General features: G+C 60.5%; 63 protein-coding genes (2 of these 63 cut by a window edge). 33 read left to right on the top strand and 30 right to left on the bottom strand.

Annotated features, from left to right (window positions below; translation table 11 throughout):
- Both HU725_RS12465 and HU725_RS12460 read right to left on the bottom strand, forming a co-directional pair.
- Window positions 1-946: the 5' portion of an ABC transporter permease gene (locus HU725_RS12465; protein ID WP_186477885.1), read on the bottom strand. The gene continues 155 nt to the left of window position 1, outside the view; only the first 946 of its 1,101 coding nucleotides appear in the window; it begins with the start codon at window positions 944-946; its stop codon lies off the left edge, out of view.
- 12 nt (window positions 947-958) lie between these two features.
- Window positions 959-2,500 (bottom strand): ABC transporter ATP-binding protein, encoded by a 1,542-nt coding sequence (locus HU725_RS12460; protein ID WP_186477884.1) that lies wholly within the window; start codon window positions 2,498-2,500, stop codon window positions 959-961.
- 259 nt (window positions 2,501-2,759) lie between these two features.
- On the opposite strand from HU725_RS12460, the gene HU725_RS12455 reads away from it, so the two are divergent.
- A complete protein-coding gene (locus HU725_RS12455; protein WP_081016595.1) occupies window positions 2,760-3,011 on the top strand; it encodes a hypothetical protein in 252 nt (83 codons plus the stop codon).
- A gap of 44 nt (window positions 3,012-3,055) precedes the next feature.
- Here the strand turns inward: HU725_RS12455 and HU725_RS12450 are convergent, their stop codons facing one another.
- Complete coding sequence (locus tag HU725_RS12450) at window positions 3,056-3,340, bottom strand: hypothetical protein (protein WP_186477883.1); 285 nt, start codon at window positions 3,338-3,340, stop codon at window positions 3,056-3,058.
- A gap of 226 nt (window positions 3,341-3,566) precedes the next feature.
- On the opposite strand from HU725_RS12450, the gene HU725_RS12445 reads away from it, so the two are divergent.
- Both HU725_RS12445 and xth read left to right on the top strand, forming a co-directional pair.
- Window positions 3,567-3,809, top strand: a complete 243-nt coding sequence (locus tag HU725_RS12445) for a hypothetical protein (protein WP_186477882.1) — start codon at window positions 3,567-3,569, stop codon at window positions 3,807-3,809.
- Window positions 3,806-4,597: an exodeoxyribonuclease III gene (xth, locus tag HU725_RS12440; RefSeq protein ID WP_186477881.1), complete on the top strand. Its 792-nt coding sequence runs from the start codon at window positions 3,806-3,808 to the stop codon at window positions 4,595-4,597. The genes HU725_RS12445 and xth overlap by 4 nt, the downstream gene beginning before the upstream one ends.
- Here xth and HU725_RS12435 read toward each other — a convergent pair whose 3' ends face one another.
- The 4 genes from HU725_RS12435 to HU725_RS12420 are packed head-to-tail and all read right to left on the bottom strand — an operon-like array spanning window position 4,598 to window position 10,107.
- Complete coding sequence (locus HU725_RS12435; RefSeq protein ID WP_186477880.1) at window positions 4,598-6,799, bottom strand: xanthine dehydrogenase family protein molybdopterin-binding subunit; 2,202 nt, start codon at window positions 6,797-6,799, stop codon at window positions 4,598-4,600. It abuts the gene before it with no gap.
- Window positions 6,796-7,797: an FAD binding domain-containing protein gene (locus tag HU725_RS12430; protein ID WP_186477879.1), complete on the bottom strand. Its 1,002-nt coding sequence runs from the start codon at window positions 7,795-7,797 to the stop codon at window positions 6,796-6,798. The genes HU725_RS12435 and HU725_RS12430 overlap by 4 nt, the downstream gene beginning before the upstream one ends.
- Window positions 7,794-8,300, bottom strand: coding sequence for a (2Fe-2S)-binding protein (locus HU725_RS12425; RefSeq protein WP_060477043.1), 507 nt, complete (start codon window positions 8,298-8,300; stop codon window positions 7,794-7,796). The genes HU725_RS12430 and HU725_RS12425 overlap by 4 nt, the downstream gene beginning before the upstream one ends.
- Before the next feature lie 19 nt (window positions 8,301-8,319).
- Window positions 8,320-10,107 carry a thiamine pyrophosphate-requiring protein gene (locus HU725_RS12420; RefSeq protein ID WP_186477878.1) on the bottom strand — a complete coding sequence of 596 codons (1,788 nt, stop codon included), beginning with the start codon at window positions 10,105-10,107 and terminating at the stop codon, window positions 8,320-8,322.
- A 148-nt stretch (window positions 10,108-10,255) separates the two neighbouring features.
- On the opposite strand from HU725_RS12420, the gene HU725_RS12415 reads away from it, so the two are divergent.
- Complete coding sequence (locus HU725_RS12415) at window positions 10,256-10,792, top strand: cupin domain-containing protein (protein WP_186477877.1); 537 nt, start codon at window positions 10,256-10,258, stop codon at window positions 10,790-10,792.
- A 22-nt stretch (window positions 10,793-10,814) separates the two neighbouring features.
- Here HU725_RS12415 and HU725_RS12410 read toward each other — a convergent pair whose 3' ends face one another.
- Together HU725_RS12410 and HU725_RS12405 are read right to left on the bottom strand one after the other, a co-directional pair.
- A complete protein-coding gene (locus tag HU725_RS12410) occupies window positions 10,815-11,195 on the bottom strand; it encodes a termination factor Rho (protein WP_186477876.1) in 381 nt (126 codons plus the stop codon).
- 44 nt (window positions 11,196-11,239) lie between these two features.
- Entirely contained in the window at window positions 11,240-11,560 is a 321-nt protein-coding gene (locus HU725_RS12405) for a hypothetical protein (protein WP_186477875.1), read from the bottom strand.
- 197 nt (window positions 11,561-11,757) lie between these two features.
- On the opposite strand from HU725_RS12405, the gene HU725_RS12400 reads away from it, so the two are divergent.
- Window positions 11,758-11,982: a hypothetical protein gene (locus HU725_RS12400; protein WP_186477874.1), complete on the top strand. Its 225-nt coding sequence runs from the start codon at window positions 11,758-11,760 to the stop codon at window positions 11,980-11,982.
- Between the two features lie 52 nt (window positions 11,983-12,034).
- On the opposite strand, the gene HU725_RS12395 is transcribed toward HU725_RS12400, so the two are convergent.
- Entirely contained in the window at window positions 12,035-12,724 is a 690-nt protein-coding gene (locus HU725_RS12395) for a type 1 glutamine amidotransferase domain-containing protein (RefSeq protein WP_060477049.1), read from the bottom strand.
- Window positions 12,725-12,913: 189 nt separating this feature from the next.
- Between HU725_RS12395 and HU725_RS12390 the strand changes: the two genes are divergently transcribed.
- From HU725_RS12390 to HU725_RS12360, 7 genes are all read left to right on the top strand, one after another.
- The gene (locus HU725_RS12390) at window positions 12,914-13,405 is read left to right on the top strand and encodes a GNAT family N-acetyltransferase (protein WP_186477873.1); all 492 of its coding nucleotides are present in this window, start codon (window positions 12,914-12,916) and stop codon (window positions 13,403-13,405) included.
- A 168-nt stretch (window positions 13,406-13,573) separates the two neighbouring features.
- Window positions 13,574-14,602 (top strand): phosphate ABC transporter substrate-binding protein PstS, encoded by a 1,029-nt coding sequence (pstS, locus tag HU725_RS12385; protein WP_186477872.1) that lies wholly within the window; start codon window positions 13,574-13,576, stop codon window positions 14,600-14,602.
- A 72-nt stretch (window positions 14,603-14,674) separates the two neighbouring features.
- A complete protein-coding gene (gene pstC, locus HU725_RS12380; protein WP_060477052.1) occupies window positions 14,675-15,643 on the top strand; it encodes a phosphate ABC transporter permease subunit PstC in 969 nt (322 codons plus the stop codon).
- Entirely contained in the window at window positions 15,640-16,533 is an 894-nt protein-coding gene (gene pstA, locus HU725_RS12375) for a phosphate ABC transporter permease PstA (RefSeq protein ID WP_060477053.1), read from the top strand. Before pstC ends, pstA begins: the two co-directional genes overlap by 4 nt.
- Before the next feature lie 74 nt (window positions 16,534-16,607).
- Window positions 16,608-17,369 (top strand): phosphate ABC transporter ATP-binding protein PstB, encoded by a 762-nt coding sequence (pstB, locus tag HU725_RS12370; protein ID WP_050437214.1) that lies wholly within the window; start codon window positions 16,608-16,610, stop codon window positions 17,367-17,369.
- 94 nt (window positions 17,370-17,463) lie between these two features.
- Entirely contained in the window at window positions 17,464-18,162 is a 699-nt protein-coding gene (locus HU725_RS12365; RefSeq protein WP_186477871.1) for a Fic family protein, read from the top strand.
- Window positions 18,162-18,782, top strand: a complete 621-nt coding sequence (locus HU725_RS12360) for a hypothetical protein (RefSeq protein ID WP_186477870.1) — start codon at window positions 18,162-18,164, stop codon at window positions 18,780-18,782. Before HU725_RS12365 ends, HU725_RS12360 begins: the two co-directional genes overlap by 1 nt.
- Before the next feature lie 69 nt (window positions 18,783-18,851).
- Here the strand turns inward: HU725_RS12360 and HU725_RS12355 are convergent, their stop codons facing one another.
- Both HU725_RS12355 and HU725_RS12350 read right to left on the bottom strand, forming a co-directional pair.
- The gene (locus HU725_RS12355; RefSeq protein ID WP_186477869.1) at window positions 18,852-20,372 is read right to left on the bottom strand and encodes an NCS1 family nucleobase:cation symporter-1; all 1,521 of its coding nucleotides are present in this window, start codon (window positions 20,370-20,372) and stop codon (window positions 18,852-18,854) included.
- Between the two features lie 173 nt (window positions 20,373-20,545).
- Complete coding sequence (locus HU725_RS12350; RefSeq protein ID WP_186477868.1) at window positions 20,546-21,457, bottom strand: LysR family transcriptional regulator; 912 nt, start codon at window positions 21,455-21,457, stop codon at window positions 20,546-20,548.
- Between the two features lie 93 nt (window positions 21,458-21,550).
- Between HU725_RS12350 and HU725_RS12345 the strand changes: the two genes are divergently transcribed.
- The 7 genes from HU725_RS12345 to HU725_RS12315 are packed head-to-tail and all read left to right on the top strand — an operon-like array spanning window position 21,551 to window position 27,263.
- Window positions 21,551-22,498: a ketopantoate reductase family protein gene (locus HU725_RS12345; RefSeq protein WP_186477867.1), complete on the top strand. Its 948-nt coding sequence runs from the start codon at window positions 21,551-21,553 to the stop codon at window positions 22,496-22,498.
- Complete coding sequence (locus HU725_RS12340; RefSeq protein ID WP_186477866.1) at window positions 22,495-22,893, top strand: VOC family protein; 399 nt, start codon at window positions 22,495-22,497, stop codon at window positions 22,891-22,893. The genes HU725_RS12345 and HU725_RS12340 overlap by 4 nt, the downstream gene beginning before the upstream one ends.
- The gene (locus HU725_RS12335) at window positions 22,890-23,345 is read left to right on the top strand and encodes a MaoC family dehydratase (RefSeq protein ID WP_060477060.1); all 456 of its coding nucleotides are present in this window, start codon (window positions 22,890-22,892) and stop codon (window positions 23,343-23,345) included. Before HU725_RS12340 ends, HU725_RS12335 begins: the two co-directional genes overlap by 4 nt.
- Window positions 23,342-24,574, top strand: coding sequence for a CaiB/BaiF CoA transferase family protein (locus tag HU725_RS12330; protein ID WP_186477865.1), 1,233 nt, complete (start codon window positions 23,342-23,344; stop codon window positions 24,572-24,574). The genes HU725_RS12335 and HU725_RS12330 overlap by 4 nt, the downstream gene beginning before the upstream one ends.
- Entirely contained in the window at window positions 24,571-25,389 is an 819-nt protein-coding gene (gene aroE / locus HU725_RS12325) for a shikimate dehydrogenase (RefSeq protein ID WP_186477864.1), read from the top strand. Before HU725_RS12330 ends, aroE begins: the two co-directional genes overlap by 4 nt.
- 2 nt (window positions 25,390-25,391) lie before the next feature.
- Window positions 25,392-25,829, top strand: coding sequence for a type II 3-dehydroquinate dehydratase (aroQ, locus tag HU725_RS12320; protein WP_060477063.1), 438 nt, complete (start codon window positions 25,392-25,394; stop codon window positions 25,827-25,829).
- 21 nt (window positions 25,830-25,850) lie between these two features.
- Window positions 25,851-27,263 carry an MFS transporter gene (locus HU725_RS12315; protein WP_186477863.1) on the top strand — a complete coding sequence of 471 codons (1,413 nt, stop codon included), beginning with the start codon at window positions 25,851-25,853 and terminating at the stop codon, window positions 27,261-27,263.
- A gap of 116 nt (window positions 27,264-27,379) precedes the next feature.
- Here the strand turns inward: HU725_RS12315 and HU725_RS12310 are convergent, their stop codons facing one another.
- Entirely contained in the window at window positions 27,380-28,513 is a 1,134-nt protein-coding gene (locus tag HU725_RS12310; protein WP_186477862.1) for a pyridoxal-phosphate-dependent aminotransferase family protein, read from the bottom strand.
- A 187-nt stretch (window positions 28,514-28,700) separates the two neighbouring features.
- On the opposite strand from HU725_RS12310, the gene HU725_RS12305 reads away from it, so the two are divergent.
- The gene (locus HU725_RS12305) at window positions 28,701-29,687 is read left to right on the top strand and encodes a DUF1852 domain-containing protein (protein WP_186477861.1); all 987 of its coding nucleotides are present in this window, start codon (window positions 28,701-28,703) and stop codon (window positions 29,685-29,687) included.
- Between the two features lie 25 nt (window positions 29,688-29,712).
- Entirely contained in the window at window positions 29,713-30,738 is a 1,026-nt protein-coding gene (locus HU725_RS12300) for a methionine synthase (protein WP_186477860.1), read from the top strand.
- Window positions 30,739-30,835: 97 nt separating this feature from the next.
- Here HU725_RS12300 and HU725_RS12295 read toward each other — a convergent pair whose 3' ends face one another.
- The 6 genes from HU725_RS12295 to HU725_RS12270 form a co-directional block, all read right to left on the bottom strand.
- Window positions 30,836-31,558 carry a proteasome-type protease gene (locus HU725_RS12295; RefSeq protein WP_060477068.1) on the bottom strand — a complete coding sequence of 241 codons (723 nt, stop codon included), beginning with the start codon at window positions 31,556-31,558 and terminating at the stop codon, window positions 30,836-30,838.
- Window positions 31,559-31,600: 42 nt separating this feature from the next.
- On the bottom strand, window positions 31,601-32,380 hold the full coding sequence (locus HU725_RS12290; RefSeq protein WP_186477859.1) for a transglutaminase family protein: 780 nt from the start codon (window positions 32,378-32,380) through the stop codon (window positions 31,601-31,603).
- On the bottom strand, window positions 32,377-33,327 hold the full coding sequence (locus tag HU725_RS12285; protein ID WP_060477070.1) for an alpha-E domain-containing protein: 951 nt from the start codon (window positions 33,325-33,327) through the stop codon (window positions 32,377-32,379). The genes HU725_RS12290 and HU725_RS12285 overlap by 4 nt, the downstream gene beginning before the upstream one ends.
- A gap of 3 nt (window positions 33,328-33,330) precedes the next feature.
- Entirely contained in the window at window positions 33,331-34,740 is a 1,410-nt protein-coding gene (locus HU725_RS12280) for a circularly permuted type 2 ATP-grasp protein (RefSeq protein ID WP_060477071.1), read from the bottom strand.
- A gap of 270 nt (window positions 34,741-35,010) precedes the next feature.
- Entirely contained in the window at window positions 35,011-35,370 is a 360-nt protein-coding gene (locus HU725_RS12275; RefSeq protein ID WP_186477858.1) for a cupin domain-containing protein, read from the bottom strand.
- A gap of 2 nt (window positions 35,371-35,372) precedes the next feature.
- A complete protein-coding gene (locus HU725_RS12270; RefSeq protein ID WP_060477073.1) occupies window positions 35,373-35,960 on the bottom strand; it encodes a GNAT family N-acetyltransferase in 588 nt (195 codons plus the stop codon).
- Window positions 35,961-36,183: 223 nt separating this feature from the next.
- On the opposite strand from HU725_RS12270, the gene HU725_RS12265 reads away from it, so the two are divergent.
- The 5 genes from HU725_RS12265 to HU725_RS12245 are packed head-to-tail and all read left to right on the top strand — an operon-like array spanning window position 36,184 to window position 39,248.
- The gene (locus tag HU725_RS12265; RefSeq protein WP_186477857.1) at window positions 36,184-36,720 is read left to right on the top strand and encodes a chalcone isomerase family protein; all 537 of its coding nucleotides are present in this window, start codon (window positions 36,184-36,186) and stop codon (window positions 36,718-36,720) included.
- Between the two features lie 2 nt (window positions 36,721-36,722).
- Window positions 36,723-37,259 (top strand): DUF3833 domain-containing protein, encoded by a 537-nt coding sequence (locus tag HU725_RS12260; RefSeq protein WP_186477856.1) that lies wholly within the window; start codon window positions 36,723-36,725, stop codon window positions 37,257-37,259.
- A complete protein-coding gene (locus HU725_RS12255) occupies window positions 37,256-37,561 on the top strand; it encodes a DUF6482 family protein (RefSeq protein ID WP_186477855.1) in 306 nt (101 codons plus the stop codon). The genes HU725_RS12260 and HU725_RS12255 overlap by 4 nt, the downstream gene beginning before the upstream one ends.
- Before the next feature lie 8 nt (window positions 37,562-37,569).
- Window positions 37,570-39,096 (top strand): cryptochrome/photolyase family protein, encoded by a 1,527-nt coding sequence (locus HU725_RS12250; RefSeq protein ID WP_186477998.1) that lies wholly within the window; start codon window positions 37,570-37,572, stop codon window positions 39,094-39,096.
- The gene (locus tag HU725_RS12245; RefSeq protein ID WP_186477854.1) at window positions 39,093-39,248 is read left to right on the top strand and encodes a DUF2256 domain-containing protein; all 156 of its coding nucleotides are present in this window, start codon (window positions 39,093-39,095) and stop codon (window positions 39,246-39,248) included. Before HU725_RS12250 ends, HU725_RS12245 begins: the two co-directional genes overlap by 4 nt.
- Here HU725_RS12245 and HU725_RS12240 read toward each other — a convergent pair.
- The 7 genes from HU725_RS12240 to HU725_RS12210 form a co-directional block, all read right to left on the bottom strand.
- A complete protein-coding gene (locus HU725_RS12240) occupies window positions 39,213-39,704 on the bottom strand; it encodes a DUF2878 domain-containing protein (protein WP_186477853.1) in 492 nt (163 codons plus the stop codon). The genes HU725_RS12245 and HU725_RS12240 overlap by 36 nt on opposite strands.
- Complete coding sequence (locus HU725_RS12235; protein WP_186477852.1) at window positions 39,701-40,963, bottom strand: SAM-dependent methyltransferase; 1,263 nt, start codon at window positions 40,961-40,963, stop codon at window positions 39,701-39,703. The genes HU725_RS12240 and HU725_RS12235 overlap by 4 nt, the downstream gene beginning before the upstream one ends.
- Window positions 40,938-41,747, bottom strand: coding sequence for a DUF1365 domain-containing protein (locus HU725_RS12230; RefSeq protein WP_186477851.1), 810 nt, complete (start codon window positions 41,745-41,747; stop codon window positions 40,938-40,940). Before HU725_RS12230 ends, HU725_RS12235 begins: the two co-directional genes overlap by 26 nt.
- Entirely contained in the window at window positions 41,744-42,991 is a 1,248-nt protein-coding gene (locus tag HU725_RS12225) for an NAD(P)/FAD-dependent oxidoreductase (RefSeq protein WP_186477850.1), read from the bottom strand. Before HU725_RS12225 ends, HU725_RS12230 begins: the two co-directional genes overlap by 4 nt.
- A 6-nt stretch (window positions 42,992-42,997) precedes the next feature.
- Window positions 42,998-43,750 carry an SDR family NAD(P)-dependent oxidoreductase gene (locus HU725_RS12220; RefSeq protein ID WP_060477080.1) on the bottom strand — a complete coding sequence of 251 codons (753 nt, stop codon included), beginning with the start codon at window positions 43,748-43,750 and terminating at the stop codon, window positions 42,998-43,000.
- Window positions 43,747-44,169 carry a nuclear transport factor 2 family protein gene (locus HU725_RS12215; RefSeq protein ID WP_186477849.1) on the bottom strand — a complete coding sequence of 141 codons (423 nt, stop codon included), beginning with the start codon at window positions 44,167-44,169 and terminating at the stop codon, window positions 43,747-43,749. Before HU725_RS12215 ends, HU725_RS12220 begins: the two co-directional genes overlap by 4 nt.
- Before the next feature lie 102 nt (window positions 44,170-44,271).
- Window positions 44,272-44,718: a PAS domain S-box protein gene (locus tag HU725_RS12210; protein ID WP_186477848.1), complete on the bottom strand. Its 447-nt coding sequence runs from the start codon at window positions 44,716-44,718 to the stop codon at window positions 44,272-44,274.
- A 154-nt stretch (window positions 44,719-44,872) separates the two neighbouring features.
- Between HU725_RS12210 and HU725_RS12205 the strand changes: the two genes are divergently transcribed.
- Entirely contained in the window at window positions 44,873-45,760 is an 888-nt protein-coding gene (locus HU725_RS12205; RefSeq protein ID WP_186477847.1) for a MerR family transcriptional regulator, read from the top strand.
- Between the two features lie 153 nt (window positions 45,761-45,913).
- On the top strand, window positions 45,914-46,432 hold the full coding sequence (locus tag HU725_RS12200; RefSeq protein ID WP_186477846.1) for an MgtC/SapB family protein: 519 nt from the start codon (window positions 45,914-45,916) through the stop codon (window positions 46,430-46,432).
- A 36-nt stretch (window positions 46,433-46,468) separates the two neighbouring features.
- Here HU725_RS12200 and HU725_RS12195 read toward each other — a convergent pair whose 3' ends face one another.
- The gene (locus HU725_RS12195) at window positions 46,469-46,969 is read right to left on the bottom strand and encodes a DUF4142 domain-containing protein (RefSeq protein WP_186477845.1); all 501 of its coding nucleotides are present in this window, start codon (window positions 46,967-46,969) and stop codon (window positions 46,469-46,471) included.
- Between the two features lie 213 nt (window positions 46,970-47,182).
- Here HU725_RS12195 and HU725_RS12190 point away from each other — a divergent pair, with 213 nt between their 5' ends.
- From HU725_RS12190 to HU725_RS12175, 4 genes are all read left to right on the top strand, one after another.
- Complete coding sequence (locus HU725_RS12190) at window positions 47,183-48,511, top strand: iron-containing redox enzyme family protein (protein ID WP_186477844.1); 1,329 nt, start codon at window positions 47,183-47,185, stop codon at window positions 48,509-48,511.
- Window positions 48,508-49,461 carry a methyltransferase gene (locus HU725_RS12185; protein ID WP_437180292.1) on the top strand — a complete coding sequence of 318 codons (954 nt, stop codon included), beginning with the start codon at window positions 48,508-48,510 and terminating at the stop codon, window positions 49,459-49,461. The genes HU725_RS12190 and HU725_RS12185 overlap by 4 nt, the downstream gene beginning before the upstream one ends.
- Before the next feature lie 142 nt (window positions 49,462-49,603).
- Entirely contained in the window at window positions 49,604-49,834 is a 231-nt protein-coding gene (locus HU725_RS12180; protein ID WP_060477088.1) for a metallothionein, read from the top strand.
- A 183-nt stretch (window positions 49,835-50,017) separates the two neighbouring features.
- The gene (locus HU725_RS12175) at window positions 50,018-50,263 is read left to right on the top strand and encodes a hypothetical protein (protein ID WP_186478004.1); all 246 of its coding nucleotides are present in this window, start codon (window positions 50,018-50,020) and stop codon (window positions 50,261-50,263) included.
- A 55-nt stretch (window positions 50,264-50,318) separates the two neighbouring features.
- On the opposite strand, the gene acuI is transcribed toward HU725_RS12175, so the two are convergent.
- Both acuI and acuR read right to left on the bottom strand, forming a co-directional pair.
- Window positions 50,319-51,302, bottom strand: coding sequence for an acrylyl-CoA reductase (NADPH) (acuI, locus tag HU725_RS12170; protein ID WP_186477842.1), 984 nt, complete (start codon window positions 51,300-51,302; stop codon window positions 50,319-50,321).
- Between the two features lie 47 nt (window positions 51,303-51,349).
- On the bottom strand, window positions 51,350-51,982 hold the full coding sequence (gene acuR / locus HU725_RS12165; RefSeq protein ID WP_186477841.1) for an acrylate utilization transcriptional regulator AcuR: 633 nt from the start codon (window positions 51,980-51,982) through the stop codon (window positions 51,350-51,352).
- A 248-nt stretch (window positions 51,983-52,230) separates the two neighbouring features.
- Between acuR and HU725_RS12160 the strand changes: the two genes are divergently transcribed.
- Entirely contained in the window at window positions 52,231-52,614 is a 384-nt protein-coding gene (locus tag HU725_RS12160; RefSeq protein ID WP_186477840.1) for a DUF6508 domain-containing protein, read from the top strand.
- 183 nt (window positions 52,615-52,797) lie between these two features.
- On the opposite strand, the gene HU725_RS12155 is transcribed toward HU725_RS12160, so the two are convergent.
- Window positions 52,798-52,990, bottom strand: partial view of a helix-turn-helix domain-containing protein gene (locus HU725_RS12155; RefSeq protein ID WP_186477839.1) — the end only. Its footprint extends 590 nt past the window's final position; 193 of the gene's 783 nt are visible here — the last part of the coding sequence; the start codon falls outside the window, past its right edge; the stop codon is at window positions 52,798-52,800.

Genomic DNA, 52,990 nt, shown 5'->3' with positions numbered 1-52,990 from the left:
GGGCGTTTTCGCCGCCCAGGTAGAGCAGCGCCATCAGCAGGCCGGCAACCAGAATGCCGAGCGGGTTCAGCCGGCCGAGGAAGGCCACGGTGATCGCCGCATAGCCATAGCCCGGCGACACCTGTGGCACCAGCTGGCCGATGGGTCCACTCACCTCGCTGACGCCCGCCAAGCCGGCCAGACCCCCACTGATCAGCAGTGCCAGCCAGACCAGGCGTTTTTCGCGAAAGCCGACGAAGCCCGCAGCGCGTTGGTCCAGCCCCAGCACCTTGATCTGAAACCCCAGAAAGCTTTTGTGCAGCAGCACCCACACCGCCACCAATGCCAGCAGCACGAAATACAAACCCACATGCACCCGGACATCCCCGAACAGTGCTGGCAGGCGGCTGGCATCGCCGAACATCGCCGACTGCGGAAAGCTGAAACCCTCAGGGTCCTTGAGCGGGCCGTGCACGCAGTACAGCAGCAGGTTCAGGGCAATGTAGTTGAGCATGATGGTGGTCAGAATTTCATTGGCGTTGAAGTGCGTGCGCAGCCACGCGGCGAGCGCACCCCAAAGGGCGCCGGCCAGTGTGCCGGCCAGCAGCACCCACAGCAGTGCCCAGCGGCTTTCCCAGTCAATGACATGAAGTGCCAGGGCGCTGCCGGCCAACGCGCCGATCAGCAGTTGGCCCTCGGCGCCGATGTTCCAGATCCGCGCCTGGTAGGCTACTGCCAGCCCCAGGGCACAAAGCAGAATGGGCAGGGCTTTGAGCAGCAGTTCGGAAAAGCCGTAGAAGTCGCTGATCGGTTCGATCAGCAGGATGTGCAGCGTCAGCAGCGGGTCGTGCCCCAAGGCGCTGAACAGCACTGCTCCGCTGGCCAAGGTCAGCAGGCCGGCGAGTATCGGTGACAGCACCAGCATGGCGCGAGATTGCTGGGTCCGGGGTTCGAGCGATAGCAACATGGTAGGTTCTCGTCAGAAGGCGGCGTAGGCGGTGTCGAACTGGCCGGCCATCCAGCTGCCGACCTCTGCACTGTGGGTGTCGGCGGTATTTTTCAGCGGTGACAGGCGCCCGCTGCACAGGGCACCGATGCGGTCGCTGATCTGCAATAGCTCGTCGAGGTCTTCGGACACCACCAAAATCGCCGCACCCGCATCGCGCAGAGCGATCAATGCGCGGTGAATAGTCGCCGCAGCGCCGACATCCACCCCCCAGGTCGGGTGAGCGGCCACCAGCAGCGTTGGGTTCTGCAGCATTTCGCGGCCGAGGATGAATTTCTGCAGGTTGCCACCGGAGAGGCTGCGCGCCGTGGCTTGGGTGCCTGGCGTCTTGACCGCAAAACGCTGGATGATCTGCTCGGCCAGTGCCAGGACTTTGCTCGAGCGAACCAGGCCATGTTCAACCAGGCCCTGCTGGAAGGCAGTCAGCAAAGCGTTGTCGGCCAGGGTCATGTCCGGTACGGCTCCGTGGCCCAGGCGCTCGGCCGGCACGAAAGCCATTCCCAGTTCGCGCCGTGCATCGGGATACAGGTTGGCGATGGGCTGGTTGTCGAGGCTGATGCGCTCGCGCTCGCTGGCAGGCAGGCGCGTTTCGCCACTGAGCAGCGCCAGCAGCTCGTCCTGGCCATTGCCGGCGACCCCGGCGATACCGACGATTTCGCCGCTGCGAACTTCCAGGCGCAGGTGCTCGAACGACGTGCCGAATGGGTCCTGGTTGCGCCAGCAGAGGTCGTCCAAGCGCAGCCGTGGCAGCCCGCCGGCGCGCTTGGGGTAGCAGGCGTCCAGGCCTTCTGTATCCCCGACCATCAGCTCTGCCAGTTGCAAATCGCTGCGCTCGGCCGGGATGCAGCCCCCGGCAACCCTGCCGGCGCGCAACACAGTGGCGTGGTGGCACAGTTGGCGTACTTCCTGAAGCTTGTGGCTGATGAACAAAATGCTGCAGCCTTCACTGGCCAAGGTACGCAGGGTGACGAACAGTTGTTCGACTTCCTGTGGCGTGAGCACTGAAGTCGGCTCGTCGAGGATCAGCAGTTTGATGTCCTGCATCAGGCAGCGCACGATCTCTACCCGCTGGCGCTCACCGATCGAAAGGCTATGCACCAGGCGCTCTGGCTCAAGGGCCATGCCATAGCGCTGCGAGACTTCGCGGATGCGCGGCGCCAGTTGTTTGGGCGAGCCCGCGTCGCGGCCCAGCGCCAGGGCGATGTTCTCAGCCACCGTAAGGGTTTCGAAAAGCGAGAAGTGCTGGAACACCATGCCGATCCCCAGGTCGCGTGCAGCAGCGGGGTCTTGAACCTGCACGGGGTTGCCTTCCCACAGCATCTGGCCGGCATCGGGGCGGGTCACGCCGTAGATGATCTTCATCAGCGTGCTCTTACCAGCGCCATTCTCACCGAGCAGTGCATGAATCTCACCGGCTGCGATGCGCAGGTCGACACGGTCGTTGGCCAGCGTGCCCGGATAGCGCTTGCTGATGGCACGCAATTCGAGACGAAGAGGCGTTAGTAGTGCGGACATTGGGGCTGCTCGAAGTTTTTATTCATGAGCAGCTTGCAAAGCAAAAACATGGCCAATTGGTCAGATTTACATTCCGCCCCATGTAATGAGCGGCTCGCAGCGAATAGACCCTGTTAGTCAGAAACGCATGAAGCCGGGCTGGATGAATGGTTTTGGGGCGCAGAGGGCGCCAAATTGGGGCGAAATTCAAGCATGAGTGGGCTTGATGCTTTCGCATATTGGAACTAATACTAAATAGCTGCCGCGAGGGGGAAGGCTCATGCAGACGCGCTTTGTTGTAGTTCCCGCTTTACCGCCGGAAAAAGACTATCTGCCCAAGCGTGCGGGTTTTGCCCAAGTACTCGGCGCAGGCTACGACCTTTATGACACGCGCGACAAACTGAGGGTGACGTTGAACTGCGCCACCCGTGCAGAGGCCGATTATGCCTGTGCATGCCGCAATGGATTGATCGTGGGGAGTGATGAGACTTTAGGCGGGGGTCAGGGGGAATGGCGTAGCGCTAACACCTGACGCACCAGGGCGAGCGTTGTCGCCCCGGTGACCCTAGTCAAGCGTTAACGGTCTTGGTCTTTCTGATGGGAGGTATCTTGGGTGGTTTGCCCGCCCATGCGGCCCGTCTCTGCAGCGTCATCCTTGCCACCCATCTGGCCGCCTTGATGGCCGGTATCCCTGGATTTTTCCCAGTCCTTATCCATTTTTTCGTCAGGTTTGTGACCGGACTGCTGTCCGCCGTGCTGGGTATCCGCCATGCCGCCTTGGCCGCCTCTGCCGCCAGCGTCACCAGGATTGGCCTGGTGGCTGCCGTCTTGGGCTTTATCGTTGTCTTGATTGTTAGCCATGATCGCTTACCTCAAGTCAGACACAGGATGTTCTGTGTATACGTGTGACTCACCAGGGTTGCGGGGCTCTGCAAAAACTTTCTGCTAATCGGACGAGGTGCTTTAATCACCCTTGGCCCAACAGTTAGTGACTCAATTGCAGTGACTTAGGGTAATTCGTTGATGTTGAACAATTGCACGCGGGCGAAGCTCATAGAGACAAAGGTCATAGTCAGGAGCCTCAGCCATGAGCATCGAACGCAGCATCCCCGAGCTCGAAGCCTGGTACGCCCAATACGACGATCACAGCTATCGTGACGCATCGCCAGATGCCTACCATCAAGCGCTGATCCGCACCGCTGAGGCGCTGCGCGATGACGGTGCCATCGACTGGGACGACTGGCTGGCACTCAAGGGGCTGGCCGACCAGGCGCAGTTGCACGCGCTGCAAGATGCCGTGCAAGCCCATGTGAATGACCCAGACACATGAAAACCCTGAAAATAGCCACGTTCAACCTCAATGGCATTCGCAGCCGCCTACCCGCGTTGCTCGATTGGCTTGCACGTGAGCAGCCTGACATCGTCTGCCTGCAAGAGCTCAAAGCGCCCGACTCACAGTTCCCGCGCCAGGCGCTGGAGGCCGCAGGATACGGGTGTCTATTTCACGGGCAGCCATCATGGAACGGCGTAGCGATACTCGCTCGCGACAATGAGCCATTAGAGGTTCGTCGCGGCCTGCCTGGCATGGAAGACGACCGCCAGAGCCGCTACCTGGAAGCAGCGGTGCATGGTGTGTTAGTGGCTTGCCTTTATCTGCCCAATGGCAATCCGCAACCTGGGCCGAAGTTCGAATACAAACTGCGTTGGTTCCAGTGCCTGATCGAACATGCCAAGGGCCTGTACGCCAGTGAACACCCCACTGTACTGGCCGGGGATTTCAATGTGGTGCCCACGGACCTGGACATCTACAACCCCCGTTCGTGGCGCAAAGATGCACTGCTGCAACCCGAGTCGCGTGCAGCGTATCAACGGCTGCTTGACCAGGGCTGGCTCGATGCCGTCCGCCACCTGCACCCTGACGCATGCGTGTATACCTTCTGGGATTACTTTCGCAAGCACTGGGAGCGCAATGCGGGCCTTCGGATCGATCACCTGTTGCTCAACGAAGCGCTCGCCCCCCGCCTCAAAAGCGCGGGGGTCGATGCATGGGTTCGTAATGAGCCCAAGGCCAGCGATCATGCCCCGGTATGGATCGAACTCCGCCAGGGCACGCGCTAGTTAGAGCAAGGTGTCGAGGGTGATGGGGAATTCCCTCACCCGCTTGCCCGTGGCATGGTAGATCGCGTTGGCAACTGCTGCGGCAACCCCGACCACGCCAATTTCGCCGACGCCTTTGGACCCCAGCTCGTTGACAATGTCGTCCTGTTCTTCAACGAAGATCACCTCGATGTCCTGGACATCGGCGTTGACCGGGATGTGGTACTCCGCCAGGTTGTGGTTGAGGATACGGCCCAGCGCATGGTCCGTTTGCGCGTGCTCATGCAGCGCCATGCCCAAGCCCCAGACCACGCCGCCCAGTATCTGGCTACGTGCAGTCTTCGGGTTGACCACACGCCCTGCGGCTACGGCACTGACCACTCGGCTGACGGTGATCGAGCCCAATTGCGGGTCCACCTGCACCTCGACGAATACCGCAGAATGGGTGGCGGTGGAGTAGGGTTGGCGCTTGGCACTGGGCTCGGCTTCGATCTGCACCTCAACAAAGCCGCCGTCCGATTGCGCCGCGATCTCTGCCAAGGCAATGCGCTGCTCGCCATGCTGGAGGTAGCCGTCAGCGATGGTGATCGCTTCTACGGGCAAACCAGCCAAGGCCGGATAATGCGCACGGGCACTTTCCAGGAGCTTGCCGCGCAGGATCTGGCAAGCTTGCTGCACCGCAGAGCCCACAGAGGAGACGGTGAACGAGCCCCCCTGCAGCGGCGCGGTGGGCAGCGACGAGTCCCCCAGCACGAAGGTCACGTCTTCAATGCTGACACCCGCAGCGTCGGCGGCGATCTGGCTCATGACCGTATAAGTGCCGGTGCCGATGTCGGTGGTTGCGCTGCTGACCGTTAGGTGGCCTTGGCCGTCGAGCCTGGCTTTGGCGCTGGCCTTCATCTGCATGGCCTCCCAAACCCCGCTGGCCATTCCCCAGCCGATCAACTGCTCGCCTTTGCGCATGCTGCGCGGTTTGGGGTCACGCTTGGCCCAGCCGAACCGCTCAGCGCCTTGGTCATAGCAGGCCAGCAAGGCTTTGCTGGAATAGGGCTTACCTTCGTTGCCGTTATGGTCGGCAAAGTTGACGCGGCGCAGGTCCACTGGGTCCACCTCAGCCGCGCATGCCAGCTCATCCATGGCGCATTCCAGGGCGAGCACGCCTGAACCTGCACCGGGGGCGCGCATGTCGAGCGGGGTGAACACATCCAGCGGCGTCAGACGATAGTTCAGCGCCACGTTGTCACAGCGGTAGAGCATGCCGCTCCATTCCACCAGGTGCTCGGTGAAATCCTCAAAGCGTGAGGTTTGGCCGGTGGCGTCATGGGCCACCGCTAGCAACTTACCATCAGCACTGGCGCCCAGGCGCAAGCGCTGTTGAGTACGGGGGCGGTAGCCAAAGGTAAACATCTGCTGGCGGGTAAGGGTCAAGCGTACCGAGCGTTTGAGGTGCAGCGCAGCCATCACCGCCAGTGGCAGCTGGTATTGCGGGCGCAGGCCTGAACCAAAGGCTCCGCCAACGTAGGCGGCCCGCACACGCAGCTTGTCCTTGGGCAGACCGAACACGTTGTGCAGGTACGTTTGGCAGTTCTGTGTGCCTTGGGTCTTGTCGTGGATTTCCAGGGAACCGTCCGCTTGGTAGAGCACTGTCGAGGCATGGGGCTCCATAGGGTTATGGTGCTCGTTGGCGGTAAGGTAAGTGGCATCTACCGTAACCGCAGCGCTGCCGTAAGCTGCGCTGAAGTCGCCCCGTGGCGAGGGTGTCTCGGCCGGCGCTTCGTGGCTTTTCTCAAGGGCTGCCAGCAGGTCCGTCTGATGCTTGGCTTGGCTGTAATGAATCTGTACCAGTGAACCGGCATAGCGTGCCACTTCAAGGGTTTGGGCAACCACCAACGCCAGGGGTTGGCCACTGTAGAGCACTTGATCGTTGAACAACGGGCGAAACGGCGCGCCCTCAGCGGAGTCGTCGTCGCTGTAGTCGTCGTCATAGCTGGAAACCGCAGGGCGGTTGCTATGGTCCAGCACCGCGATCACGCCGGGTACCTTCAGCGCCGCGCTGCTATCGATACGCACTACCCGGCCGCGGGCGATGGTGCTGGAAACCACACTGGCATGCAGCAGGTCGGCTTCAGGGTACTCGGCGGCGTAGCGCGCCTTGCCGGTCACTTTTGCCACACCATCGACGCGGTCCAGGGGCTGGCCTACAACGGTTGTCTTAGTGTTCATGCCGAAGCTCCTGTGTTGGTCTGGCCATACGCAGCCTCACTGAGGGCGCGAACCACAGCGCGGTGCGCCAGTTGCACCTTGAAGCCGTTGTGCGGCAGGGGCTTGGCATCTTTGAGGAGCAAGTCGGCAGCCTGGCCGAACACTGTTTCGTCCGGGGCCTGGCCGTGCAATACCTGCTCTGCGGCGGTCACGCGCCATGGTTTGTGTGCCACACCCCCCAGCGCCACGCGGGCTTGTTTGATGATTCCATCTTCGATCTGCAAGGCAGCGGCTACTGAAACCAGAGCGAAGGCGTACGATGCGCGGTCGCGTATTTTCAGATAGCGGCTATGTGCGGTGAACGAGGGGGCCGGCAACTCGATGGCGGTAATCAGTTCATCATCGCCAAGCTGGTTGTCGCGCTCCGGCATGTTACCGGGTAGGCGGTGAAACTCGCCCATCGGGATCTGCCGCTCACCGCCAGGGCCCTGCACATGCACCACGGCTTCCAAGGCTGCCAGTGCGACGCACATGTCCGAGGGATGGGTAGCCACGCAGGCGTCGCTGGCACCTAGGATGGCGTGGCTGCGGTTGAGGCCCGAGCGTGCCGGGCAACCCGTGCCAGGCTCGCGTTTGTTGCATGGCGTGCCAGTGTCGTAGAAGTAGTAGCAGCGGGTGCGTTGCAGCAGGTTGCCGCCGGTGCTCGCCATATTGCGCAACTGCGGTGAGGCGCCGGCAAGGATGGCTTGGGACAACAGGGGGTAAGCTTGTTCGACCAGCGGATGCCAGGCGAGGTCGGCATTGCTCACCAGTGCCCCGATGCGCACGCCGCCGCTGGCGGTCGCTTCCACGCCCCCAAGCGGTAGCCCGGTGATGTCGATCAGCCGCTCGGGGCGCGTCACGTTCTCTTTCATCAGGTCGAGCAGGTTGGTACCGCCTGCGATGAAGCGCGACGACAAGTCGGCCAGTTGAATGGCCTCGCCTATGGAGGCGGGCTTGTGATAGCTGAACGGAGTCATTGGCGATCCTCCTGCATCAGCGGCAGGGCTTCTTCCACGGCAGCGACAATGTTGCTGTAGGCGCCGCAGCGGCACAGGTTTCCGCTCATGCGTTCGCGAATGGCATCGCGGCCATCGATGCGCCCTTCGTTGGCCAGGCCTACCGCCGAGCAGATCTGCCCAGGGGTGCAATAGCCGCACTGGAAAGCATCCTGACGGATGAACGCGCTTTGCATAGGGTGCAACTGATCGCCAGTGGCAAGCCCTTCGATGGTTACCAGCTCGGCACCTTCACACATCACCGCCAGGGTTAGGCAGGCGTTGATCCGACGGCCATCGCGCAGCACCGTACAGGCACCGCATTGGCCGTGGTCACAACCTTTCTTGGTGCCGACCAGGTCAAGCTGGTCGCGCAGCAGGTCAAGCAATGTGGTCCAGGGCGATACCTGCAGCGAAAGGGGCTCGCCGTTGAGCGTGAGCTTGATGGGGTGCTTCGTGGCACCCTCTGTCGTTATTGCAGGCATGGGAATTCCTCACGGTTGGTCATTGCTTGGTGGGTAGCACAGCGCTGAGCACTTGTTTGGCGGTCTGCACGATCATTCCGGCCTGGTTCGGGTCACCTTTGAGCAACGTGCCGGTGAGCTTCTTGGCTTGTTCCAGCGTGATGTGCGGCGGTAGCGGCGGCACGTTGGGGTCGGTCTTGAATTCGATCAGCACCGGGCGGTCAGCTGCCAGAGCCCGCTCCCAAGCCTGGGCAACATCTTCTTCACGCTCGACGTAAATCCCTTCCAGGCCGATGGAGATCGCGAAGAGGTGATAAGGCACGTCCGGGATCGATTGCGAAGCCTCGAACTTCGGATCGCCCTCCATCACGCGCTGCTCCCAAGTCACTTGGTTGAGGTCCTCGTTGTTGAAGACCGCGCAGATCCACTGGGGGTTCTCCCACTGTTGCCAGTACTTGGCGACGGTGATCAACTCGGCCAGGTTGTTCATCTGCATGGCGCCATCGCCGACCAATGCCACCACGGCGCGCTGCGGGTGGGCGAACTTGGCTGCGATGGCATAGGGTACCGCTGCACCCATGCTCGCCAGGCCACCGGACAGCGAGCATTGCATGCCCTGACGGATCTGCAGGTCGCGGGCGAACCAGTTGGCGCAAGAGCCAGAGTCACTGCTGATGATTGCGTGGTCGGGCAAGCGCGGCGAAAGCTCATACACCACCCTTTGCGGGTTGATCGGCTCAGCTTTGACCAGCGCGCGCTTGGCCAAGGTCTTGTCCCACTGCGCGCGCCAGTGTTCGACCTTGTCGCGCCAGCGTCGGTCGGTTTTGTGTTCCAGCAATGGCAACAACGCTTGCAGCGTTTGCGAAGCGTCGCCCACCAGGTTCACCTCCATGGGGTAGCGCAAGCTGAGCATGTCTGGTTGCAGGTCGATCTGCACGCCACGTGCCTGGCCTTCCTTGGGCAGAAACTCGGCGTAGGGGAAACCCGAGCCAATCATCAGCAGGGTGTCGCATTCGTTCATCAGCTTATAGCTGGCCTCGGTGCCGAGCAGGCCAATGGATCCGGTAACCCATGGCAGTTCGTCAGGCAGTACCGCCTTGCCGAGCAATGCCTTGGCAACGCCTGCCCCCAGTACTTCGGCCACCGCCGCCACCTGTTCGCTAGCGTTCAGGGCGCCTGCGCCTACCAAAATCGCCACCTTGCGCCCGGCGTTGAGTACCTCGGCTGCACGTTGCAGGTCGTGGTCGAATGGCACCACCTTCGGCCGGCTGTAGCCAACGCCCGAATGGACGGTGCCATGGGCCCTGGGAGGCTCGTGGTAGGGCAGGTCCTGAAGGTCGTTGGGCAGGATGATCGTGGTGACGCGGCGTTCGCCAACTGCGGTTCGCACGGCGCGGTCGAGCAGGTGACGCACTTGCTCAGGTGTGGATGCCTGCTGCACGTAAGCCCCGGCCACATCCTTGAACATCGAAACCAGGTCCAGCTCTTGCTGATAGTGCCCACCCAATGCAGCCCGCGCTTGCTGGCCCACGATGGCCAGCACTGGCTGGTGGTCCATACGTGCATCGTACAAGCCTGTGAGCAAATGCGAGGCGCCCGGGCCGGAGGTGGCGATGCACACGCCAAGTTCACCGGTGAACTTGGCGTGTGCGCTGGCCATGAAAGCGGCCATTTCCTCGTGCCGGGCCTGAATGAATTCGATCTTGCCATGGGCGCGGTTCAGCGCTCCGAATACGCCATTGATGCCATCACCCGGGTAACCAAAGATACGCCGCACGCCCCACTCATACAGGCGGTCCACCAGAAAGTCGCCTACAGTGCCCGTCATTGTCCTCTCCTGGTCTTTGGTCAATAGGGGTCTGGACTTGGCCGGCTAGAGGAAAGTTTCACTGGGTATCGCATTGGTCGGCTAACTGGAACCGGAGTGGTTGAACGATGCTCACAGGGCAAATGCCCATGCTTGCGAGTACAGTCCGATGTTCAGGTTCGACCATCACACCATCGCTGCGCAGACCTTGTTCTTTGAAGATGACGGTTCCACGCCCAACAGCCGTTATCCGGTGTTGCTTTATCGGCTGGGTGCAGTGGCTGCACCTGAGCTGGCCTGCGCATTCGAAGCACTATTCGCAGCTCACCAGTGGACGCCACTCTGGCGCGACGGGATTTTCGATTACCACCATTTCCATCCCAACGCCCATGAAGCATTGGGTGTAGTCAGCGGCCATGCACGTGTCATATTGGGTGGCCCGACAGGGCAGACGTTGAACCTTGAAGCAGGGGATGTGGTGGTGCTACCTGCGGGTACGGGGCACTGCTGCATCGCCTCATGCGATGACTTTGTGGTGGTGGGCGCGTACCCGCAGGGGCAGGAGGCTTACGACACGCAACGTCCTGACCCATCCTTGCATCATCAGGCCCTGGCGCGCATCGCTGCGGTCCCGGACCCAGCGCTGGACCCGGTGACCGGCAAAGCCATGACCCAGTGGCAGCACGGAAAATCACACGGTCACTGAATTGGCTTGAGTGTATTGCTCGTCAGCCGAACTTGCGCAGCGCCTCGACCAATTGCGCCTTGTTCATGCTGGAGCGGCCTTTGATATCTTTGCTGCGGGCCTCCTTGAGCAGGCTTTCCTTGGTCTGAGTCTGCAGCGAGGTGGTTGACGTTCGGGGGTGCCCCTCACGCGTTTTTGCCGCGCGCTTGGCCGAGTCGGAACGGGCAGACTTCTTCTCGCCAGGCGAGGTCGTGCGGCCCGAACCGCCTGCTTTCTCGCCGCCGCCAGATTGCTTGTTCACGGTGGCCCAGGCACGCGCCTGCGCCTCGTGCTCGGGTACGCCGCGTTGCTCATAGCTCTGTTCGATCTGTTCGGCTTTGCGCTTTTGCTTTTCGGTATATTTGGATTTGTCGCCACGTGGCATGACATCGACTCCTGTAAGCGGTGAGTACGCGATGTTGCGTCGGGCTAGCTGCCTGAGCCACTGCGTGAGCCCGTGCCAGCGCCGGAGCTGCCAGTGCCGCCAGCAGCAGAGCCTGCGCCGTCGTCGGTGCCGTCACCTCCGGTGTTATCGGTGCCGTTGTCATCGGTACCGCCATCACCCGTGCCCATGCTGTCAGCCGGCGTTCCTGCGCCGGTTGCGCCTTGGTGATTGCTGTGATCACTGGTGGGGGCGGTTTCCTGAGTGGGTACACGCTGGTCGCCAGCATCGGTCGCGGCAAGCGCCAGTGGCGCGTTGACAGCCATGCACAGCGTTAGCAGCAGGGAAGGCGAGTTGAAAAGATTCATGATCGGATCCTCGAAGGTTCACCTCATGTTTGGCCGGCGCCAGAGATCACCGTGCGAAGGGTCCGACGGACGGGCCTTTGAATCTTGCCCTTCAGCCGTGGCAGCGGTGTTTGAGGGTGAGTCCCTACGCAAGTGGATCAAACTTTCCGCCGCTGCTGCACTCTTCTGGAAAGACATCACAGAAATGAGGCAACTCTATGAAACACAGCGACGGCAACACGGGTGACAAAGTCCCACGGCCCATTTCTTCAGAGCAGGCCCAGCGTGGCGAAGCTGCCCCGGACCCAGTGCTGGAAACCCCTGACGCCGATACCGAGGTAGTGGACAAGGTCATCACCCCCACCTCGATCAAAGAACAGGAAGAGCTGACGCACAAGATCAAGGAACGCCTTGCGGAGGTGGAAAGCAAGACCGGCAAATGATCCTGCAGTGTTGCATCGCGATGCGCCGCGCAAGGCGGCGCATCTGTTTAGCTCACACCGACTCATCCAGCCTTTTGAGCAACGCCTCTGCCGCCGCTTGCGATGAGGCCGGATTTTGACCAGTGATCAAATGCCCGTCCTCGACCACGTGACTGGCCCAGTCCGCGCCTTTGGAGTAGTGCCCACCATTGGCTTTGAGCATGTCTTCGACAAGGAACGGGACCACATCGGTCAGCCCCACGGCAGCCTCTTCGCTGTTGGCAAAGCCGGTTACCTGCTTGTCTTTGACGACCGGTTGGCCATCGGGTGCCTTGATATGCTTGAGCACGCCCGGTGCATGGCATACAGCGGCAATGGGCTTGTTGGCCGCATAGAAGGCTTCGAGCAGCGTCTTGGAGTCGGTGTCTTGCGCCAAGTCCCAAAGCGGCCCGTGGCCGCCTGGGTAAAACACCGCATCGAAGTGGTAAGGGTCCACCTCGCTCAACGGCACCGTGTCAGCCAGCGCCATCTGCCCATCGGTGTCGGTGGCGAAGCGCCGGGTAGCGTCGGTTTGAGCGTCCGGCTCATCGCTCTTTGGATCGAGCGGAGGTTGGCCGCCTTTGGGAGAGGCCAGGGTTACGTCGGCGCCAGCGTCCACGAACACGTAGTAGGGGGCGGCGAATTCTTCCAGCCAGAAGCCGGTTTTCTTGCCGGTATCACCCAGCTGGTCATGGGATGTGAGCACCATCAGGATCTTTTTCATGCGAGGCAGTTCTCCAGATCTATGGGGTGGGCAGTGCGTCGTTGGCTCTGCATGAAGGTGGGAGGCCACAGCGCAGCTAGGGTTCCCTGCCGGTCGTTGTAAAGCCATCCCAGGGCGTTAAAGCACGGGGTTTTTCGCCGCTGTTGAAGTACCCTAGCGCAACGAAATCTGATTCAGGAACCTTTACCCATGAGCACCACCTCATTCCGCCAACCCGTCTTGAGTGATGCCGAGCGTTGCCACGCGATCGAAATCGGTGCCTACGAGGGCGACGAGGCAGCCACACTGGAGAAGATCCGCACGCGCATCAGCCAGTACCCCCAGGGGTTCCTGCTGCTTGAAGGCGAGCAGAGCATCATTGGCTTCATCAACAGCGGCTGCGCCCACCAGGTTGTGATGTCCGATGAGGCGTTCAAGGACCTGGTCGGCCACGACCCGCTGGCACCTAATGTGGTGATCATGTCAGTCGTGGTGGACCCTGCCCATCAGGGCAAAGGCTACGCCAAACAGCTGATGAGCGAATTCATCACGCGCATGCAGGCCCAGGGTAAACAGACCATTCACCTGATGTGCAAAGAGCAGCATGTGGCGCTGTACCGCAAGATGGGCTACCAGTACGTTCAGCCGTCGCCTTCGGAGCACGGCGGCATGGCTTGGCATGAGATGCTTATGGTGCTTTGAGCTGGACGTAGGGGAGGGGCCAGTCATATCTAGTTACGAGCGAAGCGCTGAAAACGTACTGAGGGCTGCGATTTAGAGGGGCAGATGGGGTGGCTGCCATTCAATAGTCACAAAGCTGTAACACAGCTGCTGCAAAGTGTGTCGGCCATCACACGGAGCGCTTTTCCCATGATACGCCTGATGAAGTCTGCTGTACTCGCCGTTGCGGTTTCTCTGTCTGCCACCTCGGCCTTTGCCGCAGACAACATTCGCTTGACCGGTTCTGGTGCAAGTTTCCCTGCGCCTATCTACCTGACCTGGTTCAAGGATTTCAGCAAGAATACCGCTGGCGTTACCGTTGACTACCAGTCCAAAGGTAGCGGGGCAGGGGTTCAAGACTTTCTGAACAAGACTGTCGACTTCGCCGCCAGCGACTCGGCCATGAGCGAAGCAGACATCGCCAAAGTCGGCGAGGGTGTGCAGTTGCTGCCAATGACCGCCGGTGAAATCGTGCTGGCCTACAACCTGCCGGGCAACCCTAAGGGCCTGAAGCTGCCACGGGATGTGTACTCCAACATCTTCCTGGGCAAGATCACCCGATGGAACGATGCCAAGATCGCTGCCGCCAACCCAGACCTGAAGCTGCCTGACCTGCCTATCACCGTCGTGGTACGTGCCGATTCCAGCGGTACCAACGCCGTGTTCACCCAGCACCTGTCGGCCATCAACGCCGACTTCAAGAAGGACTTGGGTGAAGGCAACACCGTCAACTGGCCGGCCACCGACAAGTTCATCAAGTCGCCCAAGAACGACGGCGTGACCGCGACCGTTCGCCAGACGCCGGGCGCCATCGGTTACATCGAATATGGCTTTGCCAAGCTGGCCAAGGTCGACTTCGCTGAGCTGGAAAACAAGGCAGGCCAGTACGTGGTGCCGAACGCCGAAAGCGGTGCCCAGGCCCTGGCAGCGGTGAAGTTGCCGGAAAACCTGATCGCCCACCTGCCAGACCCGGATGGCGCCAAGTCCTATCCGATCACTTCCTACACCTGGATGATCTTCCGCAAGGACAACGGCAATCCGCAAAAGGCCAAGGCCATGCGTGAGATGGTCGAGTACGGCCTGACCCAGGGGCAGAAAATCGCCGATTCGATGGGCTACATCCCGCTGCCAGCTTCGGTAGTCGAACAAGTGCGCAAAGCTTCGCAAAACATCCAGTAATGCTTCAGGCGCTCCCGGTGCGGTGCTTGCGTCGTGCCGGGCGTGTTTGCCCCTAGTCCCGGAATCAGCTAAATGAACACACCTTTTGCCATACCGGACAATCCAGATTCCGCCTGTCAGCCGCCGTCCACCAAGGACTTCCTGGTCGACCGCACCTTCCGTGCCCTTGCGCGTATCGGTGTAGTGCTGATTCTCGCGCTGGTATTCGCGTTGGTATATGAAGTAGGACGCAAAGCACTTCCAGGCATGGAAAAGCACGGCTTCGACGTGCTGTTTGGTAGTGTGTGGGACGTCAATCAGGGTAAATACGGCATTCTGCCCGCCATCTGGGGCACGCTTTACAGCGCGCTGATCGCCTTGATGATCGCCGGGTTCTTCGGCGTCAGCATGGCCATTTTTCTGACTCAGGATTTCTTGCCGGCAAGGCTTGCTGCGGTGTTTCGTACCATCGTCGAGCTGCTTGCCGCCATCCCCAGCGTCGTCTACGGCCTGTGGGGTATCTACGTGGTGATCCCGGCCATCCGGCCGCTGACCACCTGGCTGAACAGTGAATTGGGCTGGATCCCTTTCTTCGGCAGCTCCCTCAGTGGCCCTGGCTTGCTGCCAGCGGCGTTGGTGCTGGCGATCATGATCCTCCCGACCATTGCCGCTGTCTCCCAGGACGCACTGACCAGCGTGCCGATGAAAACCAAGCAGGCCGCTTACGGCATGGGCACCACCCATTGGGAGGCCATCCTCAAAGTCATGGTGCCCTCGGCTGCAACGGGTATCTTCGGCTCCCTGGTGCTAGGGCTTGGCCGCGCACTGGGCGAGACCATGGCCCTGGCCATGCTGGTCGGCAACGCCAATACCATCACGCTTTCGCTGTTCGCCCCAGCCAATACCTTGGCAGCCTTGCTGGCGCTGAACTTCCCGGAGGCCGGGCCGAACGAGATCGAGGTGCTGATGTATGCCGCCTTGGTGCTGATGTTCATCACCTTGCTGGTGAACGTTTTCGGATCGCTGATCATGCTCTACGCCCAGCGGGGTAACAAACAATGACTGACCTCTCCGTCACCAGCACCGCTCTACCTAGCCTGCAGCGCCGCTTCGAAGGCCGTGCCCTGCGTAGCCTGTTACTGACCACGCTGGTGTGGTGCGTAGCACTGCTGGCCAGCGTGCCTTTGGTTTCGGTGTTGTACATGCTGATCACCCGCGGCGGTGCTCGCCTGAGCCTTGAGGTGTTCACCGAGCTACCACCCACTGGCTTCGAAATGGGCGGCGGCTTCGGCAACGCCTTGGCCGGTACCTTCGTCATGGTCGGCATCGCAGCAGCCATCGCCGTACCGGTGGGCATTCTGGCAGCGGTGTTCCTTGCCGAACTCGGCCCAGACAGCAAACTGGCCAACGCTTCACGGTTCGCCGCAAAAATGCTTACCGGCCTGCCTTCGATCCTTGCCGGCGTGTTTGCCTATGCCTTGGTGGTGATGACCACCGGCACCTATTCGGCCCCGGCTGGCGGCGTGGCGCTGGCAGTGCTGATGCTGCCGATCGTGGTGCTGACCGCCGAGGAAGCCATGAAGATGGTACCCAAGATCATGAAAGATGCCGCGTACGGCATGGGTTGCACCCGCGCGCAGGTGATCTGGAAAATCATTCTGCCGACCGGTATGCCCGCCATCCTCACCGGCGTCATGCTGGCGGTGGCCCGCGCCGCCGGTGAAACGGCGCCGCTGCTGTTCACTGCGCTGTTCAGCAATTACTGGATCTACCACGACGGCAGCCTGGCGGTCATGAACCCCACGGCTTCGCTTGCCGTACTGATTTACAACTTCTCCGGCATGCCGTTCGACAACCAGCTTGAGCTCGCCTGGGCGGCCTCGCTGGTGTTGGTGATGATCGTGCTGGTAGTCAACATTCTCAGCCGCATTTTCGGCAAGCCCAAGTATTGAAAAGGGAGCATTCGACCGTGAACGTATCTACTGCGCAAAGAGCCGCTCCCTTGGTCAGCGACGCGCCTATCGTCATGGACTGCAAGCTGGACAAGATTTTCTACGGCAACTTCATGGCGGTGCGCGACAGCCATGTGCCGATCCGCAAGAACGAAATCACCGGCTTCATCGGCCCCTCCGGCTGCGGCAAAAGTACCGTGCTGCGCAGCCTCAACCGCATGAACGACTTGGTCAAAGGTTTCCGCTTCGAAGGCCATGTGCATTTCCTTGGCCAAGATGTCTACGGTAAAGGCGTTGACCCAGTGGTTGTGCGCCGTTACATCGGCATGGTGTTCCAGCAACCCAACCCATTCTCCATGAGCATCTTCGACAACGTCGCTTTCGGCTTGCGCCTGAACCGCTACAAGGGCGACATCGGTGACCGCGTCAAACATGCGCTGCAAGGCGCGGCACTGTGGGATGAAGTCAAGGACAAGCTCAAGGTCAGCGGCCTGTCACTGTCAGGTGGCCAGCAGCAGCGCCTGTGCATTGCCCGTGCCATCGCCACCGAGCCAGAAGTACTGCTGCTCGATGAGCCATGCTCGGCACTGGACCCGATCGCCACCCGCCGGGTGGAGGAACTGATGGTCGAGCTGAAAAAGGACTACACGATTGCTTTGGTGACCCACAACATGCAACAGGCGATTCGCGTGGCAGACACCACTGCGTTCTTTTCCGTCGACATCTCCCAGGGCACCCGCACCGGCTACCTGGTTGAGATGGGGCCGACCACGCAGATCTTCCAGAACCCGCGTGAGCAGCTGACCAGTGACTACATCAGCGGCAAGTTCAGCTAAGCCTGCAACATCCGTCAGGCGACCCGCCCCGTTGCCCAGGAAGGCGCCGCGGGGTAGGTCGTTTTCATGTCTTTTCTGTTTCGAAGGATCACCCATGGATGCGATATGTCGTCTTGACCTGCCCGCGGTAGAGCGCGCCCTGCGCAAGGTGCAGGGCAGGTTTGCCGAACTCAGCCGGCAGTTCACCGAGCCGCGTGACCCGTTCACCGACGAGGTGCTGTCCAATGTGCTTGAAGGCTATGCCTTGATAGACGACTATGTTGCCCGCGGTGTGGACCTGTTCGACCTGCAGCAGCTGAACCTAATGCTTGAGATCAACGCCACGGTTTTGTGCGGTAGCGACCCGGCACGGCGCCGTGAATTCTCTGCCCACTTGCAAGCTACTGAGGCGCGTTTTTTCAACAACGTCGAAGGCGGCATCAAGGATCTGTACAACTGGTACTGCTCTTATCGCAGTGATTCGATCTTCAAGCGCGCGGCGGGTGTCTATGTGCGCATCCTCAGCAAGCCGCAACTGTTCATCGAGGGTAACCACCGCACCGGTTCGCTGATCGTCAGCTACCTGCTGATGCGCGCCGGGTTGCCGCCATTCGTGCTGACGTTGGACAACGCCGAGGGTTATTACAACCCTTCCTCGGTCATTCGCAATTCGGCCAAGCATGGCGTGAAAGCATTGTACGAACTGCCCAAGATCAAGAAAAAATACGCCGCCTTCCTGGAAGCGAAGGCACCTGAGCACGATGAGTTTTTCCTACCCGGCACCTGTGTGCCGGCCCGCCAGGGTAGCCGGTGATGAAGAGGGTTTCGATGCTAGAGCAAGGTAAGGCCAGCGGGCGACGAGCGTGGCAGGCCATTGGGCGGAAATTCGCGCGCCCGCAAATGCGCATTTCCTTCGATATCGACGATACGCTCGCCTGCTTGCCTCATCACGCCACCGAGGAGCACAGCAGGCTGCCGACGTTCATACACCGCTGGCTGGGCGAGCCCTTGCGCAGCGGCACGCGTTCGCTGATTCGCGATCTGCGCCGCCAAGGCTGCAGCATCTGGATCTATACCTCCTCGGGCCGCACACCGGCCTATATCCGGCGCTGGCTGATGCTTTATGGCATCCATGTCGACGGTGTGGTCAACAGCGATCGCCACCAGCACATCCTGTCGCTGCACGGCCTTGCCAATGCACCCTCGAAGTATCCACCGGCGTTCGATATCGACTTGCACGTCGATGACTCCGAAGGAGTAGGCATCGAAGGCTCCGACCATGGGTTTCGTGTGGTAGTGGTCGACCCCCAAGATGAAAGCTGGGCAGAGAAGGTCATGGACGCTGCGGCCCGTGTGCATGCCCAGTTGGCCTGGCAGCAACCCCAGCGTTACCGGGTACCCGTGCCCCAGGATAGCGAAGTGCTGGCCTCCTGACCCCGCAAAACGGCAAGGCGCCTTGTGCCTGACCTGGCACAAGGCGCCTTTTGTCGTTAGCGCAGCCGATCAGTGATGGGCGCTGTCCACGGCGATGTCTTCTCCGGATACGTCCAGGTACGGTGTGCCACGCCTGGCGATGGCATAGTGAATCAGCCCACCCAAGGCAGCACCGAAGAACCAGGAAAACTGCGACAGGGTGTCGAATGCCGGTACCAATGCCAGCACGATGGCGATGAGCGCGGCAGGAACGAACGCCGCTACGGCGCGCAGGTTGACCCCGCCGTGGTAGTGGTAGGCGCCGTCTGGGCTTTCGCTGTAAAGCTGCGGCAGGTTTACTCGGCTACGCCGTACCAGGTAGTAGTCAGTGACGATGATGCCGTACAGCGGGCCGAGCAGGGCACCCAGGCCGCCGAGGAAGTACACGATCACAGCCGGGCTGTTGTACAGGTGCCAGGGCAGGATCAGCACCGCGATGGCAGCACTGAGCAACCCTGCGCGGCGGAAGTTCAGGGCCTTGGGTGCCAGGTTGGTGAGCACGAAAGCCGGGGCCACGAAGTTGGCCATGATGTTCACCGCGACGGTGACGATCAGAAATGCCAGGCAAGCTAATACCAAACCGGTGGTGCTCGGGATGGCGGCGACGATTTCGCTTGGGCTCTGCACCAGCTTGCCGTCGATGCTGAACTGGGCGCCCGCGATCACCACAGCGATCAGCGCGAAACCGAGCATATTGACCGGCAACCCCCAGAAGTTGCCCACGCTGATGGTTTTGCGGTCTGGGCAGTTACGGGTGAAATCGCAGAAGTTGAGGATCATGGTGCCGTACAACGAAACCCACAGCGCAGCGGCGCCCAGCACCTTCAACCACATCGTCGAGCCAGTGGGCGCGCTGCCGCTGGACCAAGCGATGGACAGCCCACTGCGCCAATACATCCAGGCCGCCAAGCCAGTGAAGGCCACCAGGATGATCGGCCCGGCGAGGGATTCGAAGCGGCGCACCATCTCCATGCCGTAGGCGAAGATCGCCACCTGCACGCACCAGATGCCCAAAAAGGTGAGCCAACCCAGGGTCGACAGGCCAAGGATCGAATTCTGGTCGTAGGCTTTGAGCTCTGGCGCAATCGCCGTAAGCAAAACGCGCAGAACCACGGAGGCGAGGTAAGTCTGAATACCAAACCAGGCGATGGCGATTACCGCGCGAATCAGGGCGGGGATCTGTGCGCCGTGGATACCGAAGCTGATGCGGCACATGACCGGATAAGGCAAGCCCGTCTTCTGTCCCATGTACCCGGACAGGTTCATCAGGCCGTAGATCACCAGAGCCCCCAGCGCGAAAGCGGCGAGAATCTGCGCGCCGCTCATGCCCAGGGCGAACAGGCCGATGGCGAAGGAGTAGTTTGCGATGTTGTGCACATCGTTGGTCCACAGCGCGAACAGGCTGTAACGCCCCCAGGTGCGATGGGCTGCACGAGTCGGTGCCAGGTCTTTGCTGTATAGGCGTGAGCTTAATTGCAGAGGACTTGAATCAGCCGTTGCGGCGGGCTGGTCAGCAAGCTGGCCAGCATCGAAGCGGGAAATCGACGCCATCGGAACTCCTGATGGTTGTGTACTCTTGTTATTAATATTTGTATACAAACAATATTCGTACCAACCCCAGGATAACCTCGATTCTGCGGGCTTCTATTGCGTAAACCCTTTTGGTAAAAGACCTATAAAGTGTGTATTTTGTGCACAACTTACCTGCCTTCTGTTACCAGCTTTCACGAATGTTCCGCCTGGAACAGCCCCCGGATGACCTCCCTTAGCCAGCGATTGCCATCGTCCTGGTGGTAACGCGCGTGCCAGTGCTGCTTCACGGTGAAGCCTTCCACTGCAATCGGGCAGTCGTGTACCTGTAACCCATGCATATCAGCGAGGGTCTGGCCAATGTGGCGAGGCAGTGTTGCCACCAAGTCGGTAGAACCGACGATCATGCCCAGCCCAAGAAACGCCGGCAGTTCGAGCATGATCCGGCGCTCGATGCCCGCCCGCGCCAAGCCTGCCTCCAACAGTTTCTGCCCGGTCCCGGCACTGATCTGAACATGGCCTTCAGCGCGATACTCTGCCACGCTCATGACGCTTTGCAGGCGCGGGTGCTGACGGTTGCTCAGGCATACCCAGTCCTGTTCGAACAGCACCTGCTGGTACATACCGCCGCCCAACCAAGGCACGAAACCGATGGCCAGGTCCGCCTCGCCCGATTCCAACGAGCTCTCGGTATTGCCGTCGATACGCGCAGCTTCAAGTCGGATGCCCGGTGCGTGCGCGCGCAAGTGGTTGAGAATGGTCGGCAACAGCGTGATATGGCTGGCGTCACTGACGCATAAGCGAAAGCGGCGCTGCGCCGTGGCAGGGATGAACTGCGGTGCCCAGGTCGTAAGCCTGCGCAACGATTCCAGCACCTCCCGGCAAGGCCCGATCAATTGATCGGCACGAGGTGTTGGGGCCATTCCACCTGGCGTGCGTACGAACAGCGGGTCGTTCAGCTGCTCGCGCAACCGCGCTAGCCAGATGCTGATGGTCGGCTGGCTCTGGCCTAACTGATCGGCAGCGCGGGTCACGCTCCGGCATTGGTACAACACCTCAAACAATTGCAGCAGTTTAGGTTCGGGCAAGGGCTCGAGCAGGCTCATTATTGCAATTCTCAATAGCGCTATTGAGGGCATTGTATAGATCAAATAACGCCGCTTGCATAAGGTTGAGGCAAACCACAGGAGGTTTGCGACGTGAAAATCTGCATTCTGGGGGCCGGCGCCTTAGGTTGTGCCATCGGCGCAGCCCTGAGCGAGGCCGGGCATGAAACCTGGCTGTTGAATCGTGGCGCGGCTCACGTGGAGGCGATCAATACCCGCGGGCTGCACGTGCTGGATGAACGCGGCGAACGGCATGTCAAGGTCAATGCTGCGACCGACGCGGCAGAGGTTGGGGTCGCTGACCTGGTAATCGTGTTAGTCAAATCGTTTCACACCGCTCAGGCCATCGCTGGCGCCAGCGCACTGATTGGGCCGCACACCCTGGTGCTGTCGCTGCAGAATGGCTTGGGCCACGAGGACATCCTCGCCCAAGCAGTTGGCCGCGAGCGCGTACTGGCGGGCAAGACCTACGTCGGCGGGGTGCTGCTGGCGCCAGGCTCGATTCGCGCTGGTGTGGCGAGCAAGCAGACTTACATCGGCGAACTGGACGGCCAGTTGACCCCCCGCGTGCAAGCGATCGCCGAGGCTTTCAATGGCGCAGGCCTGGCCACCACCGTCAGCGACAACATCCTTGGCACCATGTGGGACAAGTTGCTGGTCAACGTCGCCACCGGGGCGCTGAGCGGCATCACCATGCTTAGCTACGGCCAGCTCTACAGCGAGCCGCTACTGGAAAATACCGCCAAAGCCGCGGTCGCCGAGGCCATCGCCGTGGCCGAAAGGGCGGGTATCCGCCTGAGCCTGACCAGCCCCGAGGCCGCCTGGCGCCTGGCCGCCGAAGGGTTGCCGGCCAGTTTTCGCACATCGATGTTGCAGAGCCTGGAAAAAGGCTCGATCACCGAAATCGACTTCATCAACGGCTCGGTCGTGCGCTGGGGCCAGCGCCACGGCATCGCCACACCGGTCAACGCAACCCTGGTGGCCTGTATCAAAGGCATCGAGCGGGCGATGGCCGACCACCAGAAAAAGGAGAACCCATGAACCAGCCTAAAGCCTACCTGGAACACGTCGCGTTCTGGGTGCGAGATATCCAGTGGCATATCCGCTTCTTCAATGAGGTGTGCGGCATGGCCATGCGTGAATTGCAGGGTGACCCTGAGCAGCCGGCACAGTACTGGACGCTGGGTGGTTTGCAGTTCATTCATCAGCCCGACTTCACAGGCCCCGAAGGGCGTATGGCGCATTTAGGGATCATGTGCGAAGACCTCGAAGCCACCCTGGCTGCGGCGCAGCGCTTTGGCGTCAGTGCCATGCCCCAGGGCCGCAACTGGTTGCGCTTGCCCGACGGCCTGGCCGTGGAGTTCATCCAGGCCCTGCCCGCCGGTTGTGTGGCTCAGGCGCTGGCCATTGACCCACGCGCAGAGGTGCAAGCATGAGCATCGTGGAAAAATACTGGGATGATGCCCGCGAGGGCGACGAATGCATCAGCCCCACCTATACCGTTACCCGTGAACGCATCCTGGCTTACGCCGACCTCACGGGCGATCACACCCCGGTGCATGTTGATGAGGCATATGCCAACGCCAGTCATTTTGGCTGCCTGGTCGCCCATGGCCTGTTCGGGTTATCCATTGCAGATGGCCTCAAGACCCAATGCGACTACCGCTTCCTGCCAGGGATGTCGCTGGGCTGGACCTGGGACTTCGTGTTACCGATCAAGGTCGGCGATGTGCTGCACGTGCGCATGCGCGTTGGGGCGATGCGCCCGAGCAATAGCCGGCCAGGTTGGGGCATCGTGGTCCTACCCTCTGAATTGATCAACCAACATGGCCAAGTCGTGCAGCGCGGCGAGCACCGTCTGATGGTGCCAAGGAGGGTAGAAGCATGAGCCAGGCATTGCCATTGGCAGGTATCCGCGTCATCGATTACAGCCATTTTCTGGCAGGGCCGTATGTTGGCCGATGCCTGGCGGCGCTGGGCGCCGAAGTGATCAAAGTTGAACGCCCTGGCACCGGGGATGCGGGTCGCCAGCACGCATTTACCCTCGATGAGCAGCAAAGCGGTTACTTCCTGCAATTGAACATGGGCAAGCAAGGCGTCAGCGTGAACATGAAGGACCCACGTGGCAAAGCCTTCATGCAGCGCCTGACCGATTCGGCCGATGTGTTCATCGAAAACTATCGCCCTGGTGCTTTGGACAAACTGGGCCTGGGTTATGCCGAACTCAGTGCGCGCAATCCGCGTTTGGTGTACTGCTCGATTTCCGCCTATGGCCACACCGGGCCGGATGCGCACCGCGCAGGCTTTGGGCTGATTGCCGAGGCCAAGAGTGGGATCATGCAGATGGTCGGCGTACCTGGCGAGGCCCCACCTCTGCTGCGTATTTCCCTTGGCGATATGTACACCGGTATTCACGCCGTAGCTGCGATCAATGCGGCGCTGCTCGGCCGAGTCAGCAGTGGCCGCGGGCAGCACATCGACATGGCCCTGTACGACACGCTGGTGTCGATGCACGAATACGCCGTGCAGTGCTACACGTTGTCCGGGGGCACCGTGCTGCCCGAGCAGACCGGCCATGACATGCCCACCTCGACCCTGTACGGCGTGTTCCGCGCTGCCGATGGCGACCTGGTGATCGCGGCCCAGGTCGACGATGCCTGGCAACGCTTCGCCGCCATGCTCGAAGCCAATGGCGGCCCACCCGGGTTCGGCAGCGACAGTCGTTACCACAACCTGAATGGACGCAATGCCCACCGCCAGACAATTCTTGCAGTGGTCCGCGACTGGGTCGGCGCTCGGCGGGTGGCCGATATTCTCGCTTTGCTGGACACCATCGACATTCCCAGCGCCAAGGTTCAACGCATCGACGAGGTGCTGGCTGATCCGCAGATCCAGGCGCGCAATATGGTCATCGAGCAACATCACCCTCGCTACGGCACCTTGCGAATGCCGAACCTGCCGTTCCGTTTCTCAGCGTGCGACACCACCATCTCCCAAGTGGCCCCTGACCTGGGCCAGCACAATGCCGAAGTGGCCGCAGCGCTAGGCTTTGCCCCAGAAGAGATCGCCGCCATGCAGGCCGACGGCGTATTGTTCACCCACGGAGATGCACGATGAGCGACCGCTATGCAGTGATCGGCCGGCCGATCAACCACACCAAGTCCCCGTTGATTCATGGCCTATTCGCCGAAGCCACTGGCCAAACCTTGGAATACGGCGCCATCGAGGGCGGGCTTGAGGATTTCGAGGCGCAGGTCATGCAGTTTCGCCATCAAGGCGGGCAGGGCATGAACATCACCGCACCGTTCAAACTGCGCGCTTTCGAGCTGGCCGACCGGCGCAGCGAGCGCGCGCAGTTGGCACGGGCGGCCAATGCATTGAGGTTCGAGGGTAATCACATCTTTGCAGAAAACTTCGATGGTATCGGCCTGCTGCGGGATATCGAAGTCAACCTCGGCCAGCCGCTACGCAACCGTCGGGTATTGCTGCTCGGTGCCGGCGGGGCGGTACGTGGCGCTTTGCTGCCGTTCCTGCAGGCTGAGCCCAGTGAAGTGGTGCTCGCCAACCGGGATATGGCCAAGGCGCTAGCCTTGCGCAATGAGCTGGATCACCCTCTGCTGCGCATCAGCCGTTATGAAGAGTTGCAAGGGCAGGCGTTCGACGTGGTGGTCAATGCCACCTCTGCGAGCCTGACGGGGCAATTGCCGCCGCTGCCCGCGCAGGTGCTGAGCGGGGCCCGGCTGGCCTACGAATTGGCCTACGGCAAAGGCCTGACGCCGTTCTTGCGCCTGGCGCGGGAACAAGGGGTGGCGCACTTGGCCGATGGCGTGGGCATGCTCGTGGAGCAGGCCGCTGAAGCGTTTGCCTGGTGGCGCGGCGTGCGTCCCGACACCCGCGCTGTGATCGAGCGCCTGACCATTGCTTTGGAGTGACCATGGCCGCCAACGTTCTGATGCTGCATGGCATCAACCACAACATGTTCGGCAAGCGAGACCCGCGCCAATATGGCACGGCGACCCTGGCCGATATCGATCAGGCCCTGCAGGCATTGGCCCAGGAGCTAGGCGCCCAGGTCGAGAGCTTCCAGACCAACCATGAAGGAGCCATGTGCGAGCGCATCCATCAGGCCTATGAAGATCGAGTGGATGCAGTGTTGATCAATGCCGGAGCCTGGACTCATTACAGCTACGGTATCCGCGACGCATTGGCGATCCTCGAAGTGCCAGTGGTGGAGGTTCATATGTCGAACATCCATGCCCGGGAACCCTTCCGCCACCACTCGGTGTTTGCCGAGGTGGTGAGCGGGCAGATATGCGGGTTCGGCGTGCAGACCTACCTACTGGCCCTGCGTGCAGCGCTCAATATCCACTGAAAGCCCCAAGGGAGCGGTGCCATGAGCCACTCAGCCACGTCGAATGCTTCGCGCCAAGGCATCGGTGTTGCATTGCTGGTGGCAGTCACCTTTTTCATGGAGAACCTCGATGCCACCATCATCGCCACGGCGTTGCCGCAGATGGCCCGCGACTTTGCCCAGAACCCGGTCGACCTGAACATTGGCATCAGCGCCTACCTACTGGCAGTGGCTGTGTTCATCCCGCTCAGTGGTTGGGTCGCCGAACGCTTTGGTGCGCGTCTGGTGTTTGCTGGCGCCATTGGCCTGTTCACCCTGGCGTCCTGGCTGTGCGGTTTGGCGCCGAACCTCGAAACATTCGTCGCTGCGCGCGTGTTGCAGGGTATCGCGGGTGCGTTGATGGTGCCTGTCGGCCGTATGGTGGTGCTGCGTACCACCGAAAAACAAGACCTGGTGAAAATGCTCGCGGTGATCACCTGGCCCGGGCTGGTGGCACCGGTACTGGGCCCTCCCATCGGCGGGCTGATCGTCACCCATTGGTCATGGCCGTGGATCTTCTACCTGAATATTCCGCTCGGTGTACTGGCCATGGCAGCGGCATGGTGGCTGATCCCCGCTAGCCGTTGCAGTGATGTACGGCCGTTTGATCTACGTGGCTTCGTGCTGCTTGCATCGGCCTGTGCGGCATGGCTGATCGGCCTGGAAACCCTCGGTTCGATGGGGGCCGGCACCCTGCTTAGCGGTGCGGCGCTGGTCACGTTGGGTGGGCTACTCACGTGGCTGGCGTGGCGCCACTGCCTGGGGCATCCAGCGCCACTGTTACCAATGGCGGTTTTGGCGATCGGCACGTTCAGGGCCAGTATCATTGGCGGGACGCTTTTCCGCCTGTCGATCAGTGCCTTGCCGTTCCTGATACCTCTGTTGCTCCAGGTTGGCCTTGGCCTTTCCCCAGTGGATGCAGGCTTGCTGGTGCTGGCGATCTTTGCGGGCAATTTGGCCATGAAGCCGTTCACTACCGGCTTGATGCGGCGTTATGGTTTTCGTCGAGTGCTGCTTTGCAATGGGGTGATCGGCGTTGCCAGCATCCTGGCCTGCCTGAGTTTGCAGCAGGGGATGGCGTGGTATTGGATGGCACTGGTGCTGTTCGTGGGCGGGCTGTCGCGCTCGATGCAGTTCACCGCCTACAACGCCGTAGGTTTTGCCGAGGTGCCCAAGCCGCTGATGGCCGAAGCATCGACCTTGTTCAGCATGTTCTTCCAGCTGGCAATGGCCTTGGGTGTCGCCGTGGTGGCGTTGTTGTTGAGGCTATCTATGCTGCTGCGTGGCGCTGAGGGCAGCATGAGCGTCACCGATTTTCATTGGGCATTGCTGGGTGTGGCGCTGATCGCTGGTATCGCGCTGGTGGATACCGCGCGCCTGCCAGGCAATGCCGGCGCCGAGGTTCTGCGTACTTAAAGGCACGCACCCCACATGGGCCGGCTTGCTTGTGCTGCTGATCGCCCAAGGTTCGGGCCAGCTGTGGCTGGATCACTGGCTGAATATACGTTGATTGCGTGTGACCCAGCGAGCGTTCAACGGGGCATCACTTCATTCAGCGCCTGCTCCAGAATGCTGACCGTGCGCTCGATGTTGTACAGTTTTTCGAGCCCGAACAAACCGATGCGGAACGTCTGGAAGTCCGCCGGCTCGTCACATTGCAAGGGGACTCCGGCAGCAATCTGCAGGCCTTGATCGGCAAATTTCTTGCCGTTTTTGATGTCGGCATCATCGGTATAACTCACCACCACACCAGGGGCCTGGAAGCCGGGCGCTGCCACGCTCCTGATGCCTTTGCTGGCCAACATGGCGCGAACCCGGTCGCCGAGTGCCTGCTGCTGGGCGCGCAGTTTCTCGAAGCCGTAGGCTTGCATCTCCTTCATCACATCGTTGAACCGGGCAAGCGCGTCGCTGGGCATAGTGGCGTGGTAGGCATGCCCACCCTGTTCGTAGGCTTGCATGATCTGCAGCCACTTCTTCAAGTCGCAGGCAAAGCTGCTGCTTTGGGTGTGTTCGATGCGTTCGACAGCCAGCGCACTGAGCATCACCATGGCGCAGCAAGGGGAAGCGCTCCAGCCCTTTTGCGGTGCGCTGATCAGCAGGTCCACTGCGCAGGCCTGCATATCGACCCACAGTGCGCCCGAGGCGATGCAGTCCAGCACGAACAGGCCGCCAACCTTGTGCACGGCGTCGCCCACTGCCCGTAGATAGTCATCGGGCAGAATGATCCCGGCGGAGGTTTCGACGTGCGGGGCGAAAACGATCTGAGGTTTGTGCGCCTCGATGGCCGCCAGCACTTCATCCAGGGGAGCAGGGGTGTAAGCCGCTTGGCGTCCAGCATCAACTGGCCGGGCTTTGAGCACCGAAGTTGCCGCCGCGATGTTGCCCATTTCCAGAATCTGGCTCCAGCGATAACTGAACCAGCCGTTGCGTATTACCAGGCATCGGGCGCCACTGGCAAATTGCCGCGCCACCGCCTCCATGCCGAATGTACCGCTGCCTGGCACCAGAGCAACGGCCTGGGCGTTGTAGACCTGCTTCAGGGTGCTGGAAATGTTTTGCATCACCCCCTGAAAAGCCTGCGACATATGGTTGAGCGATCGGTCGGTGTAAACGACCGAGTACTCGACCAGCCCTTGCGGGTCGACGCTGGGATAAAGCTTGGACATGGAATGATTCCTTTGGCAGAGAAGATTCAGCATAGACGACTGCCGTGCGCGGCGGCAGCGGTGCCCACGCCTTCATGAGCCTGACTAAAGAGCCGGTGAAATCAATTCAGTTCAACTGGCTAAGCGCTGCAACTTAGAATGCCCAGCAATTGGAAATCATTGAACATGCAAATGAGACGGTCAGCCCATGACGCGCCCAAACTTTACCTTCTCCATAAAACGCGTCGGTTTCAACGAGCATTATCGCCCGGCTGAAACCACGCGGATCACCACCAACTTCGCCAACTTGGCCAGGGGCGAGCGCCGTCAGGAAAATCTGCGCAATACGTTGACGATGATCAATAATCGATTCAATGAGCTGGCGCACTGGGATAATCCCCATGGGGATCGCTACAGCGTTGAGCTGGATATCGTTTCAGCCGAGATTAATGTTGATGCCGAGCATTCAAGCCAAAGGCTGCCCTTGCTTGAACTGCTGCAAACCACCCTCCATGATCGGGCTACTGGCCAGCGCTTGGAGGGCATCGTCGGCAATAATTTTTCCTCGTATCTGCGTGATTACGATTTCAGTGTCGTATTGCAGGCGCACAATAAAGACCAAGCAGTCTTCACCACGCCCGAGCACTTCGGGGCATTACACGGTGCCCTCTTCAAGTCATTTGTCAGTTCGTTGGCTTATCGAGAACATTTTGCCAAGCGGCCGGTGATTTGCCTGAGCGTTTCCAGCAGTAGAACGTATCATCGAACGGAAAATCAGCACCCTGTGCTGGGCGTTGAATACCGCCAGGATGAATATTCATTGACGGATGAATACTTCGAAAAAATGGGTCTGAAGGTGCGTTACTTCATGCCGCCCAATAGCGTGGCGCCCTTGGCGTTCTATTTTGCCGGTGACCTGCTGAGCGACTTCAGCAACTTGGAGTTGATCGGCACCATCAGCACCATGGAGTCCTTCCAGAAGATCTACCGGCCGGAGATTTACAATGCGAATGCCGCAGCCGGTACAACTTACCGCCCCAGCTTGCAGCACCAGGATTACTCACTGACCGGCATCGTCTACGACCGTGAGGAGCGAGCCCGGTTGGCCATCGAGCAAGGCCAGTTCGCCGAAGAGCATTTCATCAAGCCTTACCGCGTGCTGCTGGAGCAGTGGTGCGCTCAATGCATCAGCTGAGTCACCCGCCTTTAAGGAGTCCGATATGCACAGACTGTTACCCACCTCGACAGCCGGCAGTTTGCCCAAGCCTGCCTGGCTGGCGCAGCCAGAAACACTGTGGTCACCCTGGAAGCTGCAGGATGAACATTTGGCCGAAGGCAAACGCGATGCGCTGTGCCTTGCCCTGCATGCGCAACAGCATGCCGGTATCGATATCGTCAGTGACGGCGAGCAGACCCGCCAACACTTTGTGACCACCTTCATCGAACACCTGAGCGGCGTGGACTTTGCCAAGCGTCAGACGGTCAGGATCCGCGATCGCTATGACGCCAGCGTGCCCACCGTGGTAGGTGCTGTCGCTCGGAAGCAGCCGGTGTTCGTCGAAGATGCCAAGTTCTTGAGGCGGTTGACCGCCCAGCCGATCAAATGGGCACTGCCGGGCCCGATGACCATGATCGATACCCTCTACGACAGCCATTACCAGAGCCGCGAGCAACTGGCCTGGGAATTCGCCGGTATCCTCAATCAGGAAGCCCGAGAGTTGGAGGCCGCAGGGGTGGACATCATTCAGTTCGACGAGCCGGCATTCAATGTGTTTTTCGATGAGGTCAACGACTGGGGTGTGGCCGCCCTTGAAAGGGCGGTTGAAGGCCTGAAATGCGAAACGGCCGTGCATATCTGCTATGGCTATGGCATCAAGGCCAACACCGACTGGAAAAAGACCTTGGGTGACCAATGGCGCCAATATGAGCAAGCCTTCCCCAAACTGCGCGAGTCCAGCCTGGACATCATTTCACTGGAGTGCCACAACTCCCATGTGCCGATGGAGCTGCTCGAACTTATCCGCGGCAAAAAGGTGATGGTCGGTGCCATCGACGTGGCCAACCACGCAATCGAAACACCAGAAGAGGTCGCCAATACCCTGCGCAAGACGCTGCAGTTCGTGGACGCCGATAAACTTTACCCGTGTACCAACTGCGGCATGGCCCCGCTGCCGCGCCAAGTGGCCAGCGGCAAGCTGCATGCGCTGAGCGCAGGCGCTGCGATAGTGCGAAGCGAACTCACGTAAAGTCGAACAAGCGCTGCCGTCAACACGGTGCGCCACCCCGGCGTGCTGGCGGGGCATCATCCTCGATGGGTTGGTGGCAGCGCTATCGCAGTTGGCCTCAGCTGTAGGGAGGGGCAGGCAACTCTGCCAGCAACCGTTTCAGGCCATCGCTCCATTGCCGGCGAATCTGCACGTAGTAGGCGTCGTCGCTGGTGATACGCTGACGGGCGGGGGCTTCGAGGCTGTCCTTGTGGTACACCAACATGTCCAATGGCATACCCACCGACAAATTGCTGCGGATGGTAGAGTCGAACGAGATCAGCCCGCAGCGCAGCGCTTCGTCAAGCGGCGTCTGGTAGGTGAGGTTACGGTCCAGAATGGGCCGCCCGTATTTGCTTTCGCCCAGTTGCAGGAACGGGGTGTCGGTCGTTGCCTGGAAGAAATTGCCCTGGGCGTAGACGTTGTAGATCGCCATTGGGCTGCCGGCAATTTGCCCGCCGACGATGAATGAACTGGTCAGGTCGATGCCGGCCGTCAGCTTGCAGCGGTCGCGGCTGACGACCTCGCGCAGGGTGTCGGCCACCAGCACCGTGGCGTCATACAGGGTGTCGACGTTCAGCAGGTGGGGGCCAGGCCCCTGGGTTCGTTGACGCAGCAGGTTCACCACCGACTGCGAGGTCGCCAGATTGCCTGCCGTTTGCAGGACGATCAGACGCTCGCCGGGCAGGCTGAAAACGAACAATTTGGCGAAGGTCGAGATCTGGTCGATCCCCGCATTGGTGCGCGAGTCGCTGATGAAAACGAGCCCGTCCGCCAGGTGCATGGCAACGCAGTATGTCATGGGCAGTTCCTTGGAAATCGTTGTGAGCGCAGGCTGCGCCAGTTACTGGCGGTGCACATGGACGCTGGCTTGCATCGATTCGACGCCGCCACCCCGGCGCACGCCCCTGACCGGGCAGGCATCGAGGTAATCCAGGCCCACCGCCAGCTTCAAGTGGCGTTCAGGCCGGGTGAGGCGGTTGGTGATGTCGAAGCTGTACCAGGCGCCGTTGAGCCAGGCTTCGGCCCAGGCATGGCTGGCCAGGTGTTGTTCATCCTCCGTGCACAGGTAGCCGGAGACATAACGCGCCGGGATGCCCAGGCTGCGTGCGCAAGCGAGGAAGGCGTGGGTGTGGTCCTGGCAAACCCCGGCAGCGCCCTTGAATGCTTCGATGGCTGTGGTCCCTACCGAGGTAGCACCTGGGGAATACGGCATGTGCTCGGCCAGGGCCTGCATTAGCGCGGTCAGCGCGGCTCGGTCGCGGTGTTCACCGCAGTGGCGGCTGGCGAAGGCCTTGAGGGTGTCGTCGGCTTCGGTTAGATGGCTGCCGCGCAGGAACGGCAGGGGTGAATGTTCACCGGCCTCGTGCTCGCACGCCGGGTCGATTTCTACCTGGCCGCTGGCGGTCAGGGCCAGGTGGCCGTGGGGCTTGTCCAAGGTCAACACATGGAGGATGTTGCCATAAGGATCGACCTGAGCCCGCACTTTGCAGGGCAGGTCCAGTTGCCATTGATCAATACGCTGGCGGCCACTGCTGCGAGGCGTCAGGCGCAGGAACTGGATGCTGTTACACACATCGCTTGCGTAGCTGTAGGTGGTGTCATGGCGAATGGACAGTTTCATACAACCTCCAGATAGGAGCGATGGACCGCCTGGCCCAGTTGGTTGATGCGCCCGAGGAAGTCGGTCAGCCACGGGTGCAGCCCGGCCTCGAGGACTTCGTCGATAGCGGTGTAACGCAGGCGCGCGTTGAGCTCGGCAGCCATGCGTTGTGCCGCGCGCCCGGTACTGCCGGGCAGGCTGCCAAGGATCTGATCCAGCTCATCGATGCAGGCATGCAGGGAACGGGGTACGTCCACCCGCAGCAGCAGCAGCTCAGACACTGGCCGGGCGCTGGGGGCTGCGCGGTAGAGCTCGTTGAAGGCTTCATAGGAGGTCAGCGCGCGGAGCAGTGCACTCCACTGGTAGTAGCCACGGGCCGAATCATCACTGACCTCTTCGGAGGCTTCGCCGAACATTTCATAGCGAGCATCGAGCAGGCGCAGCGTGTTGTCGGCTCGCTCAAGGAAGGTGCCCAGGCGGATGAAGCTATAGGCATCGTTGCGCATGATGGTGCCCGAGGTCGCTCCACGGAACAGGTGCGAGCGTTCCTTGACCCAGTCGCAGAACTGGCTGATGCCGTAGCGGCCCAGGCCATTGCTGGCGATCTTGCGCATTTCGATCCAGGTGGCGTTGATGTTCTCCCACATGTCGGCGGTGATACGCCCGCGCACAGCGTGGGCGTTGGTTCGGGCCGCCTGCAGGCAGCAATAGATGCTGCTGGGGTTGGTCGCATCCAGGGCGAAGAAGTGCAGCATCCGTTCGGTATCGAGCTCGGCGTGCCTGCGGCGGTAGTCATCCAGCGTGCCGGAGGCCAGCAGCGACATGGCCAGCTCCGCATGGCCGTCACTGCGCCCGGCCTGGGGCATCAGCGACAGCGAATAGCTGACCTCCAGCATACGCGCGAGGTTTTCCGCGCGCTCCAGGTAGCGCGACATCCAGTAGAGGTCGGAAGCGGTTCTTGAAAGCATGGTTCAGTCCTCCACCACCCAGGTGTCCTTGGTGCCGCCGCCCTGCGACGAGTTGACCACCAGCGAGCCTTCCTGCAGGGCCACGCGGGTAAGGCCACCGGGCACCAAGCGGGTTTCGCTGCCCGACAGCACGAACGGGCGCAGGTCGATATGGCGCGGTGCGATGCCGCTGTCGACGAATGTCGGGCAGGTGGACAGGCACAGCGTGGGCTGGGCGATGTAGGCATGCGGGCGAGCTTTGATGCGGGCACGGAAGTCCTCGATCTGCGCCTTGGTCGAAGCTGGCCCGACCAACATGCCGTAGCCGCCGGAGCCTTGGGTTTCCTTGACCACCAACTCCGGCAGGTGCGCAAGTACATGGGACAGGTCGGCAGGGCGCCGGCACTGCCAGGTCGGCACGTTGTTGAGGATCGGTTCCTCGCTCAGATAGAAGCGGATCATCTCATCGACATAGGGGTAGATCGACTTGTCATCAGCCACCCCGGTGCCCACCGCATTGGCCAGCACCACGTTGCCGGCGCGGTACACCGAGATCAGCCCTGGCACCCCGAGCATCGAGTCGGGGTTGAACGACAGTGGGTCCAGGTAACCGTCGTCCAGCCGTCGGTAGATCACATCCACCTGCTGAGGGCCTGCGGTAGTGCGCATGTAGACATGCTCATCACGGATGAACAGGTCAGCACCCTCCACCAGTTCAATGCCCATTTCCCGTGCCAGGAAGGCGTGCTCGAAGTAGGCGCTGTTGAAGCGTCCTGGGGTCAGCAGCACGGCGGTTGGGTTATCCAGAGGGCTGGCGCTTTTGAGTGTATCGAGCAGCAGGTTGGGGTAGTGATCGATGGGGGCGATACGTTGAGCGGCGAATAACTCGGGGAACAAACGCATCATCATCTTGCGGTCTTCGAGCATGTAGCTGACGCCGCTGGGCGTGCGCAGGTTGTCTTCCAGCACGAAGTAGCTGCCATCGCCATCGCGCACCAGATCGACGCCGGCGATATGGGCATACAGCCCGCGGTGCAGGTCCAGGCCCTGCATGGCGATCTGATAGCCTTCATTGGCCAGCACTTGCTCAGGCGCAATGATGCCTTCCTTGAGGATGCGCTGGTCGTGGTAGATGTCTTGCAGGAACAGGTTCAGCGCTTGCACCCGCTGGATGCAGCCGCGTTCGACCGTGCGCCACTCGCTGGCGCGGATGCTGCGGGGGATGATATCGAAGGGGATCAGGCGTTCGGTGTCTTCTTTGTCGCCATAGAGGGTGAAGGTGATGCCGGCGCGGTGAAACAGCAGGTCGGCTTCGCGTCGACGTTGCTCCAGTAGCTCCAGCGGGGTGTTGGCCAACCAGCGAGCGAACTCTTGATAATGCGGGCGGCAATTGCCGTTGGGTTCATACATCTCATTGAAAAAGGCCCGGGACATAGCCACTCCTTGCAACCATTGCTGGCAGTGCGTTGTGCATGCAAGGCTTCATTGCAATGAAAGTGCCCAAACCCCGGCGCAGCCCTCCAGGCGCGGATGCCGAGGATAACTTGCTGAAATATTTGCCTTTTATCCTCCGACCGCCCCTGGAGTGCAGCCAGTGACCTGCATCAAAAGGGTGCATGGGGCAGGGGGCTGTAGGTTATGAACCAAGTTGGTGCCCGTGGCGCGCCCCACCCCTGCCACCGGAGCTGCCTTCAAGCGCGCGGGTTAGCCGGCAGGCAGCAGAATGACAAAGTTCTTTTTCATGTTTTCCACCACTGTCCATTTACCTTTGGCGCCTGGCTCGATGATGAACGTGTCGCCAGCGCTCAACCTGACTGGCGAGCAACCCTCAAGTTCGATGATGCAGCAGCCACTTAGCACATGGCAGAACTCCCAAACCTTGTAGTCGATGCGCCATGCCCCGACGCTGGCTTCCCATTCGCCGCTGATACGGCCTTGCTGCTCGTCGTGATAGTGCTTGGTAGTGAGTGTGTGCGGGTCGCCTTCCACAACGGCTTCGAAGAATGGCAGGTCGCGCAGCGGTTCAACATCCAGTTCGCGGAATACGGTCAGTTGCTTGTTCATGGTCATTTCCCGAGCACATTTTGAGTGGGGCGATACATCAAGTAGGCGTCACCGGTGACTCGCAGCATCGGATGGGCCACGATCTGGCAGGTTTTCACGATTCTAAAGCCGTGGCGTTCATAGAAGCGGCGGGCGCCGTGATTGGCTTGGTAATCGATCAGGCACAGGCCATCGAGGCCCGCATTGTCAGCGCGCTGCTGGGCGTGGCGCAGAAACTCAAGCCCCAGCCCCCGGTTTCGCCACCCCTCATCCAGTGCCAGGCTGGAGATGTACAACGTGTTGGGGACCTCCATGTCGGCATAGGGGGCAAGCACAGGGTCGGTTTCGCTCGGCCTGCCAGCCGTGGCGTACAACGGGTAGCTGTGCATCATGCCGACCACGCGCTCCTCGTCGGTCGCCATCAGGCAATTTTTGAAGGAGAAGTCACCATGGTCTCTGGCATAGCGAGCGGTACCGACACTGAGCAATGATTCTCCAGGGGCTGCGAGCGTGCTCCAGATGTAATCGGCCATGCCCTCGGATGTGAGTTGGAAAAAACGCGCAATGTCTTGCGCGTCCGAGGCCTGGGCAGGCCTGAAGCCTATCGGCATTGTTCACGACTCCACGGGGTTAGAAAGTTGATGACCAGCCGCTGGGCGTTGGCTAGGGCAAGGGTAGGCGTTTGGATTGCTACAGGCGGTGCTGGAGGCGACATCCCTAGCTTGGGATGCGACCTGGGCTTGGGTCGATAACTGAAAAAAACTATACGTTATTCGAGCAAAACCTATACATGGTGCTATATTTGTACAAGATTTGAACGTGACCGAGGTCAGCATGGCCCGCCCTATTCGTTGGAACTGCCTGTTGTTGCTGCTTGCTGCATTTTCTGCGGTGGGCGACTGGCGCTCGGACTTGCCTGGCGCGCAGCGGATTGGCTCTGGGGAGTTCACTTGGTTTGGCTTGAGCCTTTATACAGCCCAACTGTGGGCTGCAGGCCCTGTCCATGACTGGAATCAGCCATTTGCGCTCGACCTGCTTTACCACCGAGCGCTCTCGAAAGACACCTTGGTCAAAGCCAGCCTCCAAGAGATGCGCCGTTTAAGCGCTGGCACCCTGACTGCGCAGCAAAGCGATGATTGGGGCAAGGCCCTAGGGCAAGCATTCGCTGACGTAGAACCTGGTATGCGCATTACCGGGGTCTATATCCCAGAGGTCGGTTGTCGGTTTTACATCAATGGCCAACTAAGCCGCGAGATTGCGGACCCGTATTTCGCCAGAGCTTTCTTTGCAATATGGCTGGCACCCGGCGCCAGGGACACACAACTGCGTCAGCGCCTACTTGGGCTGGCAGGCAACGAGCGAGGAACGTGAATATGTCTAGAGCGATGCTACTTGTCTGCTGCCTGCTGCTAGGCAGTTGCGGCAATGTGGGGGTAGAGCGTTATGCCCAGGAGCAACCAAAATTTGACTTGGCTGCGTTCTTCTCGCGGCCCGTACAGGCCTGGGGCATGTTCCAGAAGCGATCAGGCGAAGTGGTCAAGCGCTTTCACGTGCGCATCGATAGCCGTCGCGAGGGCGAGCGGCTGATCCTGGACGAACGTTTCGTGTACAGCGACGGCACCCGCCAACAGCGCGTCTGGACATTGGTGCCCGAAGGTCCAAACCGCTGGCGGGGCACGGCTGGCGATGTGATTGGCCAGGCGCAGGGCGAAGTGGCGGGTAATGCACTGCGTTGGCGATACACGCTGGACCTGCCGGTTGACGGGCGGCACTGGCAGGTTGATCTGGACGATTGGATGTATTTGATGGATGAGGACACCCTGATCAACCGGTCGAGCATGACCAAGCTCGGTGTCGAGATCGGCCAGATCACTCTCTTCTTCCGCCGCATGCCCGAGGCTACTCCATGAACTTGACCACACTGATCCAAATGGTAACCAGCGGTGAAGCGAAAGAGCTGGAACTGCTGTCGCTCGAAGGTGGGTTCTATATTCTCAGAGCTTTGACCACAGAAGGCCCAGTGACTTTGGCCGATGAGGATGACCAGCCCATTCGTTTGCGCTCCACGACCGAGTTGCGTCAGTTGCTCGCCGACGTTCCACCGGTGCCCTGCATGCTGGTACAACATGCGGTCCACGATGAAATGTGCGGGCAGCGCGACGGCCCCATTGCGCCGCTTCGCATACCTTTTTCGCTCGACAGCCAGTGGTAGCTCAAGCGGTGCGCCTGGGCCTTGTGTTGGGTGATCAGCTGTCTTTCGATCTGGCAAGTCTACAGGCGCTCGACCCGGCCACCGACGCCATACTGATGGCGGAGGTGCAGGGTGAGGCCCGCTATGTGCCGCATCATCCGCTGAAGATCGTGCTCATATTCAGCGCCATGCGCCATTTTGCCCAGGCACTGCGCGAACGCGGGTGGCAGGTGCACTATGTCGAGCTCGATGCCGCCGACAACAGCGGCAGCATCGTTGGCGAGCTGCAGCGTTGGCGCAAAGCCCTGGGGGCGACTGATATTCATCTCACCGAGTGCGGCGAGTGGCGCTTGGAGCAGGCGCTACGAGATGCCGGTTTGCCGTTGGTGTGGCACCGCGATACGCGCTTCATGTGCTCCAGGGAAGCTTTTGCCCGCTGGGCCAGCGAGCGTCGCCAGCTGCGTATGGAGCACTTCTACCGCGGTATGCGCAAGCGTACCGGCCTGTTAATGGAATTGGACGGCAGCCCGGCAGGCGGTGCCTGGAACTTCGACAGCCAGAACCGCAAGCGCCTGCCCGGCCAGTTGCATGGGCCGTTTCCTGCGCATTTCCCGCAGGATGAGATCACCGTAGCAGTCGTCAGCTTAGTGCGGTTGCATTTTAGCGACCACTACGGAGCCGTCGAAGGCTTCGACTACCCCGTTACCCACGCCCAAGCTCAGCAACTCTGGGAACACTTTCTGCAATTTGGTCTGGCGGCGTTTGGTGACTACCAGGATGCCATGGCTGAAGGTGATCCCTATCTGTTCCATGCACGCATCAGCGCAGCGCTCAACCTGGGCCTGCTTGATGTGCGCAGCCTGTGCGAGGACGTCGACCGGGCATGGCGCGAGGGGCGCGTACCGCTTAACGCAGCTGAAGGGTTCATCCGTCAGCTGATTGGTTGGCGCGAGTATGTGCATGGCGTTTACTGGCTGCGTATGCCTGAGTACGCCGAACTCAACTACCTGGGTAACGACCGCGCTTTGCCGGAGTTCTACTGGACCGGGCAGACCCGCATGCGCTGCATGGCACAAGCGATTGGGCAGACCCTGCGGTTGGCCTACGCCCACCATATTCAGCGCTTGATGGTTACCGGTAACTTCGCCTTGCTGGCCGGGATCGTGCCGAGTGCGATCTGTGAATGGTACCTGGCCGTCTACATGGACGCCTTCGACTGGGTCGAGCTACCCAACACGCTGGGCATGGTGATGCATGCCGATGGTGGTTACCTGGGCTCAAAACCCTACTGCGCAAGCGGGCGTTATATTCAACGTATGTCTGACCATTGCCAGCAATGCAGCTACCGGGTTGATCATGTGGCCGAGGAGGATGCCTGCCCCTTCAATGCCCTGTACTGGCATTTTCTCATTCGCCATCGGCCGGTGCTGTCGGCCAACCCTAGGTTGGCGCTGGTTTATCGCAGCCTCGATGGCATGTCTACCAGCCGGCGTGATGCCGTGTGGCAGCGTGGGCAGTCACTGTTGGCCCAACTGGATGCGGGGCAGGCGATATGAAAAAGAGCTTGTTGCCGAGCAAAGTCTGTGTGGTCTGTGGCCGGCCGTTCAACTGGCGCAAGCGCTGGGCACGCTGTTGGGAGCAAGTGCGCTACTGCTCGGAGCGATGCCGCCGCTCAGCGCCACGTTGCAAGTCGCAGGAGCAGGGGTAGGGCTGCGGCCCAGATCGGCGCCAGCAAGAGCCAAGTGGTGATCTCGCCCAAGGGCAGTTCAACCCCGGCTAGCCTGGCGCCAGCCACGTATGCCGGGGGCGCACCTGCGGCGCCCAGCAGGGCTGCTATCCACCATTTACGGCTCAGCCATGCCAGGCTATGACGCATGCCGCTGGCCAGCACCAGCCACATCAGCGCAAGCCATAGCGGTAGTGGGACAGTATCGAACGCGAATACGCCAGCCGCCCCCAGTACGCTATCGAGTAAACACCCCGCCAAGGTCACACGCAGCATGGCCTTGATCTCGCGCTGGGTGTCCGGGGTCAGGCACAGATGCAATGCCAGGCCCGGGATCAACGTCAGCAACAGCCAGGGGCGTTGTGCGCCCAGTACGCACAGCCACCAGCCAGCCTGTAGCCACAGGGCGTTGGCAAGCACTCTGCCAGTGTGTGTCATGCGCTTGCCGGCAGGGGCGCGCGACGTGCCAGGGGCGGGGCAAAGAGCAGGTGAGCAACGCCGATGGCGCGCTCCTCGAAGCCGCCCTGGCAGTAGCACAGGTAGAACTCCCACAGGCGCTGGAAGGTATCGTCGTAGCCAAGCTCTGCCAGCGCTGGGCGGGCCTGGCGCAAGTTGTCTCGCCAGTGCTGGAGGGTCAGCGCATAGTCTGGGCCGAAGTCCTCCATGTGCAGCAGGTTCAGCGCCGTGTGCCGGCTGGCGGTATCGAGCATCACGCTCAGCGAGGGCAAGGCGCCGCCTGGGAAGATGTAACGCTGGATGAAGTCGACCGAGCGGCGGGCTTGGGCGTAGCGTTGATCGCGAATGGTGATCGCCTGCAGCAGCATCAGGCCATCAGGCTTGAGCAGCGAGGCGCACTGGCGAAAATACACCGGCAAGTAGCGATGACCGACGGCCTCGATCATTTCGATCGAAACCAGTTTGTCGAAGCGACCTTGCAGGTCGCGGTAGTCTTCGCGCAACACACTGATGCGCTGCTCCAGGCCCAAGGCCTGAACCCGCGCCACGGTATGGCTGTACTGGGCCTCGGAAAGCGTCGTGGTGGTGACGCGGCAGCCGTAATGCGTGGCCGCATGGATGGCCAGGCTGCCCCAGCCAGTGCCGATCTCAAGCAGGTGATCATCTGGGCAGAGCTCGAGTTTCTGGCAAATCCGCTCGAGTTTATGCAACTGAGCCTGCTCCAGTTCCTGCTCCGGGTACTCGAATTGGGCTGCCGAGTACATCATGGTAGGGTCCAGCAGCCGTTCGAAAAGGGCATTGCCCAGGTCGTAGTGGGCCAGAATGTTGCGCCGCGCCCCGCGGCGGCTGTTACGGTTGAGCCTGTGCAGCATCCGCAGGGCCGGGCGCGCCAGGCGGGCCAGGCCGCCCTCGAGCGCATCCAACACCTCTAGGTTGGCGATGAACAGGCGCGTCACCCGCGCCAGGTCAGGGCTGCGCCAATAGCCGTGAATGTAGGCTTCCCCAGCACCGATCGAACCATTGCCGGCGACCAGGCTCCAGGTGGCGTCATCGAGGATCTCCACCTCTGCCTGCAACGGGCTGGCAGGATCACCGAAACTCCATTGCTGGCCATGGCTAAGCAGGCGTAGGTGGCCATGGCGCAACTTCCCCAGTTGGGCAAGTACGGCACTGCGTGCCAGCCCGCCAAGCAAGGGGCCAAGGCCTACGAACTTGCTAACGCTGAGGGTGGGATTTGGCATTTTCGGGATCCTCGAACGGTTGGCCTAGGGCCAGGTCGCCCTGGCTGAGGGTGTGGTCATGTACAGGGGTACGTTTTAGTAACAGGCGCAGCGCTTGCCAGTAGATGGCCGAAACAGTGCGCAAGCTCATCCATGGGAACGTCATCACGTAGCGGCGCAGCGAACGCCTGTTCAGGGGATGGCGATGCAGAGCAAGATCGGCTGCAAAGACTTGCAGGCCGTCTTGCCAATTTTGCATGTGGATACGAATGTGGTCCGCGCTCAGTGAGAAGCGCAGGTGATAGTCCATGTTCAAGCCCATGAACGGCGATACGTGGAATGCCTTGGCCACGCTGAACGGCCTGGTGAGGTTGCCCTGCACCGGTAGCACGTAGTGAAAGCGTTCGCGCCAGGGCGTGTTGCGTACTTCCATCAGGATGGCCGCCAGTACGCCTTCGTGGTCATGGCAGAAGTAGAAACTCACAGGGTTGAACGACAACCCCCAGCACCGCAGCTGCGTCAGCAGCCGCACCGGCCCAAGGGGTCTCTGGCCGGTGGCCTGCTCGACCAGTGAGCGAGCGGCATCGGCCAGTGATTCACCGCGCCGGGTGCTGCCCGGCAGATAGTCGGTTTCGCGCCAGCACAGCGGTGCGAAGCGCCAGTGCCCCAGCCAGCGTGAAAGGCTTTTGAGCCAGGCTTGCTCGTCCAGGTCCAGGTAGAACATGCCGATGCGATAAGCAAAAGCATGAGCCCGAGGCGTCAGGCGACGGTGGCTGACCCAGCCATGGCACAGGCTGCTGTTCACAGTCGCACGTCGAAGTGGGCGGCCACCTTCAAGGCGCTGACCACTCCGTCCTCATGAAAGCCGTTACCCCAGTAAGCGCCACAGAAGTAGCTGTGCTGCTGGCCCTGCAAAAGCTCGTGCTGCGCCTGAGCAGCCGACGCTGCGAGGCTGTATTGAGGGTGAGCGTATTGAAACCTGGCGATCACCTGCATCGGGTCGATCAGCGCGGTCTGGTTGAGGCTTACGCAAAACGTGGCGGGTGCCTCCAGGCCCTGCAGAATGTTCATGTTGTAGGTCAGCGCCGCTGGCGCCTGGGCTGGGCCGCCGAGGCGGTAGTTCCAACTGGCCCAGGCACGCCTGCGACGGGGTAACAGCCTGGTATCGGTGTGCAGCACCACATCATTGCTGGCATAGCCAATGGCTCCAAGCACGGCGCGCTCCTCTGGGCTTGGCTTGTTCAACAAGCTCAGGGCCTGATCACTGTGGCAGGCAAAAACGACATTATCGAAACGCTCGGTGCCTGCGGCGCTCACCAGAGTAACCCCCCCTTCATCGCGCTCTACGTTGTGAACCTTGCAGTTGAGCCTGAGGGTGTCGGCGAAGGGTTGGCACAGCGGCTCGATATAGCTGCTTGAGCCACCGGTGATGACGCGCCATTGGGGGCGTTGATTGACGGACAGCAAGCCATGATTGCGGCAGAAGCGCACGAAGAATGCCAAGGGAAACTGCAACATGTCGGCGCGCGACATCGACCAGATCGCCGAGCCCATTGGCACGATGTAGTGGTCGATGAAACGTTGCCCGTAGTGCTCGGCCTGCAGGTAGCTGTTCAGCGTGGTGTTGCTGTCGATGCGACCGCTGCCCAGGTCGGCCAATGCCTGGCGGTTGAAGCGCAGAATGTCCCTTATCATGCCCCAGAAACCAGGAGACACCAAGTTGCGCCGTTGCGCGAACAGCGTGTTCAGGTCGTGGCCGTTGTACTCAAGGCCCGTGGCCGGGTCGTGCACGGAAAAACTCATTTCGGTGGGCTGCGAAGCCACCCCCAGTTGGTCCAGCAAACGGATGAAATTGGGGTAGGTCCAGTCGTTGAATACGATGAACCCTGTATCTATCGCATAACGCTGGCCGTGGTAGGTCACATCCAGCGTGTGTGTGTGGCCACCGACCCACTGCTCGGCCTCGAACACGGTGACCTCATGTTTGCGCGACAGTAGGTGGGCGCAGGTCAGGCCGGAAATGCCGCTGCCGATGATTGCTATGCGCATGGATCATCATTCCTGTTCATGACGGGCCAGGCGTTGGCCCAGTGCCAGACGCAGACGTACGGGTAACGCTCCAAGTAGGCGCAATACCCAGGTGAAAACCACCGGGAAGTTGATTTCCAGCGGCTGGCCGGGCATGCGCTTGGCGATATATTGCGCGGCGCGCTGGGCCGTCCACAGTTGCGGCATGGGGAAATCGTTACGGCGGGTCAGGGGGGTGTCGACGAAGCCTGGGCTGACCAAGGTGACCGCGATGCCCTCACGCGCCAGGTCGATCCGCTGCGACTCCACCAAGTAGCGCACCGCAGCCTTGGATGCACCGTACGCGCCTGCGCGGGGCAGGGCCAACCAGGTCACAGAGCTGCCCATCACGACCAAATGGGGCCGCTTGCCGGCACGAAGCAAGGGCAGGGCTGCTGCCAGGCAATAGCTGACGCCCATCAAATTGGTGCGCATGACGCGTTCGACCAACGCTGGATCGAAATGGCCAGGCTCAAGGTATTCGCACGTACCGGCGTTAAGAATGACGCAGTCCAGCCCGCCCCAGCTGCGCTCGATCAGCGCTGCGGCCTCGGGAGCATGTTGGGGATCGTCCACTTCGCCGATGGCTAGCAGAACTTGCCCTGGGAAGCGCTCAGCCAGCGGCGCGAGGCGTTGTGCATGGCGCCCGCCCAATGCAACCTGATGGCCTTGTTCAAGAAGAATGCGTGCCAGCTCGGCGCCTATACCGCTGCTCGCACCGGTCAACCAGCAGCGGCTCATGCCAACCTGCCTTTGAGCCAGCGGATGGCGCTGCCCATGAGCGGAATATGTTCGTATAGCAGGGCGCCGGCGTCGAAATAGTCCTGATGGGCATGCACACGGTCGCGCCACTGCAAGAAGCTGCAGCCTTGCAGGGTGATCGGCCGGCCATGGGCCAGGCGCGGATGACGAAAATGCAGGGTCCAGCGCAGATAGCCTTGACCCGGGCCGACTTCATCGGCGCCGGTGAATTCATAGCCAATATCGCTGGCATTGGCGTACAGCTGCTGAAAGTAGGCGCGTAGGGCAGGGAGCCCCTGTATGTGGTGCAGCGGGTCGCGAAAGGTGATGTCCTCGCTATACAGCTCGCTCAGCGCATCAAGGTTGTCGCCCTGAAGGCGGGCGAAGCGCTTGGCGAAGTCCTGTAGATACACTGACATGCTTGGCTCCTGGCAATCCTGTACAAAAAGGATTTGTTGTACAGGTATAGCCGAAGCAGGCGAAATAATCTATACATAGCTGCCGTCTTGTATAGATTTACTTCACCGCTGCGTCAAAGCCAATTGCTCACGCAGCTGGGCCACTTCTGCTTCAAGTTCGCGAACCTTCTCCTCGGCGCTAACCTGTGCGGTGACATCGCGTTGAATGCCGATGTAGTAGGTTAGCTGGTCCGCTTCATTGCGCACGGGTGTCACGGAAAGTTCGTTCCAGAACAGGCTGCCGTCTTTACGGTAATTGCGCAGGACCTGGCGGCTAGGGCGGCCTTCGCGGATCGCGTCGCGGATGATCCCAACACCCGCCTGGGCGTGATACTCACCCTGCAGAAAGCGACAGTCCTGATAAAGAATATCTTCCGAGCTGTAGCCGGTCAGTCGCTCGAACGCAGGGTTCACGTAAATGAGTATGCTGTCGTTGCCCTCCTGCTCGGCGACGACGATGCCGTCGTTGGAGTGTTCGACCATCAGTTGCAGGAGTTTTGCGTTGATCATTAGGCCCACCTACAGGCAATTCGTATGTGTTCGGTGCGCTCAGGCTGGAGTGCAGCAAGCTTTGGCGCTGTTGAGTGCATGATGAAGCAAGCGGGCTCGCCGCAGAAGGTGCATATCAGTTTAGAATGCGCCATTACTCGGACAACTTTTAGTTATGACTGACTCCCCTCAACCCGATTTGCTTCCCATGCGCGATGTGGTCAGCCTGACCGGCATCAACCCGGTCACCTTGCGCGCCTGGGAGCGCCGGCACGGGTTGATAAGCCCGCAACGCACAGAAGGCGGCCACCGTTTGTACACGCCAGGCGATGTGCAGCGTATCCGCGACATCCTGCGTTGGACAGCCAACGGCTTGCCGATCAGTAAGGTCGGTGACAGGCTCGCGAACCAACCCGAAGTCCACTTTCAGCAGCACTCGCCGTTCGACCAATGGCGTTGCGCCGTGCTGCGGGCCTGTGCGGCCTTCGATGGGCAAGCGCTCGAAGCGATCCATGGGCAACTGTTTACGTTGTTACCCAAGGCCTGCGTGCTGCGGGAGGTATTGATGCCGGTCTGGTACGAACTGGCGTCGGGTGCTGCGTCAGGGCAGCGTAGCCAATGGCTGTTTCTCGATTCGTTCTTGCGTGCTCGCTTACTGATGCGCTTGCAGATGAACCAGGTGCAGGCCCCGCGCGTGCTGCTGGCAGGTACGGCAGGGCAAGCCGAATTACAGCTCTTGTGTCACGGCCTGCTGCTCAGTGGCGAGCGTCAACGCATTGAGGTGCTTGGTTGCGGGCAGCCACTGGAGGAGTTGCCATTGGTCTGTGCTTCCATGCAGCCCGCGGCTCTTGTGATCGCGCTGCAGGGGCCGATCAACACGGCCTTGGCCAAAGCGCTGCGTTGCGTGCAGATGGAGGTGGACTGCCCGCTGGCGCTGCTTGCCGAGGGGGCGTTAGGCACACAATCGGCTTTGGAAGGCGTACCGATATGCCTGCTGGACGCGGCCAGTGGCGATGTCGCAGATAAGCTCAGCGCCCTTATCGCAGGTGCACTGGATATTTGATGGGAGCCTTGGTGCATTAATGTTGCACCCCTGGCAGTTTTGAATCGTCATCGCAGCAGAAACAGTTCTGATAGACCGCTCTTCACTCCTATAAGTCTCGAGCCTGCCTGCAGCCCCGCCAGGTTCAGCGCTCGATCAAGCTGGATGCTGGCAATGGATATGATTTGGGAAACGATTCTGGCCGAGTTCGCCGATATTGGTGATGGGCGCGAAATCTTGCGGATAGTGGTACGTCTGCTGATGGCTGCCGTATTAGGCGCTGTGTTGGGTTTTGAGCGCGAGCACAAGGGTAAATCCGCGGGGGTAAGGACACATATGCTGGTAAGCCTGGGTGCGGCACTTTTCGTGCTGGCGCCGAGCATGGCTGGAGCCGATGAGCAGGCATTGAGCCGCGTGATCCAAGGTATCGTGGCCGGTATCGGGTTTCTGGGGGCGGGTACCATTCTCAAAGGAAATGGTCAGGACACCAGCCATGTCAAGGGTCTGACCACAGCCGCCGGGTTATGGATGACGGCGGCGATCGGCACCGCAGCCGGTATGGGGCGCGAGGCCACTGCACTGGTCAGTACGGTGCTGGCCCTGTTGGTACTTGGAACCATGCCATTGCTGGTGGACAAGGCCGAGGGCCAGGCTGAAGACAAACGGGAAGAAGAGCAGACCCGAAAGCCCTGAGGGGTATTACGACTCCCAGGGCTTGAGGCTTGCAAGTTATTTGGCGTGAGTAGCCTGCAGCGCTTTGGCCTGCTTCAGGTGATCTTCAAGAGTTGGCAGCGTTTCGCTGGCAAATGCCTTGAGCTCTGGTTTGTCAGAGGACGAGGCCTCTTTCTTGAACAGCTCCACGGCTTTCTCGTGTGCGTCGACCTGGTTGTTGACGTACGAGCGGTCGAAGGACTCCTCGCGCCATTCCAGGATCATTTTCTTGACCTTGTCGGTCAGCGCCGCCTCGTCGGGGACGCTAATGTCGAGCTTGCGCGCAATTTCGCCCAGCTGCTGATTGGCCTTGGTGTGGTCGGTGACCATTTGCTGTGCGAACTGTTTGATGTCTGCGTTCTGGCTTTTTTCCAGTGCCAGCTTGCCAGTGACCACCTCTGCGATACCCGCTTCGGTCGCGGCGTCGACGAAGTCATTGGACGATGCCGCTTGGACCTGAAGTGAAGCGAGACCCATCAGCAGGGTGACGCCGGCGATTTTCCAGAATGGCTTGTTCATCTCTGACTCCTTTGTTTTATGGGGGCGACCTCTATGTCGCAATTGGTTGAGCCGCTGCGCGTCAGAAGGTTTAGTTTTTTTCACGCAGTGGGGCTTCTGCGCACGACCCGCTGCAGCCAAGTTGCCATTCATCCGTCAACCTGAAATTGAAACGAATTCCTGGTGGGTGGCCCACTCGTTTGTTCATGTCTTACAAAAAAAACGAGAACGCACGTGGCCACGACCCAAGCTCACTTCACACCCAGAACGTTCGAGGCCGGCGAAGGGCTGGAAAGCCGCTACAAAGCCCTGCTCCAAGGCCCCCAAGCAAACACCGAGACATGGCTGGAGGAGCAATTGCGCCATGCACGCGTATTGCCCGATGACCTGCCAGACGATCCTCGGAAATTGCCGCAGTGGGCTGATGAGCACACTCGACGCGTTGCCAACGAACATGCCTTGTATCTTCAGCAGCGCCGCGAGGGTGCGCCTCGGCGCTACTTCACCAACCGTGCCCACGCGCTTTGGTTTTTGCATCAGGTCGCACCGACCAAGGCAGTGGACGGTGCTTGGCTGCACGGCATGTTGTGGCATTGGCAAGACCCGCGCTTTCACGGCTTGATCCGCACGTTCCTCGAGGAACTTGGTGATGGCGACCCGCATTGCAATCACGTGTTGATCTTTCAGCGTCTGCTGAGCCGTCTTGGCTGCCGTCAGTCGCCGCCGCTCGAACCTGCACGTTACCTGCAGGGCGCCCTGCAACTGGCATTGGGGCAGCACTGTGAGCGGTTCTTGCCAGAGGTGATCGGCTACAACTTAGGCTATGAGCAACCGCCGTTGCACTTACTGATCACCACCCATGAGCTGGCCGAGTTGGGCATCGATGCGCACTACTTCCAGCTACACGTGACCATCGACAACGCTGCCAGTGGCCATGCGAATCTGGCCCTGTCCAGCTTCGCCGACCTGGCCCAGGATGAGGGGCCGGCGTTCTACGAGCGTGTGCGCCACGGATATCGCCTGAACGACCTGGGTGTCGATACGCCCTCGATGGTCGCGTCTTTCGACTTGCAGACCGAGTTGTTCGAAGCCCTGGAGCGCAAAGGGCTCTATGGGCAGTGCATGCATTCGGATCGCTGCCGGCTGAGCGGGCGCACGATTAACGAATGGCTTGCCGAGCCTGGCTCGATGCCTGCGTTCGTGCAAGCGCTTGAAGATCAGGGCTGGGTCAGGCGCAACGCCGATCCGAAAGAAAGCCGGTTCTGGTCTGTCATCGAAGGGCCTACAGCACCTATGTTCGGCGTGTTCGACGCCTACGAAAAACAGCTGTGGTATGACTGGATCGCCGGCACCTGGCAGCGCCCGGCAGTGCGCAGAGTGCCGCCAGGGCAATGGGAGCGCGCTTTGCAGCTGCAGACCCAGGCGCCAATCTTTCCACGCACTACGGATGTGGATACGTTGATACAGGCAATGGCCGGCAACCGGCACGCAAGCCAGCAGGGGCTCAATGCCACGCGCGCGTTCATTCAGGCAACCGGCTTGATGCACGGGGGGCTCCTGTGATGCTCGATTCGACTCAGGCACATGCCGACGAGGCGTTGCTGCAGCTCGGAAAACGGCTCAAGGCCGATGGTTATCGATTCATCTGCGTGACGCCCGCTACGCAGGCTAGGGTCAATGCGCGTGAAGGTTCGCAACGCGCGCAGACAATGCGTGATGTATTCGGATGGAGCCGTCCGTTCGCCTCGCAGCTGATCAGCGCCGACGAGCTGGAGCAACTGCGTGTGGCAGGCGTATTGGACGCCCAGGGGGCCCTGTGGCGCAGCACGGTACGTTGGTCCAGCTTGGATGAAATGCTGTTGGTGCATTCAGCCTGGCCCACCGACAGTCACGACGCGGTCTTCTTCGGGCCAGACAGCTACCGCTTTGCCCAGTGCATACAAGATCATCTTCGCAGCCGGCCCGAGCCGGTGCAGCATGCCTTGGACATGGGTTGCGGCAGTGGGGTTGGGGCATTGCTGATCGCCCGCGCCGCACCCCATGCGCAGGTCAGTGCGGTGGATATCAATCCCAAAGCGCTGCGGTATACGGCCGTGAATGCGGCCCTGGCGGGGGTAAGCAACATCACCGTGTCGCGCAGCGATCTTTTCGATGAAGTGACCGGGCTGTTCGACCTGATCGTCGCTAACCCACCCTATATGCTTGACGCAGAGCACCGCGCTTACCGCCATGGCGGCGCCGCGCTGGGCGCCGAGCTGTCATTGCGAATTGTCGAGCAGGCTTGTGAGCGTCTGAAAGTAGGTGGCACGTTGTTGCTGTATACCGGTGTCGCTATCGTTGATGGGCGTGATGCGTTCCAGGAAGCAATACGTTCCATCCTTGCTGGGCCTGAGTTGGGTTGGACTTATCAAGAGCTGGACCCGGACGTGTTTGGCGAGCAGTTGCTCGAACCAGGCTACGAACGCGTGGAGCGCATCGCTGTAACAGCGTTGACCGTCACTCGCCTGAGCTGATCGTGTTACAGAGCGCTTGGTGCCAGGCCAATGCCACCATTTGTCGGTAAGTCTGACGATCGAATAAAGCAACGTGTTGCTGAGCGCCCTCGAAGTGTAGGTGGCCTGCAGTTCAGGCCGACGACTTGTGGAGAAGACCGTGATGAATGAACAACGTTGTTCGTGCAACCATTGTTCTTGCACTGTGGACGCCAATGCCATGGTTCAGGGTGATAAAGCCTACTGCTGCGAGGCCTGCGCAACCGGCCACCATCAGGGTGAACCGTGCCGCATGGCCGGCTGTAACTGTGGCGAGCTGACTCAGCCCGACGAAAATACCGTCGACAGTGCCTTGGATGAAACCTTTCCGGCCAGTGACCCCATCTCTCCATAACGCCAGCCTCGCCTCGACCCAGCGGCCGTTATCGCAAGGGGCGAGGCAGCTTTGCCTCACCCTGCGATAGATGTACTGGGGACGGAATTATCGGCTTCACACAATGCTCATATAGCCATAGTTGATCATTGCATCCTGACGAAAATCGCATCCAGCCTACGATACAAGAATAAGGGGGCTTCCATGAGTTGCCTGATTTGTGCGGGCCAAGCTGAGACTATCAAATCCATCATCGGTTGGGAGGAGCGGCGCTGTTCGTTGTGTGGCTGCTACCGCGTCTCCCAGGCCCTCATTCTGTTGATGATGGACGAAGGCCAGATTTTCGATACCGAGCGCATGCGAGCTTGGTTGACCAGCCGACGCGAACATATGCCGGTGCCGGTAATCGACCATGGGCAGGCGATATTGGCCGTTGCTGCTCGCAGGTGATCCCATAACGCCCGCCAAGCTCTAGCGCTAGTCGACCAGATGACCCTGGCGATTCCTAGCTGTTCACATCAACGATCAACCGGCCACGAATCTGCCCTTGCATGAGCTGCGAGGCAGCTGCCAGCGACTTTTGCAAAGTGACCTCTTTGGTCATGAAGGCTAAATCGTCGAGGTTGAGTTGGGTAGACAGTCTCTGCCAGGCTTCGATACGCCGTTCATAAGGCTGCGTTACGCTGTTGATCCCGAGCAGGCTCACCCCTCTGAGGATGAAGGGTGCGACGGTAGCCGGGAAGTCCATACCTTGAGCCAAGCCGCAAGCCGCTACCAAGCCTTCGGACATCGTGCTTGCGCAGGCATTGACCAGCGTGTGGCTGCCGACCGAGTCCACGACGGCTGCCCATTTTTCTTTTGCCAGCGGCCGCCCTGGCGCTGACAGTTCCCCGCGGTCGATGATGGTCGTCGCACCCAGGCTTTTCAGGTACTCGTGCTCACTGGACTTGCCCGTGGCGGCGGTCACGGTATAGCCAGCGCGTGCCAGAAGGCTGATGGCGAAACTGCCCACGCCGCCGCTGGCACCGGTGACCAGCACCGGCCCAGCGCTGGGTTCGAGCCCATGGCGTTCCAAGGCCATCAGGCAGAGCATGGCGGTGTACCCCGCTGTGCCGATGGCCATCGATTGACGCTCGTTCAGCCCTTCGGGATGGGGAATGAGCCAGTCGGCGTTGACCCGAGCCTTCTGAGCAAGCCCTCCCCAATGCCCCTCACCAACACCCCAGCCATTGAGCAGCACACGATCGCCAGGCTGATAGCGAGGATCGTCACTGGCCTCGACAGTGCCGGCAAGATCGATGCCTGGCACCATCGGAAATTGACGCACGACTGGGCCTTTGCCAGTGATTGCGAGCGCGTCTTTGTAGTTCAAGGTGCTGTAGGCCACCTTGACGGTGACGTTACCGGTCGGCAGTTGATCCTCTGGCAGTTCGCTGACTCGCGCAGTGTGCTGATCATCCTGCTTCTCGATCAAAATGGCGTTGAACATGATTCGTCCTTATTTAGACTGGTTGTCTTTAAATAGACCGAAAGGAATCAGCGAGTGATTCCGTTCAGAAACCCTCGATAGAAAATGTCCAGCGGGCGGACAGTCTGGGTCAGCCGTGCACGCAGCACTGCGCCCTCCCAACCTACCCAGAAATAAGCGGCGAGGGCCTTGCAGTCTTGTCCGCCAGCTACCTCTCCCAGCTTAACCGCTTCCTCCAGGCATGTTGCCAGGCGCTGCTCCCAATCCTGCAGGGTCAACTCCAACTGTTCGCGGAAGCTGTCCGGGAGCACCAGGACCTCTTGGCCGAGGTTGCCGACCAGGCAGCCTCTTCGGAACTGGTAGCGTGCCATCCCCGCTTTTGCCTCCTCAACAAAGTTGCCCAGCCGTTGCAGAGGGGATGCGGTTTTATCAGCGAAGTTGCGTTCGAGCTTTCGCGCGAAGTAATCGGCATAGCGCTGCAGTACCGCCTGGCCAAAGGCTTCCTTACTTTCGAAGTAGTGGTAGAAAGAGCCTTTGGGCACCTGCACGCGCTTGAGTACGGCCTCGATACCAGTGGCGGCGAAACCTTGTTCGGTGAGGATTTCCATGCCGCAGTGCAGCAGCAACTCGAGGGTTTCGCCATGTTCCCGTGCGACTTTGGGTGGGCGACCTCGCCGTGGGGTAGGTTTGGAGGTAGTCATGCGGTCTAATTTAGACTGATCGTCTCTAATGTCAACTGCTGATCGATTCTCGATGGGCCACGTGCTGGATGCGTCATGAAAAAGCGTCACCACCCTAGAATTGGCGCTCACTCAAGTCAGCAAAGGGCGTTGCATGTGCTGATAACTCCGTTCAGCTAGCTGTTCACAGCCACGGGCGAGTTTCGAGCTGTTATCAGCCACGCTCATCGTGCAAGGATGGGGCCCTGACCGATGAAAAGGATGTTGTGATGCTTCCCACTCAGGCCGATATCGACGCCTTATTGCACTTTCTGCCGTTGCTCTACCCAGGGGGGACGGCCATAGAGGCCTACAGCTTCAAAGACGGACACCCTTGGCCGATATACGCCAGGGTAGTCGAGGAGTTCTACCAAGAGGCGAGCAAGGAATGCTGGGTCGCGCTCGACTACCGTCCTACCGCCGACAGCTTAGTCAGGGAGCCTGAGGCCATCGAACAGGCAAGTCTTGAGCAGTTGCAGAGCTTGATCACTTACTGCGTGAGGGGCGAGCGATTTTGTGATGGGCACCGGGGTGCGATGATCGCCCAGGGTTTCGTACAGCGCCTGCTTGAGCGTCTCGCTCAGTTGCGTCCAACGCTGCCTGAGTGCCGCTGACAGCGCCAGTACGCACTGATTGGTGTACTCGGAAACGTCAGTTCATGGCGCAGGGTGGCTTACGAGCGACGTATCGAGGTATTTCGAGCCTCATTATCTGACATCTTCGAAAGACTGGATGCCAGTCGCCTGCAATGAGCGCTTCGCGCACCCAGAGTCGTTTGGATCAGGCCTGTAGTCAGGTCATCTACGTGACGAAGCTGTTCTGCGGCGGTAGGTGCTCGGCGTGATACCCAGATGCTGACGGAAAGCGCTGCCCATGTGGGATTGGTGAGCGAACCCGGCCTCCAAGGCAATGATCGCCAATGCAAGATCGGTCGTTTCAATCAAATGCCTGGCGGCCTGGAGCCTGATTTCGACCAGGTAGGCATGGGGT

Origin of the sequence: Pseudomonas promysalinigenes (genome assembly GCF_014269025.2) — a bacterium.
Classification (GTDB): Bacteria; Pseudomonadota; Gammaproteobacteria; order Pseudomonadales; family Pseudomonadaceae; genus Aquipseudomonas; species Aquipseudomonas promysalinigenes.
This window is presented reverse-complemented; position numbering and strand designations above follow the sequence as displayed.

What these genes read in the sequence shown, in the direction of transcription:
- HU725_RS12460 (WP_186477884.1), bottom strand. Translation starts at nt 2,500, where the DNA reads ATGTCCGCACTACTAACGCCTCTTCGTCTCGAATTGCGTGCCATCAGC.
- HU725_RS12455 (WP_081016595.1), top strand. Translation starts at nt 2,760, where the DNA reads ATGCAGACGCGCTTTGTTGTAGTTCCCGCTTTACCGCCGGAAAAAGAC.
- HU725_RS12450 (WP_186477883.1), bottom strand. Translation starts at nt 3,340, where the DNA reads ATGGCTAACAATCAAGACAACGATAAAGCCCAAGACGGCAGCCACCAG.
- HU725_RS12445 (WP_186477882.1), top strand. Translation starts at nt 3,567, where the DNA reads ATGAGCATCGAACGCAGCATCCCCGAGCTCGAAGCCTGGTACGCCCAA.
- xth (WP_186477881.1), top strand. Translation starts at nt 3,806, where the DNA reads ATGAAAACCCTGAAAATAGCCACGTTCAACCTCAATGGCATTCGCAGC.
- HU725_RS12435 (WP_186477880.1), bottom strand. Translation starts at nt 6,799, where the DNA reads ATGAACACTAAGACAACCGTTGTAGGCCAGCCCCTGGACCGCGTCGAT.
- HU725_RS12430 (WP_186477879.1), bottom strand. Translation starts at nt 7,797, where the DNA reads ATGACTCCGTTCAGCTATCACAAGCCCGCCTCCATAGGCGAGGCCATT.
- HU725_RS12425 (WP_060477043.1), bottom strand. Translation starts at nt 8,300, where the DNA reads ATGCCTGCAATAACGACAGAGGGTGCCACGAAGCACCCCATCAAGCTC.
- HU725_RS12420 (WP_186477878.1), bottom strand. Translation starts at nt 10,107, where the DNA reads ATGACGGGCACTGTAGGCGACTTTCTGGTGGACCGCCTGTATGAGTGG.
- HU725_RS12415 (WP_186477877.1), top strand. Translation starts at nt 10,256, where the DNA reads ATGTTCAGGTTCGACCATCACACCATCGCTGCGCAGACCTTGTTCTTT.
- HU725_RS12410 (WP_186477876.1), bottom strand. Translation starts at nt 11,195, where the DNA reads ATGCCACGTGGCGACAAATCCAAATATACCGAAAAGCAAAAGCGCAAA.
- HU725_RS12405 (WP_186477875.1), bottom strand. Translation starts at nt 11,560, where the DNA reads ATGAATCTTTTCAACTCGCCTTCCCTGCTGCTAACGCTGTGCATGGCT.
- HU725_RS12400 (WP_186477874.1), top strand. Translation starts at nt 11,758, where the DNA reads ATGAAACACAGCGACGGCAACACGGGTGACAAAGTCCCACGGCCCATT.
- HU725_RS12395 (WP_060477049.1), bottom strand. Translation starts at nt 12,724, where the DNA reads ATGAAAAAGATCCTGATGGTGCTCACATCCCATGACCAGCTGGGTGAT.
- HU725_RS12390 (WP_186477873.1), top strand. Translation starts at nt 12,914, where the DNA reads ATGAGCACCACCTCATTCCGCCAACCCGTCTTGAGTGATGCCGAGCGT.
- pstS (WP_186477872.1), top strand. Translation starts at nt 13,574, where the DNA reads ATGATACGCCTGATGAAGTCTGCTGTACTCGCCGTTGCGGTTTCTCTG.
- pstC (WP_060477052.1), top strand. Translation starts at nt 14,675, where the DNA reads ATGAACACACCTTTTGCCATACCGGACAATCCAGATTCCGCCTGTCAG.
- pstA (WP_060477053.1), top strand. Translation starts at nt 15,640, where the DNA reads ATGACTGACCTCTCCGTCACCAGCACCGCTCTACCTAGCCTGCAGCGC.
- pstB (WP_050437214.1), top strand. Translation starts at nt 16,608, where the DNA reads ATGGACTGCAAGCTGGACAAGATTTTCTACGGCAACTTCATGGCGGTG.
- HU725_RS12365 (WP_186477871.1), top strand. Translation starts at nt 17,464, where the DNA reads ATGGATGCGATATGTCGTCTTGACCTGCCCGCGGTAGAGCGCGCCCTG.
- HU725_RS12360 (WP_186477870.1), top strand. Translation starts at nt 18,162, where the DNA reads ATGAAGAGGGTTTCGATGCTAGAGCAAGGTAAGGCCAGCGGGCGACGA.
- HU725_RS12355 (WP_186477869.1), bottom strand. Translation starts at nt 20,372, where the DNA reads ATGGCGTCGATTTCCCGCTTCGATGCTGGCCAGCTTGCTGACCAGCCC.
- HU725_RS12350 (WP_186477868.1), bottom strand. Translation starts at nt 21,457, where the DNA reads ATGAGCCTGCTCGAGCCCTTGCCCGAACCTAAACTGCTGCAATTGTTT.
- HU725_RS12340 (WP_186477866.1), top strand. Translation starts at nt 22,495, where the DNA reads ATGAACCAGCCTAAAGCCTACCTGGAACACGTCGCGTTCTGGGTGCGA.
- HU725_RS12335 (WP_060477060.1), top strand. Translation starts at nt 22,890, where the DNA reads ATGAGCATCGTGGAAAAATACTGGGATGATGCCCGCGAGGGCGACGAA.
- HU725_RS12330 (WP_186477865.1), top strand. Translation starts at nt 23,342, where the DNA reads ATGAGCCAGGCATTGCCATTGGCAGGTATCCGCGTCATCGATTACAGC.
- aroE (WP_186477864.1), top strand. Translation starts at nt 24,571, where the DNA reads ATGAGCGACCGCTATGCAGTGATCGGCCGGCCGATCAACCACACCAAG.
- aroQ (WP_060477063.1), top strand. Translation starts at nt 25,392, where the DNA reads ATGGCCGCCAACGTTCTGATGCTGCATGGCATCAACCACAACATGTTC.
- HU725_RS12315 (WP_186477863.1), top strand. Translation starts at nt 25,851, where the DNA reads ATGAGCCACTCAGCCACGTCGAATGCTTCGCGCCAAGGCATCGGTGTT.
- HU725_RS12310 (WP_186477862.1), bottom strand. Translation starts at nt 28,513, where the DNA reads ATGTCCAAGCTTTATCCCAGCGTCGACCCGCAAGGGCTGGTCGAGTAC.
- HU725_RS12305 (WP_186477861.1), top strand. Translation starts at nt 28,701, where the DNA reads ATGACGCGCCCAAACTTTACCTTCTCCATAAAACGCGTCGGTTTCAAC.
- HU725_RS12300 (WP_186477860.1), top strand. Translation starts at nt 29,713, where the DNA reads ATGCACAGACTGTTACCCACCTCGACAGCCGGCAGTTTGCCCAAGCCT.
- HU725_RS12295 (WP_060477068.1), bottom strand. Translation starts at nt 31,558, where the DNA reads ATGACATACTGCGTTGCCATGCACCTGGCGGACGGGCTCGTTTTCATC.
- HU725_RS12290 (WP_186477859.1), bottom strand. Translation starts at nt 32,380, where the DNA reads ATGAAACTGTCCATTCGCCATGACACCACCTACAGCTACGCAAGCGAT.
- HU725_RS12285 (WP_060477070.1), bottom strand. Translation starts at nt 33,327, where the DNA reads ATGCTTTCAAGAACCGCTTCCGACCTCTACTGGATGTCGCGCTACCTG.
- HU725_RS12280 (WP_060477071.1), bottom strand. Translation starts at nt 34,740, where the DNA reads ATGTCCCGGGCCTTTTTCAATGAGATGTATGAACCCAACGGCAATTGC.
- HU725_RS12275 (WP_186477858.1), bottom strand. Translation starts at nt 35,370, where the DNA reads ATGAACAAGCAACTGACCGTATTCCGCGAACTGGATGTTGAACCGCTG.
- HU725_RS12270 (WP_060477073.1), bottom strand. Translation starts at nt 35,960, where the DNA reads ATGCCGATAGGCTTCAGGCCTGCCCAGGCCTCGGACGCGCAAGACATT.
- HU725_RS12265 (WP_186477857.1), top strand. Translation starts at nt 36,184, where the DNA reads ATGGCCCGCCCTATTCGTTGGAACTGCCTGTTGTTGCTGCTTGCTGCA.
- HU725_RS12260 (WP_186477856.1), top strand. Translation starts at nt 36,723, where the DNA reads ATGTCTAGAGCGATGCTACTTGTCTGCTGCCTGCTGCTAGGCAGTTGC.
- HU725_RS12255 (WP_186477855.1), top strand. Translation starts at nt 37,256, where the DNA reads ATGAACTTGACCACACTGATCCAAATGGTAACCAGCGGTGAAGCGAAA.
- HU725_RS12245 (WP_186477854.1), top strand. Translation starts at nt 39,093, where the DNA reads ATGAAAAAGAGCTTGTTGCCGAGCAAAGTCTGTGTGGTCTGTGGCCGG.
- HU725_RS12240 (WP_186477853.1), bottom strand. Translation starts at nt 39,704, where the DNA reads ATGACACACACTGGCAGAGTGCTTGCCAACGCCCTGTGGCTACAGGCT.
- HU725_RS12235 (WP_186477852.1), bottom strand. Translation starts at nt 40,963, where the DNA reads ATGCCAAATCCCACCCTCAGCGTTAGCAAGTTCGTAGGCCTTGGCCCC.
- HU725_RS12225 (WP_186477850.1), bottom strand. Translation starts at nt 42,991, where the DNA reads ATGCGCATAGCAATCATCGGCAGCGGCATTTCCGGCCTGACCTGCGCC.
- HU725_RS12220 (WP_060477080.1), bottom strand. Translation starts at nt 43,750, where the DNA reads ATGAGCCGCTGCTGGTTGACCGGTGCGAGCAGCGGTATAGGCGCCGAG.
- HU725_RS12215 (WP_186477849.1), bottom strand. Translation starts at nt 44,169, where the DNA reads ATGTCAGTGTATCTACAGGACTTCGCCAAGCGCTTCGCCCGCCTTCAG.
- HU725_RS12210 (WP_186477848.1), bottom strand. Translation starts at nt 44,718, where the DNA reads ATGATCAACGCAAAACTCCTGCAACTGATGGTCGAACACTCCAACGAC.
- HU725_RS12205 (WP_186477847.1), top strand. Translation starts at nt 44,873, where the DNA reads ATGACTGACTCCCCTCAACCCGATTTGCTTCCCATGCGCGATGTGGTC.
- HU725_RS12200 (WP_186477846.1), top strand. Translation starts at nt 45,914, where the DNA reads ATGGATATGATTTGGGAAACGATTCTGGCCGAGTTCGCCGATATTGGT.
- HU725_RS12195 (WP_186477845.1), bottom strand. Translation starts at nt 46,969, where the DNA reads ATGAACAAGCCATTCTGGAAAATCGCCGGCGTCACCCTGCTGATGGGT.
- HU725_RS12180 (WP_060477088.1), top strand. Translation starts at nt 49,604, where the DNA reads ATGAATGAACAACGTTGTTCGTGCAACCATTGTTCTTGCACTGTGGAC.
- HU725_RS12175 (WP_186478004.1), top strand. Translation starts at nt 50,018, where the DNA reads ATGAGTTGCCTGATTTGTGCGGGCCAAGCTGAGACTATCAAATCCATC.
- acuI (WP_186477842.1), bottom strand. Translation starts at nt 51,302, where the DNA reads ATGTTCAACGCCATTTTGATCGAGAAGCAGGATGATCAGCACACTGCG.
- acuR (WP_186477841.1), bottom strand. Translation starts at nt 51,982, where the DNA reads ATGACTACCTCCAAACCTACCCCACGGCGAGGTCGCCCACCCAAAGTC.
- HU725_RS12160 (WP_186477840.1), top strand. Translation starts at nt 52,231, where the DNA reads ATGCTTCCCACTCAGGCCGATATCGACGCCTTATTGCACTTTCTGCCG.